Genomic DNA, 57,671 nt, shown 5'->3' with positions numbered 1-57,671 from the left:
CTGCTCGGGAAGATCTAGGCACTCGAACGGGCACAGAGGAATACGATGGAGCATGATAATCGCCTATCCTTATTATTCAGGAGGTTCAGCATGTATCCCATCTATCCTTATATAGGCAAAGAAACGAAATGCGAGGAACAGCCGATCCCGTTTCCCGCACAGCATCAGCCCCGCCAGCCCGGCATCGAATCCGAAATGATTCCCCGGCCGATCGCCGAGAATCCTTATTACACCGGCAGCAGCAAGCTGCTGGACCGCGTGGCCCTCATTACGGGCGGAGACAGCGGCATCGGTCGTGCGACGGCCATTTCTTTCGCCAAAGAAGGCGCAGCCGTGGCTATCGTGTTTCTGTACGAATGGAGCGATGCCGAAGAGACGCGCGCCCGGATTGAGCAGTTGGGCGGCCGCTGTCTCCTGATACAAGCGGATCTGCGCGCGAAAGCGGCAAGCTGCGAGGTCGTCGCCAGAACGTTGTCGGCGTTCGGCAGATTGGATATCCTGGTGAACAATCATGGAGTTCAGTTCCCGCAGCAAAGCATCCTGGATATTTCCGAGGAACAGCTTTACGATACGTACCGGACCAATATTTTCCCGTTCTTCTTCATGACCCAGGCGGCTCTGCCCCATCTGTGCTGCGGATCTTCCATCATCAACACCGCCTCCATTACGGCTTACAGAGGCCAGAAGGACCTTATCGACTACTCGTCCACCAAAGGCGCCATCGTCTCCTTCACGCGCTCCCTGGCCCTCTCGCTCGTGGACGATGGCATCCGGGTGAACGCGGTCGCTCCTGGTCCTATCTGGACGCCCCTCATTCCCTCCAGCTTCTCGGCGGATGAAGTCCGGACTTTCGGGACGGAAGTGCCGATGAAGCGAGCCGGGCAGCCTTTCGAACTGGCTCCCGCCTACGTGTATCTGGCCAGCGACGACTCGAGCTACGTGACCGGGCAGACCATTCACGTCAACGGCGGAGGCATGATCACATCGTAGGCCGGTAAAGCCGCCGCCCCCTATATGGCGACGCGACCGCTCCTAAATAACCCAGGAATCCTTTATTGCTTTATCAGAGTAAAAGATCTATAATACTTCCCTACACTAAATTTCATGCACATAAGCAATAAAGGAGTCCTCATTTATGTCTAACGAGCCGCGCAAACTCGGTTTGCTCCCTCTCATTTCCCTTGTCGTAGGTTCCATGATCGGCGGAGGGATTTTCAGCATGCCTGCCGATATGGCGCAGGATGCGGGAAGCGGCGCCGCCCTGATCGGCTGGGCGCTGACCGGCATCGGAGTCATCATGCTCGCCCTGACCTTCCAGAGTCTCGCCAACCGGCTGCCAAGCCTGGACAACGGCATCGTCCGTTACGCCGAAACCGGCTTCGGCCGCTTCGTCGGTTTTATCAGCGCCTGGGGCTACTGGCTCGCCAATATGATTACGATCGTGGCAAGCTCGGTTCTGCTGTTCGGCTCCCTTGATTATTTCATTCCCGTATTCGACGGCGGCAATAATGTGCTTGCCATCGTATGCGCTTCGCTGCTCGTATGGCTGCTCCACAGTTTACAGCTCTCGGGAATCCGGGAAGCGACTCTCGTCCATATCGTAACGACGATGGCCAAGCTTATCCCGATCCTGGTCTTTATAGCGGCGCTGGCGACCGTCTTTCATTCGCCGACTTTTATTGCGGACCTGTGGAAAGCCGCAACCGCAACCGCCGGGTCTCCAATCGGGCTATCGGATATTGGAAGCCAGGTCAAACAGGCCATGTTTATTACCGTCTGGGCGTTCCTCGGCGTAGAAGGCGCCGTCGTGCTTTCCGGCCGCGCCAAGCGCAAATCGGACGTCGGCAGAGCAACAGTCATCGGTCTCATCGGTACGCTTGTCCTGTATATGCTCGTGTCGCTGCTTTCTTACGGGGCGATGAGCAGGGCGGCTCTCGCCTCCCTTCCTACCCCGTCGGCCGCCTACGTACTGGAAGCGGCTGTCGGCAAGTGGGGCGCCGTCCTGATCAACGCCGGCCTCATCGTCTCTCTGCTCGGGCTGCTGCTCGGCATGTCTCTGCTTTCCGCGGAAACGCTCTACGTAGCCGGGAAGCAGAAGCTCATGCCGGCCTGGCTGTCCGGCGAAAACAAGAACGGCGCCCCCAAAGGCGCCCTCTGGATGACGACGGGGGCGGTGCAGCTTTTTCTGATCCTGGTCGTCACCGCTTCGTCCACCTACCATGCGCTTTACCTTGTCGCGACAACGGCGGCGCTTATGCCTTACCTGCTGTCTTCGCTCTTCCTCGTTAAAACGGCGATAGGCGGAAAAGCCTACGCTCCGCAGGATTCGACCGGCGAATCCCCCCTCTGGGACGGACCGCGCAAGCGCGAGCTGGCTTACGGGGCGGCAGCTACGCTCTACTCGCTGTTCCTGCTCTACGCGGCAGGGCTGACGAATCTGCTCTATGTGTGCATGCTGTACACACTGGGTCTTGCCTTCTATTCCTTCTCCGGAAGGGAAAAAGGCATCCGGGCCATGTACGAGCCCGCCGAAGCTTTCGCCGCGGCGGCCATCGTAGTGCTGGGGCTCTACTCGGCTATCCAGTTCATATCCGGAAATGCCGGATAAGCTCTTGCGGCACCTTGTGAACCCTGGCCTAATCATCGCGACAACCGGACAAACAACGCAGGCCCCTTGATCGGGGCCTTATTTTTTTGAAGCGGCAGCTTATGGAAGGAAGAAACGGTGGAGCCCCGTTCTATAAAAGATTGCACAGCTCCCGGTACGCGCTGTTTCGCCCCGCATGACGGCGGTCAATCACATGCAAAAAAACCGCCCGGCCTCCGTAGAAGCTCGCGCGGTTATTTCGGCAGGCCGCTTCGGCCAGCTTTTTTTGTAAGGGTCTATTTGATTGTAAAAGCGGAAGCCAGCTTCTGCATCTCTTCCGCCATGGAGCTTAGCGATTCGGCCGACGAGGAAATGTCGTTCATCGAATGAAGCTGCCCGTTCATGCTCTGGGCGACCTGCCGCATTTGATTCAGCGTCTGCTTCGAAATATCGACCATTTCCTGTGAAGAAGCGGACACTTCTTCCGTGCCTGCCGAGATTTCCTGGGTGGCTGCGGACACTTCTTCGATCTGAGCGGACACATCCAGGATGGCCGTCTGAATGGAGCGGAACGACTGCTCCATCGCGTTCATCAGGTCCTCGCCCTGGGCCACCTCTTCCAGGCTGCTTTCGATGGACTGCGTGCTTTTGCCCGTTGCGGCGACGATTTCATCCAGAATCTCCTGAATCTCTACGGTAGAATGGCTCGTTTGTTCCGCGAGCTTCTTGACCTCACCCGCCACGACCGCAAAACCCCGGCCATGTTCGCCGGCTCTGGCCGCTTCGATGGACGCGTTAAGGGCAAGCAGATTCGTCTGGCGGGCAATGTCGGAAATCGTGCTCGCAATCTTCTGGATTTCCGCGGATTTCTCCTGCAGCGAATAAATCGTACCCGCCGAATCCCGCACATTGCTGCCTACCACTTTCATCTGGTTCAGCGTCTGCTGAACCGTCTCGCTGCCCCGGTTTACCTCGGAGCGTACGCTGTCCGTCGTTTCGGCCACCTGCGTGGACGAAGCCGCGATCTTCTGGATACCGATCGCCATCTCCTCCATCGCTTGTGCGGTCTGCTGCGCCGCGTCATGCTGAGTCTCGGCTCCCACGGCAGTGGAGTTGGCCGTCTGGGACGTGCGGGATGCGACTCCCGCGGACTCGGCGGAAATGGCCGTCAGCTCTTCGCTGGACGACGCCATATGGTCGATCGCGTTTTTCATCCGGTCCAGGATGGAACTGAAGGAATCCATCATGCCGTTGATGTCCGCGTTGAGCAGGCCCATTTCGTCTTTCCCTTTCACGTCGAGCCTTCCGGTCAGATCGCCGGCAGCGGCTTTGCGCATCATCCCCGAAATATTCATCAGCGGGCGCAAGATGGTGCGGGAAGCGAGGATCGAAATCAGAATAACGAGAAGGACGGAAACCGCGATGATGATGCCCGCCAATGTTTTCGCTTTGGACACCGTGCTGTAGACCTCGGTTTTCGGAGCGCTTATGAACAGCTTCCAGCCGGTCTTCTGCACTTCCGAGTAAGCGACGGCCGCCTCTCCTACCGTTCCGTCGTCGGCGTATAAATAGCCCGTTTTGTCCGAAGAAGCTTCCAGCTTGCTATCCAGTAACGGCGCGATATCCTTGGCGGGTTTTCCGATATCGGCCGCATCCGGGTGCAGAAGAATATTGCGGTTGCCGGACAGCAGGAAGGCATAGCCTTTTTCCCCGAAATGAATCCGCGATACGAGCGAAACGATCTGCTTCGGACTCACAATCGCTTGAATAACCCCGGCGTATTCACCCGTCTTGTCCAGAATCGGCTGGTCGATAATGATAATATCTTCTTTGGAGCCGACATCTTTCAGAATATCCGTGACGGCCAGCTTTTTGGACGATTTCGCGTTTTTAATGTTCTGGAAAGCGGAAACGTCCGTTACCCCGCCTTTTGTATCGTGGGAAACGTCTTTGCGGTCGATGTAGGCAAAAAAGAACATCTCCGGATCGCTGTCCTGCAAATATTTCAGATAAGGAAGCACTTCTTTCTCCGAAGACGCGGTCGCAAATTCAGGATGGGCCTTTACGAGTCCTTCCACGGCGTTTATTTTCTGTCCCATCCACAAGTCGATATCGCCAGCCCCCATTTCCGCCCGTATTCTCATGTTTTCTTCCGTTTGCTTGGAGATGTAGCCATTGGAGTTCGACATCAGGATCAGGGTCGCCGCTATTAAGGGAACCGAGGTAATCACGAGCAAAAGCAGGGAAATCTTGATCCGCAAAGACAAATCGCGGAAATGTAAGGTTAAACCGGGTTTCATCCATTTCACTCCTTGACAGGTTTAATAATCTATGTCTCTCTATCCCCCCATTTTCGACAGTATTCTACACGCCTCCTCTCCATTAAGTTCCATACCTTAAATTTGGATAAAGTTTTCTGGCCTCATACGGCCCGCAGGCATACAAAAAAACGGAAAGCCGTACAGGCCTCCCGTTTCGTAATCAAACTATGATTCGCCCGGTTTCAGGCGTGCCCCTTGTTGGTCAAGTTAAGCAGCGCCACCCCGGCAATAATGAGAATAATGCCGATGACACCGGCCGCGCTCAGTTTCTCTCTCCAGACCAGAAAACCGAGGATGGCGGTAAAAGCGGTCCCCACTCCCGACCATATCGCGTAGCTGAGGCCCAGCGGCAATGTTTTGAGCGCCAGGGACAAGCAATAAAACGCCGTTCCGTAGCCGAGAATGACACCCGCGCTCGGGAGCCATTTTGTAAAGCCTTCTGAAGATTTCAGCAGGCTGGTCGCAAAAATTTCTCCTAAGATGGCAATGGCCAAGTAAACGTATCCCATTCCAGTCAAACTCCCCTGTTAAATTATCTAGCCGCTAATCCCTTCATTATACCGCAAAATCACGTAAAAAATGAAAACCGGCACCAGCCGTATAGGCCGATGCCGGTGCAGACCGGAAAAATTCCGGTCCTCACTTTCCTTTATTTCCGGACGGGTATTTTAAATTGCGCTTCCGGAATCCACTTCTTGGCGTAAAAATCCCGGCCTTGAATCGATACCCGGTCTTCATACACTTCTACGTACAAGCCTTCGCTTTCCTTGGCGTCCTTAAGTTTTTCTCCCCCTTGGCCGTCGGAAGTCCACGGACGTTCCACGGAAGAGGAATTGACCATCGTAAACTTGTCCCTCACGAGGGTGTTCGGCTGCCTAAGCTCCCAATGCGTGTGACCGCTGAAAAAGATCACTTGCGGATACTTCGACAAGATGCTTCTCAGCTCCTCATGCTGGACGACCGGACGCTTGTTGGAAGCCACCGACGTTCCGGCTACCGTCCCGGGAAGCGGCTGATGCAGGAAGACGAAAATCGGCTTCCCCGACTCTTGTCCGTGCCTGGCGAGCGACTGCTCCAACCAGTTCAGCTGCTCCTCGGAAAGATAAGCGTCCTCCATGTTACCGGGATTGGTCTGCCGATACTGCTCCGAGCCCAAAAATATAAACGGGTATCCCTTGATTTCCTCTTCATAGTAAACCTTCTTCTCCCCGGTAAAGGACAAAAACCTGCCGATGGACGCCGCTTCGGTTTCTTTATTGGGGAAGCTGTTAGGGCTCCAGTTTCCTTTGGCGTTCAGCCAGGCGGAATAAAATTCATGATTGCCGATGGTTGCGAATGTTTTTTGCGGATGCGGAGTGCTCTTCATCAGTTCCTTAAGCCGCGTGTAATCGCGGGCGGAACCGCCGGTTAAATCCCCGTTGATCACCAGAGCGTCGGCACCCGGATTGACCCGGTTGAGATCTTCCAGAGCTTCCGTAAATTTACGCTGGGAATCTTGCTTGGCGGCGTCGACATGCACATCGCTGATCACCGGAAAAGTCAGCACCGGCTTGTCCGCTCTCTCCTGTATCGCACCCGCGGGAACGGTGGAGAGTACGAGCAAACTCGCCGACAACAGAAGCGTCAAACCTGCTTTATTCTTCATACACATTCCCTCCGTTTCATCTCAGGACGGGGAGAAAAGGTCAAGTCAGGAGGGGCTGAAACGTTTTACGATGGAAAAGAAAGAAGCACGTTCAAAAAAGACCGTGCCCCCATCCGGTTTTGTGCCGACGGCGTCTGAACAGCCTTGCCGGAACAGTCCTCGCCGTCTTCTATATCGTGAGACAATCTTTCTGTCTGACTCTGGTCCCGGTTCGTTTCTCTTTATTAATCTCTCCAGCCGTCCGACTCGTCCATTCTATTTAAGGTCTCTCTCCTACGAAACAACAGCGGCAGATCCGCTAAACTTGTGTCAGGCCTGACCTTTTCTCCCTTATAATTGGAAAATCGTAACTTTTATTACCCGCTCGGAATGAAAGGTAAACCCTTCTATACCGCGGGATGCGAACTTTCCTGCATCCAAATTGTGCCTTTTATGATTATATAGATTCCAGACAAAAAAAGACACCCTTGCGGGTGCCTTTCAGAAAAGAATCTTTCCAAGAACCGATTATTGGCGGTCATAATCACTATAAGAGCCGTCCAGATTCAGGTCACGAGCAAGGCCCAAATTCAGGGAGCCGCCGCTTCCGCGGGTCTCTATAACGACATACGCAGCATACCTAAATTCAGATCACCGTTTCGGGAAGGAAAACCGGCGCCGACAAGCCGCAGACCGACAAATATCAGGCTGGTCACCCAGCATTTGGGTCCCCCTAAAGTTGCTATAGAGGAAAATATATGGTAAAATGAGTTATTCGTATATTTTTAGTTCTTAGTTCACATATTACAAAGGATATCACGGAATGGGTGCACTTTGTAATGTGTGAACTTTTTTCCTAAAAGGATATGGGTAAATCTTTAAATTTCCGGGAGGTTTTACAAGCATGGAAACAGGAACAGTTAAGTGGTTTAACGCAGAGAAAGGCTTCGGCTTCATTGAAGTTGAAGGCGGCAAAGACGTTTTCGTCCATTTCTCCGCGATCCAAGGCGATGGCTTCAAGTCCCTTGACGAAGGCCAACGCGTCCAATTCGACATCGCTCAAGGCAACCGTGGTCCACAAGCCGAGAACGTTGTAAAACTGTAAGCAACTACACAAACTTATAGAAGGAACTGCCTTTCCTAGGATTAGGCAGTTCTTTTTCATGAACTTCTATAACCTATACGGTCTTGCGTAGACTATAGAGAAGGCCGACTATCTGAAGGAGGGTCACTATGCATTATTCCAAGAAGAACATGGAACCTGTTCCAGAAGAAGAGATTACCGTTTGGGCGTGCAGCCAAGAAAGCTGCGTATGCTGGATGCGGGAAAATTTCTCGTTTAATCAAGTCCCTCTCTGTCCGATTTGCAAATCCGAAATGGTTAAGCAAGTCAAGATGCTTCCTGTGCTTACAAACCACAACCATAACGCCCTGGGTTAACACCGTCCCGTTTCATTAAAATCAGCAAAAAAAGCCGAGACCTCACGGTCTGGGCTTTTTTTGCGTTGATGCGCTCATTCGGCTATCTGCAAGACGGCTCCGCTAGCTGATGCGGCCCGCCCGGCTCAGCGGAGCCGCTTCGTCGGCGTAAACGTGAGCGGCAGGCTGCTCACGCCGTGGACGATAAACCCGCGGGCGGGCGTAAGCGGATCTTGATCCGCCCGGGCCAGATCCGGCAGGCGCTCCAAGATAGCCTGAAGCGCTACACGCGCTTCCAGGCGGGCCAGCGGAGCGCCGAGGCAGAAGTGCATGCCGTGGCCGAAGGCGATGTGCGGGTTCGATTCGCGCGCGATATCGAACTTGTCGGCATCGGCGAATTTGCCGGGGTCGCGGTTCGCCGAGCCCATCCAGGCCACGACACGGCTGCCGGCCGGGATGACCTGGCCGCCGATCTCCACGTCCCGCGCGGCGGTGCGGAACATCGCCTGCAGCGGCGACCGGAAGCGCAGCGCCTCCTCGATCGCGGACGGCAGAAGCTCCGGCTGGGCACGCAGCTTCGCCAGCTGGTCCGGGTTCTCCAGCAGCGACAGCACGGCGTTGCCGATCAGGTTCGTAGTCGTTTCGTTGCCGGCCACCAGCAGAAGCGCGCAGAAGGAGAGAATATCGCCTTCGGACAAATGCGTGTTGGACTCCTCGGCGGCAAGCAGCGCGCTGATCAGATCGTCCCGGGGCTCTTCGCGGCGGAGGGCGATGATTTTACGGAAATAAGCGTTCATTTCCTCGTGCGCTTGCTGGGATTCGCTATTCGTCGCTCCGACGACGGAGTCAGCCGACGCCACAACCTCATCCGACCAGTGCTTGAACTGCTCGCGGTCCTCGCTCGGGATGCCGAGCATCTCCGCGATGACAATGACGGGAAGCGGGTATGAGAAATCGCGGATCAGATCGATGCCCCCCGTTTCCGACACCTCATCGAGCAGCTCGTGAGTAATCGCGGCAATACGCGATTCCAATGCCGCGACCGCCTTGGGCGTGAACGCCTTGCTCACCAGAGTCCGCAATTGAGTATGCCGGGGCGGGTCCATCGTAATCAGGCTGAACCCGCCTTCCCGGCTCTCCTGCTCCGTCCCTTCCTCAAATTTCGGGCGATGCTCGGAAGAAAATTGGGCATGGTCGAAAAGCACCTGCTTGACGTGTTCATAATCGAAAACGGACCAGATTCCGAGCGGTTCCATAAACATGACCGGCTGATTTTGACGAAGCTGGGCGTAGAGAGGATAAGGATTTCTCAAAAAATCGGGCGAAAAGAGCGTACTCATGATTATACCGCCTCCAAATAAGGTTTAAAGAGAGCGACTCGCTCTCCCGGACGGGAATAAGAACGAACCAGCCGGACTTTGCCGGTCTGCTTGCGCTTGTTGTCTTCCTATTTGGCTACCGTTTGTCCGTGCCCAAGGCAAGCCGCAGCTGCGAAGCCATTTCATCCAGCGCTTCCTGCGCTGCGGGAACGAATTTATGAAAGTTGGCGAAGCCGTGAATCAGGGTCTCGTAATTCTTGTACACCACTTCGACTCCCGCCCCGATAAGCTTGTCCGCATAAGCCTTGCCGCTGTCCCGCAGCGGGTCGTACTGGGCAGTCACAATCATCGCGGGCGGAAGTCCGCTAAAATCTTTATAGTGAATGGGATAAGCATAAGGATTGCGGATTTCTTCCTCCGTGTTCAAATACTGCTTCGAAAACCATTCCATCATCTCCGCGGTCAGCAGGTACCCTTCCTTGTTCTCGCGCAGCGATGCCGGGTCCTCTTCGAGAAAGCCTGCGGCCGGATAACAAAGCAGCTGGTAAACGATCTCCGGTCCGCCCGCTTCCTTCGACTTGATGCAGCTTACGGCCGCGAGCGTTCCTCCGGCGCTGTCGCCGCCGACGGCGATTCGTGCGGGATCGATGCCGAACTCGTCCGGATGGGAAGCGATCCAGTGAAGGGCATCGTAAGCGTCGTCCACCGCCGCCGGGAACTTATTTTCCGGTGCTAGGCGGTAATCCACGGAAATCACCCGGGCATGAACCGAGTTCGCCAAGTTCCGGCAGATGGAGTCATGCGATTCCAAATCTCCGACCACAAAGCCGCCCCCGTGGAAAAAAACGAACGCCGGCCACGGGCCCTGACCTTCAGGCGTATAAATCCGGACGGAAATATCCCGCCCCTTGAGCGGAAGCTTCCGGTCCTCCACCCGTTTGACCTCCTCCACCCCGAAGGTGAAGGCCGCATTCCCCGTACCTTTACGGAGATCTTCCGGCTTCAGGTCCTCCAAAGACGGCAGTGGGTGCGAATTCATCTGTTTAAGCATCATGGCAATACGCGGTTCCACCGGCATAACACGACTTCCTTTCGAATTAAGCGTTCCCCCTTGAAACGGAAGCTCTAGAGAGGGGGACAAAAAGGAACTAGGGTTCAATCGGATACGAAGCTCAGAAATTGGTTTCACTGTGAAATATTTAAATACGAAACATTTCACTTATCTAAATGGTAAATGGCCGGGAACCGAAAGTCAAATTTAGCCGGCTTTCCTAGTTTCTAAAGGGCTTTACATGTTTTGGCGCATACGAAAAACAACCCGCCTCAGTTTGTTCGAGACGGGCTTTTTATATTTCGGCGCGTATACGTTGAAATATGCTTGCCGGATAGAGCGGGGGCTTGGCCGTAAGAATCCGTGTGAAGCAACCGTGCTTCCTTCGTCCCTCAAATCCAAGTCTTCGCCGGGCGCTTCACTCGGCGACAAAACGCCACGGATAGTCCACCGCCTTGGTGATGCCGATCCTCGGCGTGACGAGAATCGGGCCCGCAGGAGGGGCTCCGCGCTCCAGCGCCAGTCCTTGCGGCGGTTCCGCAAGCAGATCGCAGCCGTTCAGGTCCCGGGTGATCCCGAGGCCCTGCGCCAGCTTGCCGGGACCGTTCAGCAAGTTCCGGTCCGGGGCGTCCCCGCGGTTCCCGCGGATCAGCTCCAGCCCTTCGAGTGGCCTGGCCGCACGCAGCAGCACTGCGCCCACTCCGCCGGGCTCGTGGGCCACGACGTTGATGCACAGGTGCATCCCGTAGATGAGGTACACGTACAGCCGGCCGACCTCGCCGAACATAAGCCGGTTGCGCGGGGTGACGGCCCGGCTGGCATGGCTGGCCGGATCATCGGAGCCTCTGTAGGCTTCCGTTTCCGTAATCGCCACACGAATAAGCCCCGCCTCCGTCTGCCGGACGAGCTCGCATCCGAGCAGCTCTTTCGCTACCGTAACGGTATCGCGTTCCAGAAATGACGCGTCCAATTTTCCGCCCCCTCTTAATTGCCGTATTTCTCCCGCCACGCCGTACTCCAATCCGGATAAGAGACGGAATGGACTTCTTCCAGCGTTTTACCGTCCAGCGACCAGCCGCCGCCGTCCACGCCGTATTGATCCTGAGGAAACGAGGTCCCGCCGAACGGCTTCCCTTCCGTCTCGTACACATAAACGTCGACCTTTCCTTTGGAGAGAGGATGTCCCTTGACGACGAATTTCCGGACACGGATCGTTTTACCCAAATACTGTTCAGGATCTACGGTTTGAAGGCCCCAGTACATCATCCCGGGCAATTGACTGAGCACATCCTTCGTCAGCTCGTAGCTTTGGACCTCGCCCTCGTAAGTCAAAATGCGGTAGCCTTTGTCCTCCAGATAGCTTTTGGCCAAACTGTGTTCCCGCGGGACCTGGACTTCCCTGCCGTCTTGACATGCCGTCAGCACAAGGAGAATCAGGAGCGCGGCCCATCCAGCTTTCATCGAGTTACCTCCTTTCAACACTTTATGAACTTAACCGGCATTCTTTTAACGCTGCAAAAGTCAGGCCCGCTCCACGACCGCGGCTCGGGGCCCGGCAGACGCCCGGTTTACGGCAGCCTCCCCTTTGCATATATAAACAGGAAGAAGAGTTTTCCTCTGGGGAAGGAGGCAGGCGCGGTGCGGCTAAAACGGAAGAAACGAATCCGCAAGACGAAACATTCGGGCTCCCTGCGCATTCTTCAGGCAAAAACGGCCGTTTTTGTCACGTTTTCCGACGGAATCCGGCGTATTTACAGAAACCGCGACCAGGACCCCTCCTACGGTCGGGTACGAATACCGGATCCCCGCACCGTGTCCTACATGAACCTGTTCGTAAACGCGGTCCTCCAGCCGTCCAGCGTCTACCGGGTAAGCCGGGGGAAACTGAGACTCCGCTCGCCTGAATTGCCGGAAAAAGGCGTGCCGATCATGCTGCAATTCGTCACGATTTTGGGAAAGCACTCCCGCGGATGCCGGGGGCGAAAGACCGCGACAACCTGCCGTTCACCGCATAAGGTAAGGTAAACAAGCAAAGAGGTGATCACGCATGCCCCCATCTTTAATCAAACTGTTCGTTGCAGCGAGCAGCGTTATTACGGGAACCGTCACCACAACGACCACGACGGCCGTGAACGACAGCGTCAGACGGTTCGATGCGGTCGTAACCGCGCCGATGATCGACGCGGGCGCAGGCACGACGACGATCGCGGACACAAGCTTCCGGGACGACTCCGGCACTGCCGTGGCCGCAGGCGCGCTCCCCGTCCCGCCCGCGGGCGGTTACTATAACCTGTATGCGAACGGAATGCTGCAGGAAGGAGAGCTCTCTACACTGTCCGCGACAAATCTTGTCATCACTACGGCCGCGCTGCTTCCCGGTACGCCCGTTATCGTGGAAATTCACGATTATACCGGCACGACGTCCGCTTCCGCTTCAACGCCGAACCTGACCGTAACGACGACGGTGAACACGTAAACGGCTCCCCCTCTTCAGCGGGAAACATCCGGCCAAGCAGTGCGGCCGCCCTCCGGATAGGGGGATTTTTTTTAACGGGGCGCCCTCTGCAATCTTTGAAGCTCCGACCAGCCGATGAGACGGATTCCTTCGGCGGCAAGCAGTCCTTTTATTTCGGGATCGCGGAAAAGGCGGAATTCCCACTCGCGCTTTTGCCAATGAGGGTTGATCGCCTTCAATTCCTCGGCGGGCAGAGCCGGATGAAGGATGAACTCCGAGACCCCGGGCTTCAGTGCCTTCAGAAGCTGCATGACGCTTCCCCGGAAGCTCTCGTAGGTCTCCCCTTTTTCCGTATGAAAAGGAAGGCCCAGCAAATAATCCAGAATCACCACGCCTTTGGCATCGGCCTGGGCCGCGCGCAGCCCGGCCATCTTGGCCGCTTCGGCCGGCACCTCCAGTCCCATATCCACGTACCGGGGAATCCGGAAAGGCAGCCCGTAGGCCGCGCAAATGTCAAACACGATGCCGAGAAAATCCCGGCCGGTGCCGAGGCCGTACAAGCTTCCCATGTGATTGTCCAGATGAGTCGGCATAACGCCCATCCGCATCGCCAGCTCGATCTGGCTCACGATTTCCGTCCGCACCTCTTCGGGGTCGGCTCTCCGCTCGAATGACGCGGAATCCGCAGGGAAGTAACCTTCCTGCGTAACGAGCGACGCCACGCTTCCATGCCGGGTAACCGGCCCCCATTTGTAAGGCGCCCATTCGCTCGTAAACGTCAGATGGACGCCCACATCCGTCTGGGGATGGGCCGCCGCCCAATCCGCGGCTTCTTTCGCCCAGCCGCACGGCATCATGACGGTCGCCGACGAGACCGCCCCTTCGGTCAGAAGCTGCGCGATTCCTTCGTTCGCCGCATGACACATGCCGTAATCGTCCGCGTTGACGATAAGCAGTTTTTCATCCGGGCGGTAGCCCAGCGCTTCCGCAAGACTCATCTTTTCCCCTTCTTTCCGAAAGTAAAGATTGACGAACCCACTTTTAGTACTATACAGTAGTAGTATGAAAACGACTAAACGGACTTCCAACCGGGACAAAGCCCTGAATACCGCCGAACACCTTTTTCTGACAAAAGGGTTTCTTCTTACCAGTATGGACGAAATCGTAGCCGAGAGCAAAGTATCCAAAACGAATATTTACTATCATTTTAAAAGCAAGGAGGAGCTTCTCGGGGCCGTTACGGAAAGACTCGTCGGGCGTTACGAGGAGCTTATCCGCGAAGCCGGTTCCCGGAGCGGACTGACTATCCCGCAGAGAATTGCGGCGATCGGCGATCTGCTGATGCGTGGAGAGGACGATTTCCTCGGAGGCTGCCCGTTTCTGACGCTGTACGTACAAACCTCTCGTGAGGCCGGATTCGTCAGGGAGCGGATCGGACGTTTTTTCCGGGAACAGACTGTGTACCTTGAAGCGCTTCTCGCGGAAGGCGTACGCAGCGGAGAGCTAAGAGCAAGTCTGGAGCCGGGTCCTGCGGCCGCACTGATCGTTTCCGGTATAGAAGGCGCGCTTTTCCTCCAGCATGCCAGCCCTGATTCTACTTATATGCAACAAGTGCTTCCCGCTTTAGCCCAGCTGCTAAAGTAATTTTTTTGAGTATTTTTAGTACTAATTAGTAGTATATTTTCAGAAAGCAGAGGTGTTCATGATGGCGCACATCTTTATTACCGGCGGAACCGGCTTTATCGGCCGTCACGTTCTCCGGGCTTTATCCCTTCCTGGGTCGTGGGCCCCCCACCAGCTTACCGTCCTTGTCCGGTCTCTCACCCGGTTCCATTCTTTCCTGCACAAGGAGGGACTGGAGCATTCCCCTTCTATCCGTCCCGTGAAAGGCGACCTGTCTCTGCCTTCGCTCGGACTGGACGATACCGGCTTGGAGCTTGCCGGGCAGGCGGATATTCTCTTGCACATGGGCGGGCCCATGGATATCGGGCTCGGGCCAGAGGAGGCCGAAAGTGTGTTTTTTCGCTCCAGCGAAGAGATGGTATCCCTGGCGAAACGTGTCCATCAAAACCGGGGACTGAAGCATTTTATCCATCTGGTGGGCTTCAAGAGCCCTTACCACGAAAAAAACGCCGATCTCCCCGAGCACATCGGGCATCCCGGCGAGCCTCCTTACGAGAACCGGAAGCTGGCCGCAGACCTGTATATCCGCAGGGAGCTGTACCGCGAAGGAATTCCGCTCTCCGTCGTAAATCCCGGCGTCGTGATCGGGGATTCCGCCACCGGCGTCACCGAGCAGACGGGAGGTCTCGGCATTCTCGTCGACTCGGTCCGGCGCGGTCTGATGCCCCTCTCTCCCGGCGGTGCCGGGCACTGGCTGCCCTTGGTGCACGCCGACCATTCCGCCGCATTCATCGCAGCGCTGGTCCGGGAAGAAAAGCCCGGGAACGGCACCTATTTTCTGCTGGACGAAAAAAGCGGCAGCCCCGATATGCGTGACTTGGCAGGAAGCATCGCCAAAGAAGTGCGTGTCCGGGAACCCTTCGGCGCGATGCCCCTTCCCCTGCTGACCAAGGCTCTGAGGACAAAATGGGGCCGTAAAACCGGCATTCCGGCGGAGTCCATGAATTTTATCGCGGACGGCGATTTTCCTCTTGCCTCCAAGCAAGCCGTGGAGCGGAAGTACAAGCTGGTTACGGGGCTGAACAGGGATATCCTGCCCGGCACCATAGCCGATCTGGATTACCGGCTCTCTCACGGGGAGGCGGGACTCCCGGATGCGGGCTTTAAACCGGGCCGTCTGGGCAAGCTCGCCGTATGGTCCCGCCAGGAAGGCTCCGGCATCCCGGTGGTGCTCCTGCACGGGACATTCAGCGGGGCGTTCCCGCTGCTCCCGGCCGCTTCACGGCTGACCGGCCATCCTGCATACGCGGTCGATTTGCCGGGCTTCGGGCGCTCGCCCTATCACCACGGCTGCGATGTAATCGCCGGTTATGTAGAGGCGGTCACGGGCGCATTAATGGAGCTTGGACAGCCCGTTGTGCTGGCCGGTCACTCCTTCGGAGGGCTTATCGCCGCCAAGGTGATGGAGCAGCTGCCCGGCTATGTCCGCGGAGCGGTGCTTCTGCAGCCGGCCCTTCATGCGGCTCATGCCGGCGTCCCCGCCTGGATCGCGGGCACCTATATGAAGCGGATGACGGAGCGGAAGCTGGTCCGGAAGCTGCTGGAATCCGGAAGTTTTGCGGACGAGGGGGAAATCCCGCAGGAGTACGTGCGCTATGTGCTCCGCGATTTGGCTTCGCCCCGGGTCCGCAAAACGAACGCGGACGTATTCGCCGCCCTCGGTAACGCCGGAGTGTTCGGCCTGAGTCCCGGGAAGTGGGACACGGGCAAAGTCCGCCTCGTCTGGGGAGAGCTGGACCGGCAGTACCGCCTGCCGCAGGCTTTCCGGCATTTGCCCGTAACGCAAATCCTCGCCGGGCACCAGTTCCCGATTTCCCATCCGGACCGGACGGCCGAGTTGATTCTGGAGCATGCGGGACATTGCGGATCTGAGCGGACGGTAAGGGAACAGTAACCGCTTTAAGACAATCTCCTGCTTGTCTGTTTTCCTCAAACGGCTTGCTGCGCCATGAAGCAAAGTGCCCCAAACACAAGGATCATAACTTATCCATTCGTTATGATCCTTGTGTTGTTCCCTTCTATTTTGTGAGCGGCGGATTTGTCTGTATTCTAAATTGTGTCGCAGCTTCAACCTTCCCCAAATAGGGGGCGGCGGCGGCCGTGTAGATCGTATTCGTTCCCCCGCTCAATTCCCGCAGGGTAAGCGTACGCCGGAGCACGAGGCCCGGCGGCCTTCCTTGAATCCCTCCGTTATCGTTCCATACCGTTTGAAAGGTACTCAGCGGCAGCTGACAGTTGTCCAGAACGACTGAAATTTGAGGATAAGTCCCGATTATGCCGGGAATAGGCTTCCTTAAGCCGGAAAAGTGCACAAGAAGTTCAAAAACGGAAGGATTTCTCTGTCCCATAAGAGGACGCAGCAGAATCAGAGCATCCGCATAAACCATGCCAAGTGATCTCTCAGAAGAGCGGTTAATTTGAAAATCAGCGACAATACGCGGGATGGAAGCCTGGAATTCGGCCACCTGTTGCATTTTTTGAAGAGCGGGGGCCGCTTGCGAACGCAAACTCCTGTATTGACTCTGCAAAATTCTTACGGGTACGGCTTCCCGAATGGCACGAACCATGTGCTCCGGTGTCAGGGTAACCCCGAATGGAATTTGCGGATTGCCGCCCGGAACCGGAATGAGCTCCCCAAGACCGGCATTTTTCAGAATTTTATCCAGGGCTTCACCAAGGCTTTCATCCCCTTTTAAGATTCCGCCTAAGTCGCCAATCGCATCGCCTAACCCTCCTATTGCATCCCCTAAGCCCCCTAAGTTTCCTAGACCCCCGCCTATACCGCCGAATCCCGCCGGCCCTCCCGTAAAAGCCGGACCATTGAGCGGGCCAGGAAGTTTAATCGGCACTTTAATACTTAGGTTCAGATTTAGATTCGAACGCTGGAGCTGCTGCAAAATCTCTTGATACAGATAATCCGTGAAAGCGGGGAAGTTCCCTTGACCCGTCATCGTATCCAGTACCTTTTTGGGATCTAAGGTTACTTTACTGAGTCCGTTCATGATCGGATCTAATACCGCATCGGGATGCAAACTATTGACGGCGGCGTCTATCCCGCCCGCTATAAGGGATTGAATGCGTGGAGGTAAATTGCTTATTGCTCGACCGACGAGTTCGCGGATAATACGTCTGAGGGGCTCTGTTAGTACGGTCCGAATATAATTTCGGAGGGCTTCCCAGGCTTCGTTGAGAATACGGCCAAATTTATCGATCAGGTCCCGGAGCTCCTGCAGGAGAACTTCAAGGAAAGCTTGAAGCACGACTGCGATAATTTTTGAAGTAAATGTCGTTGCTCTAGTCAAAAGGATGTTCAGCAATGTATTTGCGACATCCGACAGATTCTCGGCTCTCGGCGTCCAATCCGTCTTCCGCAGATTCTGAACAAACGAAGCCGTAGATCCGGCATCTATCGGGGTAAAAATAACAAGCATCTGATCGAATGCCCGCTGCGGTATAAAATCCGCTAACTGAACAGCAGCCTCTCTGAAACCTGCCTGCAAAGGCCGGATGAGATAACGGTTAGTAGGCCCGGTCAGTTCAAGCAGCTTCACGACAGCAGGGCTGGACAATTGATTGGCCGCGCCATTGAGCAGTCCGCCGAGCTGCCCCTGGATATGCATGGTAATCCCGTTAAATATACGGACCAGACTTCTTCCGACAACGGTCAGCAGCGCGGAGGAAAGAGCCTCTCGGACGAATGTCCGATCATAGCCGCCTTGATTCATAACATAGGGAAGTGCGACACTGGCCGCAATCTCCAGAGCGGGAATCAGACCATTCTGTAAAATAACGCCCATTTCCCGGCTGCCCGAAGCGACTTGCTGAATAGCTTGTTTAAAAGCCGGTGTGTTCAGCTGCTGCCCTGCATAGGCTTGGAGTCCGGAGGTTAGTCCCGCTAAGAGGCCCGACGGGTTCGTATTGCTGCCGGTGTAAGCAAAGATGGCTCCTGCGCTTGTTTGCGGATTGCCCGGAAAAGCGGTTTGGAAGATGTTCAGGATGAGACGCGTTTCTTCCGATTGGGAAAGCAGTGTTTGAAGCGGCTTGCCGGTTAAGTAGGCTATCAAATCCGTTTGGGAAAGCGGCGTGCCCGGGCTTCGGCCTAATTGAGTATTTACGTCATTAGCTATGTTTGGCGGCACTTGAACTTCCAAGGGTCCGCTGAATGGATAGGGAGACACCTTACTCTCCATATGTTTGTTTAACGACGTTAATAGATGATTGGCGATCCATTGTACGGTGCTGTTCGAACCTGTCTCCAGAAATCGTTTCAGCAGCCACCGCTGCCCTTCCAGGATAATGATCGCGACACTTCGTTCACCGGCCTGTTCTCTTGGCAGCTCACCGATTTCATAAGCAAGCCGTGCTCCAATGATTACAGGTGCCTCTAGAGAACGAATCAGGGCTAATTGTTCCGGGGACGTACTCTGACCGGCCAAAGCAATCATTTTGATGATAGCGGCTTCTGCGTAACGATTAATAAGCCTGCGCGGATTATCAAAATTTACCTCAACGAAAGCACGGTACCCGCCGCCCACCTTAAAGCCGTAACCCGCTTCGAAAATATACTGGAACCCGGGTTTGCCGAATCCGTCATTGCCCAGAAAAGTTCCTGAGGCTATGAGATTGGCATAGGCCATTATTGCAACAGCCGCTTGGGCATGCATCTCTCCTTGTATCGTAATTTCCCCCAGAAGAAGCTGGAACATCTCCATCGGAGCCCCCTTCATATCGGGCAATCCTCCGACGGCGTCCGTAAGATCTCTGACAGACATCCTTGGCCGCAGTCCAATTCCCGCAGCAAGACGGGCAATGGCTTGAAGCCGTACCGCTAATCCGGCCTCTTCGAATAAATCCAGGGGAGCTTGCGCTTGCGCTTGGAAAGTTACTTCACCGCCGGCTTGAGCAAACACGGGCACGTTCTTCATTTTGGCGACGAACGTTTCCGCAGCTTTCACGTTTAAGTTCACCCCCCTCCGACGGGTAGCGGAGTATTCGACTTTCTGGTTTCCTTTAACTTGGTCCCACCGAATAACGGAACCGGATTGATCGCTAAAGATTTGCCGGTTGGGTTGATTCTCTGGCAATAGTGACCACTCCTTTCTACTTTCATTGATTCCAGTATATGGGAATTGCGATCATTCATGTTTCCAAGTGTGTGCCGGGTTTGGCCGCAGATTAAACGGACAAGAAGACGCATATCCTCTTTGGCCCGCCGAAAAATACAACCCTTACCCCAGAACTGTTCCAGAACGACCTACTATGTAAATCATCCGTCCAGTAAATAATCAATCCGCTAACGACTAAACCCCTGCATCCGCACGTCAGTGGGCTGCAGGGGTTAAAAAGAAGGATGACGGCGTCATCCTTCCGCAGGGATCTGGCCGGACCCGGTCAAATGGTCCAACACCGTCTTGGGCGTCCGGCCGGGGATCAGCCTGCCGCCTTCGCTGTAGCCTTCCTCCCGGCCTTCCAGTTCGGCGGCAAGCCGGGCCCGCCAGTGCTCCAGACGCCCGGCATATCCAGCATCTCCCGCCAGATCGGTGATCTCGCCGGGATCGGCGCAAAGATCAAACAACTGCTCCCGACCGCTTTGGGAGAACCAGATGTACTTCTCACGTCCGTCGGTCATGTAATGCGTCGACAACGCGCCGTATTCATGCTCGCCGTGAATGGCATCCCGCCAGGGGACCTTGAGGCCCCGGCTCAGCGGAAGCAGACTGCAGCCGTCCACACCCGGGGGAATCGGCGCTTCCGCCGCATGAAGCAGGGTCGGCATCAGATCGCGCAGCTCGACGACCTCGTCCACCCGGCTGCCCCGGCGGATACCGGTAAAGCCACCGGGGTCGGAGACAATGAGCGGCACCTTCGCGCTTCCTTCATACGGAAGCGCCTTCCGGAACAGGTGGTGGTCTCCGAGCAGTTCCCCGTGGTCCGACGTGAATACGATCAGCGTATTGTTCAGCACGCCGTATTCGTCCATCGCGCCGAAAAACCGGCCGAGCTGATGATCGATATGCGTGATCAGCGCGTAGTAAGCGGCGCGTGCCTTTTTCAACCGGTTAGCAGGCACACGGCCCCGGGCGGTCACGGGATTCAGACCGCTCAGGTCTTCATCGTCCCGTTCCGCCCATTCCCCTACGACGGGACCCGGCAAATCCATGCCGTCGTACAGATCCAGATACGCCTGCGGAGGGTCGAACGGCGGGTGAGGCCGCACGAACGACATCCACAGGAAGAAGGGCTTGCGCGGATCGCGCCTGCGCAGAAAGTCGATCGACTGCGTCACGACCCAGTTGGTCGGATGCAGCGCCTCGGGCAGATGCCAGGGCCTCGCCACCGTCGAGGCGTTGCAGTCCAGCCCGAGATCGGTCAGATCCGCATCGGCTCCCGCCCTTCGGCGCAGCCACGGCAAATAATCGTCGCAGTGGTCGAACGACTCCGTCACCAAATTCCGGTCCTTGTACCGATTGTGGTGGAGGTAGCCGTCGTGCAGCACAATGTTGTGAAACCCGCACAAATTCCTGGCGGGATACACGTGCATCTTGCCGACGCACTGCGTGTGGTAACCGGCCTTGGCCAGCTCGCCCGCTGCGGTGTGCTCGTAATCCCACGGCACGCAGTCCTCGTAGCCGACCCTTCCGTGGGAGGCCTGGCTTTTGCCCGTCATGATGGCGGCCCGGGCGGGAACGCAGCTCGGCGTCGCCGTGTAGGCGTTGCGGAACAGCGCGCCGCCGCGCGCGAGCTGATCCAGATTCGGCGTTTCGATCACCGGATGCCCGAGAATGCTGAGACAGTCTGCCCGCATCTGATCGACGGTGATGAACAAAATATTCGGCTGCTGCATAAGGAACACGCTCCTTCACCTGTTTGTGTGCAGGAGGCCGCCCAACCTCGTCCAAACGAACAGCCTCCATGCCAAGCTATATCCCGGCGCATGCACCGCATAATGGCATGCATGCGTCTAAAAACCAGAGCGCGGACTGTTCATCCGCGCGCCTCTTTTACTCTCCCGTGAAATTCAAGATGCTCTGATCCACGGCGGCCTCCGTTCCCAAATCCGGCTTGTCTTCCAGCCGGACGGAAAGCCGCTTCGTGCCGTGAAGCTCGAACAGGACGATCTCGTTCGTCCCTTTGCGCAGCAGAGGCCCCGGCACATACAGCGATTTCTGCGGGCCGCGCTCCCAGTAGCGTCCCAGGTTGAAGCCGTTAACGTACGCGACGCCCTTGGTCCATCCCTCCAGCCGGAGGAACGTGTCGGCCGCCTCCTCCGCTTCGAAGAAGCCCCGGTAGAACGCGGGCCTCTCGCCTGTCACATCCGCGTCTTCCGGCCCTGCGGCCGTCCCGAATTCAAGCCCTTCCAGCGAATCCAGTGGAAGCGGATAAATGTCCCACCCGTACTGGAACTGGTTATCGAGCCGCACGCCTTCCGTGATTCCCTTATGGTCGCGAAGCAGCGGGCCGTAGTTGACGCGCCCCATATTCTCGACAAGAATGTCGAGACGCGCTCCTCCGGCCGGCACATCAAGCTTAAGCGGCCGGACGTCCCACCGCTCGACGGCGCCGATATAGCTGCCGTCCAGGAACACCTGGGCGCGGTCGCGCACGTCCTGGATATGCAGTTCCTGTCCCCGGCGCGGGCCGGTCACGTGCGTCGAGTACAGAATAAAGCCGTAATTCTGGCCCAGCTTCTCCATCGGTTCCGGCGTTACCCGCCGGACCGGCTGCGACAGCTTACCCAGCTGCGCAAACAATTCCGCGCTCTCGGTCATCTTAACCTCTCCGTAGCTCCTCACCGGAAGCGGCTCAGGCAGCGCGCTGCCCGATTCGCCTTCGTGCTTGGAGATGACTTCACGGAACGCTTCGTACTTCGCAGTCAAATCTCCCCTCTCCGTCAAGGGCGCGTCATAGTCGTAGCTCGTCACCGTAGGCTCGTACGTCTTGATATGATTCGCTCCGCTGTAGAAGCCGAAGTTCGTCCCCCCGTGGAACATATAAAAATTGACGGAAGCGCCTGCGCCGAGCATGTCGTCCAGCACCCGGGCGGCGTCTTCTCCATCGCGCGTATGGTGTTCTTCCATCCAATGATCGAACCAGCCGTTCCAGAACTCCATGCACATGAGCGGTTCATCCGGCCGGTACTCCCTAAACTTGGCGAAAGATTCTTCCGGTCTAGAGCCGAAATTCACCGTGGCGAGCACGTCCGGCAGCGTTCCGCCCTGCAGCATCTCATCGGTCGGCCCGTCCGAGGTGAACAGTAGCACGTCGATGCCCCGGGCGATCATACCGTCTCGCAGATAGCCCAAATACGCCTTGTCATTGCCGTAGCTGCCGTATTCGTTCTCCACCTGCATGGCAATGATCGGACCTCCGTTCGTGCACAGAAGCGGAACGAACTTCGGCAGCAGCACGTCATAGTAGGCGTCGACCTTCGCCAGAAACTTCGGATCGGAGCAGCGCAGCTGCATCTCCGAGTCCTTGAGAAGCCAGGCCGGCAGGCCTCCGAACTCCCATTCGGCGCAAATATACGGACTCGGCCGCACGATCACATGGAGGCCCAGTTCCCCTGCAAGCTCCACGAAAGCGATAACATCCGCAATTCCGCCGAAATCGAATTTCCCTTCCTCCGGCTCGTGAACGTTCCACGCCACGTAAGTTTCGACCGTATTGCAGCCGCAGGCTTTCATCTTCAGCAGCCGGTCGCGCCAATATTCCGGCACGACCCGGAAATAGTGAAGAGCTCCGGAAATAATCCGGAGCGGTTTATCGTTCAAGAGAAATTGGCTGCCCTGCACTTTAAAGCTTGTCATGAGTTTTATCTATCCTTTCAAGCCGCCCACATTGATGCCGGCGGTTATTTTACCCTGTAGAAGAGCGTACAGCACGAGCGTCGGAATCATTAACAATGACGAGGCCCGCGAACAAAGCGCCCCAGTCGGTCGCGTAACGCTGCACTTCCATCAGGTAAGCGATGCCGAGCGTCAGCGTTCTTTTGCTTTCCGTCGTAATAAACGAAAGCGCCATAATGTACTCGTTCCAATAGGACATGAAGTTGAAAATCGTAAACGGGATGGTCGTAGCCGAATAAGCGAGCACGAGTCCGAGCAGGCTGTCGAGCAGATGATTTTGCCCAGCAGCATAAACAGCGGAACGATTTTAAACGCCACCGGGAAGAACAGAGCGACTATGTACAGCTTTTTCATCCAGCGGAACAATTTGAAATCGTAGCGTGCGATCACATAAGCGGCCATAAAGACAGCGTAATGCAGATCGCCATCGACAGAACGGTCACGAGCACGGAATTGAGAAAATAGGAGCCGATACTCGCTTCTTTGAAGGCGTTCACACAAGCAGATACAGTACGATGACGCTGTAAATTAACAGTACCACCCGCGCAGGCACATTGGAAAGAAATGTGTTCAGTTTCATGTCAGCCGCCTCCCTAATATTGGACCGAATCGCGGCTCATCACCGGGTACCCCGGGACAAAACCTGCTGTCAGCTGCGCAGCCAGACACATTCCGGCGGATAACGAGACCCGTTTTCATTTTGTCGATGAGCTGGAGCGTCGGGATATCATATCGCCTCGATATCTTTTGGTTGATAACGTTTACTTTTTTTTCGGCCGTTCCGTGTCTTCACCTCCGTTCCCTTCTACCATACTGAATATCCCGCCGCTTGAACATGAACAGAAATGACCGATGCCTGCACTTTTTTTACTTGTTTTCGAGGCAGCAAAAAGAAGCTCTGCGGCAGGGCTTCTTTTTACACGGTTCATGTACGGCGCGCACATTCCGTCCGGCTATTTGTTTTTCGCGTAAAGCCAGTTGCAACAGCCCGCATGTTTAATCTCGTCCGTCCTAATTTCGAATATTAAGTCCCGGTACGGTCAGGAACCCCGCCAACCCGTCCGATTTCGGAACACCTGCGCCTGGGGAACATTTGCTATAAAATAATGGCTTGCGGGATAGGGGTGAAAAAAATGGACAATGAAGAAGGTAAACGTATTGTCACGTTGCTCATAGAAGCGTTAATACGGAGGGGTTAAGACTGTGGGTATGGCGCTTTAATCAAGGAGCCTAAACCGCTCCAGCTGGTCGTGAATGCCTTCTTTCCGTAAAATTTCTTTCTGCTTGGGGCCGATCAGGTCAAAATGCGGAAACGGGGACCGGTTATGAATATACCGGGGATTCAGCCCGTGGGAGATGCACCAGTCGGACAAGCGGTCGAGGTCGGAACAGCCGACTTTCGTGACCGTCGTGATGCCGGGAAAGCGCGGCTCCAGCCAGTAATGCGTCAGGTAAGCGATGTCTCCCCGGGAAACCGCCGCTTTCCAGCGCTGCAGTTCCTCTCTTTTCACTCCAAAAGCCACCGGTTCTCCCCCTTTCCGGGTAGGATGATGTCATGCGTTTAAACGGCTATAAGCGCCGGGCGCGTGCCGCCAACCAAGAAACTAATTATACCGCAAAAAACCGCCGGGCAACATACGCCCGGCGGTTGTTCTCAATACGTTGCGCCGTTATTGCGCGGCCGCCCATGATTCGGCGGCGGCGCGCAAATAATAAGACAAACCGGTCTGCTGGCTCTCCAGCATCTGCCGGTGAAAATCGTCTTCCATAAAGAACTTCGCCTGGTTGACGTAGTCTTGAGGTCCGAATGCGTGACCCGCTTTGTTCAGGAAATCCAGATGGTCCCGGAGCAGCGTCCGCACGTCTTCGTGATCGAACTTCACTCCGTTTTTGAGGGCGCCGGCCATCCCGTCCGTAAATCGCTTTGCCTCCGCAGCCTGTTCGTTCAATGCCTCCACGTCGATCTTTTCTTTCTCCAGCAGATCGTACCCGTACGTTTCTTTCAAATACTCGTTCTGCTCCGTCAGCGCCTCTTTCCATTCCTCTTCTCTTCCGAATCCCTTGAACATGTCTGCCATTTCCATTCTTTCTCCCTCCGAGGCGTACCGGATGGACTGCCGCAGCGTCCGGAGAAGCTGTTCCAGCCTCACCTTCCGCGCCGTAAGAAGCTCCTCCTGCTCCGATAAAATAGCTGTCCGCTGCGGCTTTTCTTCCAGCGCCCTCCCGATTTTTTCCAGCGGCACATCCAGTTCCCGGTAAAACAAAATCTCCTGCAAGCGCTGAAGCTCCTCCATCCCGTACAGCCGGTAGCCCGCTTCACTGATCTCCCGGGGCGGAAGAAGACCGATTTTGTGGTAATGATGCAGGGTTTTTACCGTTACACCCGACACCCGCGCGGTTTCCTTGACGGTCAAGAGCTTGTCGCTGAGCATGGTATTCCTCCTTTCCTGTCAAAGTCTAAAGGCTCCTCCAAGAGGAGGGTCAAGACGAATCCGCAAAAAAATTTTATATCTTTCACCGGGAACCGGGCATTAGCAGGGGATACGGCAGCTCTAGGTTTGCGACTTTTTGGCTCTATTTCTCCAGAAGAGGAATAAAACCGCCGCGGTGCAGCCGATAACCAGGACGAGCTTCGTTTCCGGGACGATCAGAAGCTGGGACAAATTGTAGCCCCATTGCCGCCCGATTCCGTAAAAAATGAGCGTCCATACCCAGGCTCCGCTATATGCGTACAGAGCGAATTTAGCATAGCGTGTGCCGTATGCGCCCATAAAAATCGGCACGATATACCGGACACACGGGATAAAACAACTGATGCAGAGCGCTGCCGTGCCGTACTTATCGAGAAGCTGCTCGGAAGACGCGAAATACCGGGCGAATCTTTCCTTTCCGCGCAGCCGGTTAATCAGACGTTTGCCGAATACCCGGCCGATCGCAAACCCGATCGTAACTGCCGTGATCAGCCCCAGAAAAATACACAGATAAACGAGCCAGGGATTAAGCAGCCCTTCGGCTCCGATAGCTCCGCCTGTCATCACGGTCACTTCATTGGGTACGGGAATGCCGAAAGGCCCCAGCGCCAGGGCCGCATAAAAAAACGTATATCCGTACTGGTCCACCAGCTCCAGGATGAGATCCCCCATCGCCCTCCGACCCCCTTCGTGTATCTATTAGGTACCTTTACGACTCCAATCTTAATCTAAAATTGTTACGTTTTTTTGATGGAGGACCTGAGAAATACCGGGAATACCGGTGCCCGCAAAAAAAAGGATACAAATAAGCGAAACGTCACCTTGGGACAAGGATCGGTTTCGCTTTGTCGACGTTATGATTTAACTGGAAGCGGCCTGCTCCCGGAGATTCCATCCGAGGATGCCGCATTGGCCGTCTCATGCCGCCGCAGCCGTTCATTCCGCGTGTAAAAGCCTCTTCCGGTCAAGGGGCCGCTCCGCATGGGCAGGCCTCGAGCCGCCGGTCAAGGGGTCGGTCCGGACGGCAAGCGGAGGCTAAGCGGACCCGCCCTTAGTCCGCTCCGTACCGGAGCAGCATACCGAGCGCCGGTTCGCTGCCGCGGAAGTTTTCGTACGCTTCCGCGGCCCGGCCGAACGGAAGCGAGGTCAGCAGCGGGGCCGCCGAGATGCGGCCTTCCGCGAGCAGACGGATGTACTCCGCGGTATTGCGGCCTTCCGTCCAGCGGACGTAACCGACGGGGTAATCCCGGTTGTCGCGCTCGTACATCGGGTCGTAGCGTCCGGGGCCTCCCGCCCGGGAGATCAGCACGCGGGCCTCCTTGCCGAACATCTGGCCGCGCGAGAAATTCGCGCTCACGTCGCCGACAAGGACGACCGAGCCGCGGTCCCGCAGCCAGCCGAACGCGCGGTTGATCAGCGGCTCGCCGTCGCCGCCCACGCAGAGCAGGACGCTGTCGGCGCCGAGGCCGCCGGTCACCCGCGCGAGCTGCGCTTCCAGCTCATCGGCGTCGGCGAACGCCTCCACGCCGCCGGTGCGCAGCCGCTCCGCGCGTCCGGCGTCGAGGTCCAGGCCCGCCGTCCGGATAGCGGCGGCGGAGGCGATCTGCGCCGTCAGGTTGCCGAGGATGCCGAGCCCGACCACGACGACGGACTCGCCGAACCGCAGGTCGGCCGTACGCAGCGCGTGGATCGCGATGGCGCCCAGCCCGGCGAACGCCGCCTCCTCCGGCCGGACGTGATCCGGCACCGGGGCGGCCAGGTTCGCCGGAACGGCCAGCGTCTCGGCGTGCCGGACGTAAGGGGCGCCGTAACAAGCGACGCGCTGTCCCGGCTCCAGACCGCGGACGCCCTCGCCGGTCTGCGCGACGATGCCGACCGCGCTGTAGCCCAGCTCGACCGGCGTATCGCCGGACCGGCGGAGCATCGACAGCTCCGTTCCGGGGCTGATCGCGGAATACTCCGTCCGGATCAGAATATGCCCCGGAAGGAGCTGCGGTTCCTCCAGTTCACGCAGAACAATTTTTCCGTGTTGTGCCGCAACGCATTTCATTTGCTTTTTCCTCCATACCCTTCGTCAGCTTCCCGTATGTCCGCCCGATTGCAGCCTGCTTATGGAGAGAGTGGTATTCGGGCGGGGTATCCCGGGGACAAGCGCTGTGTCGTTATTCGTTGTCTCGTTATTCGTTGTCTCGTCATTCGATGTCTCGTCATTCGCAGTGCATGTAGTTTCGTTATTCATGTTCTCGCTAATCTTTATGTCTTTAGTTAGGGCGTTTTTAATTACGCTTCATTAACTATTGCGCCGTGAGTCATTGTGCCGCGTTAAGGTTTGGGTAGTTGTTTTATCCGGATGGACATAATCTTGGCCTCATTAAACTTCATGTGGAAGATAAGCTTGCTGCCTTTAATCCGGCCGCCGTTAATCTTCATTCAGCTATCTTATACACTTTCATCTTAATGCCGCTCACTATCGCCCCGGTCAACCTTTCTCCAGGCAATCTTCGTTCCTCGCTTCAAGCGATCCTTGACCACCTGAACCTCTTTCCGCATCCCCGTCAGGAAATCGACTTCCTGCGGTATTCGCTGGGCGAAATGCCGTTGTATTTTTTAAACGTGCTTGTAAAGGTCGACGAATTGAGATACCCCGACTTCTCGCCGATTTCCGCAACCGACCAGTCGGTCGTTTTCAGCCATTCCTTGGCGTGCGCCATCCGGACCTTGTTGAGATATTCCACGAAATTGATGCCGAACGCTTTCTTGAAGTAGTTCGAGAAATATTTCGGGGTCGTCCCCAGCAGCTCGGCCATATGATCCAGGTGCAGATTTTCCTTGTAATGCATGTTGATATACTGTGCGATGAATTCCGCTTCCAGCTTCGTGTCTCCTGCCGGTTTCCGCCATTCCGCAAAGCGGCGCGCGGCATATTCCAGCGCGGTTTCGATCTCCCGGTAGTCCACCGCGTGATGAACCGACCGGATGAAGCCGTCCTGCATTCGGATCAGCTCCTGCTGGTCGACTTTGCCCGGCTCCACATATTGCTGCATGTGATAATACATGCACTCGGCGACGGGAACGAGCTGGTGATGGTGGACATGCCGCTCCGCATTCTTCACCAGAATGTCGCGGATCATCGCTAGGCATGCCTCTACGTTCCCGCCCGCGAGATGGTTGGAGAGCTTCTCGATTTCATGCAGCGGGAAATACACCTTCCACGTATACCGGATCGCCTGCGTATCCGTGACGGGGCTTGCCTCCGAGAGATCCCGGTACATCAGGCCCCGCTTAACCTCGCGGTAAGCGTCCTGGCAGTACTGGATCTTGGAGGCGTAAAGCCTGCTGACGGCCGCCATGACGGCGACGTCCTTCAGCGGTCCGCTCCCGGCCTGCTTCAGCATCTGCCCCATGCGCCGGATGACCGGCTCGCGGTCCGAAGGCCGGTCGAGGCCGATCAGCGCCAGGAACTGCAGGCTTCCCGCGTGGAAAACGGCGCAGTGGCCGCCGGCCTCTCCGGCCGCTTCACGCAGCACGGCCTGCAGCGCCTGCTCCAGGGAAGCGGCCCGCAGCGGCGCCGGCGGTTCGCTTCCGGCTTCCGGGCTTTCCTTCGGCCGCAGATGAATGGCGGCCATCATGAATTGGCCCGTCTGGAAGAAATCCGCGAAGATGTGCTGCATCCGGTTCTCGAATTCGCGCGAATGCGAGAATTCGTCGAGGGCATGCAGGAACACGCCGCGCCGGATTTCGGAATGCACCGTCTCCATCTGGATTTTGACGGAGGCATTCTCCAGCTGGATCTGCTCGATGCCGCTTCGGATACGGCTGTAATCCGCCTGCGGTCCCGAGTTTTTGCCGCCCAGCAGGCGGACCAGATCCCGGATCGGCCGGTACAGGTAGTGACTGAGCAGGATGGAAAGACCTACCGCCGCCAGAATGGCGATAATCATGATCATCCGGTTCCAGGCGACTACCGGCGCGGTGCCCGCCAGTTCCACCGGCATTTTATCAATATAAATAAAATCGTTATAGTCGGATTTATAAAACAGATACTCGTAATCCCGGCTTTTGACCGTCGCTTCCTGCCCCGGGTTAAAATACACCTCGTTCAGCATTTCCACGAGATCCCACTCCGGGTCCGTACTCAGAATACGGTTGCGCTCGGAATCCATCACCATCAGGGAAGTGCCCTGCATCATCGCGGTCTGGTTGACATGCTTCAGCAGCTTATCCACGTCGATCAGCAGCATAATGTTGTAAGTCGAAATCTGATTGCTTCCCATCAGCACGATGAGATTGCGGTTCTGGACTAGCCGGTCCGCCACTTTCACCTTGAATACGCTTGCAGGAATCACTTTCTGCGTCCGGTTCGTCTCGGCAAAAGACTTCCAGTACTCCGCGTTGTACGTATCGTGCCGGTACTGCTCGTTGAAGAGCGCCTGCAAATTCGTCGTCCCTTGTGAAGTAATCGCAAAGGCGGACCCTTTCTCGAACAGAACGACTTCTTCCAGATAATCCATCGATGACACCAGGGTCGTCATGTTTTTCTGCATCAGATACACGTCGTTCATGTTGATCCGGTCATCCTCCATCACCTCCCAAGACTTGTAGGGCAGGGCGTGGATCGAATAGATGAGGTCGTTCATTTCTTTGAAAGCCTGATCGAACGACCGGATGACGTGCTTCACAACCAGTTTGTTATTCTCGCTGACTTGACGATAAATACCCGAGATCGAATTCTCGAAGACCAAGTAATTGGATGCGAACATGACAACGGCCACGAGCAGAAGCGAAAAGAAAATCTTCAGCAGCCCCATGTTCACTTTCCAGCGGATCCTCGGCATATTCCGTCCCCCTCGCTCTTTAACGGAAATGACGCTGTTAGTTCCCTTAATCTTCGACATCCGACCGGGCATCCCTTCTAGCCTTTTTCGGAGCCAAGCATAATGCCCTTGGCGAAATATTTCTGGGCGAACGGATAAATCAGCAGCACCGGAATCATCGAAATGAAGATGGTGGCGTTTTTCATCGCCTCCGGTGTCAGCGCGGCTTGGTCCACCAGCCCCGATTCCTTGGCCTGATCGAAGATAAGCATATCCCGGAGCACCACCTGCAGCGGATAGAGGTTGGCGTCGTTGAGATAAATAAGCGGCAGGAAAAAGCTGTTCCAATGGCCCATGAAGTAGAACAGGCCGATGGAAGCGAGTGCCGGCTTGGACAGCGGGATAATGATGCTGAACAGAATCCGGTACTCCGAGGCGCCGTCGATCAGAGCGGATTCACGCAAGGACGAGGACATCGACTCGTAAAAGCTTTTGAGAATCAGCAGTTCGATCGTCCAGATCGCGTTGGGCAGCACGAGGGCCCAGATGGAATCCAGCAGGTGGAGCTTCTGCACGACGATGTAGGTCGGGATAATGCCGCCGTTCAAGAACATCGTGATCACAATCGCGATCATAAAATATTTCCGCCCGAAGAACGTCTTCCGGGAAAGCGGATAAGCGGCCACCGCCGTCATCAGCAGGTTGATGAAAGTGCCCACGCCCGTGTACAGAATCGTATTGAGGTAGGCGCGCGGAATACGCGGATTTTGCAAAATCTCCTTGTAAGCGTCCAGGTTGAATCCGCGGGGCCACAGGAACACTTTGTTCTGCACGATGTAAGCCGAATCGCTGAACGAAATCGCGATGATGTAGAGCACCGGATAGACGGTTGCGGCCGCGACCAGGCTGAGAATGATCACATTCATCAGATCGAAAAGACCGAATTTGCGGAGTTTGCTTCCCTTTGCGGTTACCATAAGCTGCTGCCTCCTGCTCTCCGGCTGATCATATTGCTGACCAGCAGCATCACGAGCGCGACTAGCGCTTCGAACAATCCTACGGCAGCGGCATAGCTGTAGTTCGTTTCAAGCAGACCTTTGCGGTAGACATACGTGGAGAACACGTCCGCCACATCGTAGGTCATCGGGTTGTAGAGCAGAAGCACCTTCTCGTAGCCGATCCGGAACATCGCGCCCGTTTTCAGGATGAACATGATCGTAAGGGTCGGCAAAATACTCGGAATCGTGATATAGCGCATCATTTGGAATCGCTTACAGCCATCCACGCGAGCCGCTTCGTACAAGGTCGGACTGACGCCGGCGATTGCAGCCAGATATATAATGGCGTCGTATCCGATCGTCGCCCAAATTTCCGAGGACACGTAAATCGTACGGAACCATTCCGGGTCGATCAGGAAATAGGTCCTGGTAAAGCCGAGCGCCTCGATAATCGTATTGAGCAGCCCCCGGGTCGGCGACAGGAAATCGATAATCATGGAGGAGATAATGACGACGGACAGGAACGCAGGCAGATAGCTTAAAGTCTGCACCGTCTTTTTGAAAAATTGCAGGCGCACTTCGTTGAGCAGCAGGGCGAACAGGATCGGAAACGGAAAGCCCCACAAGAGAGTAAACAAACCGAGCAGGATCGTGTTGCGGAACAGCATCCAGAAATCTTGGCTGGAGAAAAACGCTTTGAAATGCTCCAGTCCCACCCATTCGCTGCCCAGGATGCCTTCATAGACGTTGTAATTTTTAAACGCGATAATCAGCCCGTACAGGGGGCCGTAGCGAAACAGGATGAAGAAGACGATACAGGGAATGAACAAAAGCAGGAGCTGGCGGTCCCTCTTGATGTGCCGCAAAATTTCGGCTCCTTTGGAACGTTTCGATTGGCTGACCGCCGTCGGGGCCAGCTCGGACTGTGCCGGTTGCATGCAGGGTACCTCCTTCAAGGCGGAGGGGCACCCGCCAGAAACGCGGATGCCGTCCGTCTTTGCTCTGTTTCTTTATGAAAGGCGTGCTTATTTGCTGTCAAACCGTTTCTGCGCGTTGTTGTAAGCTTCAATGTAGGCGGACGCGCCCATTTTCTCGGCCGTTTGCAGCCATTCATTCCACTGCGCGTCCCCGTAGCTCTTGTTCAGAATGTACTTGGTACTGAACTCGTTGGCGGATTTCTGCAGAGAGGTCAGGACATCGGCGATTTTCTTCGTTTCGGGATCGGTAAATTTCAGAACGGGGTCCAGCGCGTCGATCTTGTTGTTTTTGACCATCTTGTCCTGGGCCTCTTGCTCCTTCTCCGTAAAGTTGTAGTACACGCTGCGGCTGTCCGCGCGGACGTACATCCCTTCCAGCCACAGCCCGTAGCGGTCCTTGAGGACGCCGATGTCGACGTTCGGCACGTCTTTCAGCTCGGGATAGAAGGCCTTGCCGCCTTCCATCTTGAAGGTCTCTCCTTCGACGCCCATCGTGACCAATGCCGCTCCGGACGGGCTGGACAAGTAATCGAGCAGCTTGAGCGCCACTTCCTTGTTCTTGTTGTTGGATACGACGATACCGTAATTGTCGATCTTGGAGAGCTGCTTGATTTTGCCTGTCGGTCCTACCGGATTCCCGTAGCGCAGGTTGTAGTCCGGGTTCTGGGACTTGACCTGGTTATGGAACAGATCCAGACGGCCGATCCAGTCGAACGTGACGAAAGACTTGTTGTTTGTCGTCATTTTGGCGGTCCAGGACGCATCGGTGTCGGTGACGAATTCGGGATCGAGAAGCCCCTCGTTGTACAGCTTCTTCATGAAATCCAGCATTTGCTTATATTCCGGCTGGATAAAAGCAAGCTTCCACGTCTTCGCATTCTCGTCGTAGGCGGCCGGATAACTCGCTCCGCCGATCCCCCAGCCCGGCGCCCAGTCCCGGAAAATATAATCTTTCGTTTTGGACGCGTACGGATAAGAAGTCGGGTACGCTTCTTTCAATTTTTTCAGCGCCTGATAAAATTCCTCGGTGGTGTTCCATTCCGGGATGCCCAGCTTGTCGAAAATATCTTTGCGGTACAGAAAGCCGTGATTGACATCCCGGTTGATGTTGTAAATCGGCCACGTATAGAGGTTGTCTTTGTCGTCGGACCAGGACTTCATCACCCAGCTGCTGTCTTTGTTATCTACATAAAGGCTTTTGAAGTTAGGCAGCTTGTCGAGGTGGGAATTGATCGGAGTCAGAGCCCCTTGCGAACCTAATTTGTTGGCTTCCGCCGGTGTAAGTCCGTGAAACACGTCCGGCAGCTTGCCCGAGGCCATCACTACTTTTAATTTATCTTTGTAGTTGGCGGTGGAATAGGCCTGGATGTTCAGCTTGATGCCGGTCCTTTTCTCGATTTCCTTCACGATGAGCTTGTTGCTCAGATCCGGATTGTCGCTGACCAGCATCCAGTTCAAGGTAACGGGTTCGTCTACCAGCGGAAGCTTGAGCCCGCCCGTGTCCCCGTAGTCTGCCGCGGCGGCGCTACTCGGTTTCGTACTTGCAGAAGATGCCCCCTCCTGCTTGCCCCCGGCGCACGCCGATGCGATCGTCGCAAACAGCGTCAGGGATAAAAACGTCGATAGAAGCTTACGGGTCATACTTGTGCCTCCTTGACCTCAATGATGGATTTGCGCTTGAGGCGTTCCGGCTTTCCGGTGTTCGGCTTCTGGCGCCCTCAGCACATCCCCAGTATAGAAAGCCGGGAGAGATTCCGTAAATAAAGCGTTTTCATAAATCTGCGGATTTTTCTCGCCTCCTCCCCGAAAAATGATCAAAGTCCTTGACAGACAAGGGATGGAGACGATGTGGAAAATGATAAAGCGGTAGAAAATAATAAAATTTCCGTTCTTTGCGCAGATGTCCGCGGACATCAAAAAGATCGGGGATTCCTCCCCGACCTTGCTTCTGCATCTTGTTCCTCAATGCGGTTCTCGACCGCTTTACTTCGCTGCTTGAGCCGTTCTTACTGGACTAAACCGACCGCCCGGCCGTCCAAGTTCCAGCTGCTGCTGACCGGCACGCCGAGATGTTTAAGAGCCGTGACCATAACGTCGGCCTGATAGGTCGCTCCCGTCAGCTGTCCTTTAACGGTGCTTGCTCCGCTCGCGATCAGGAAAATGGTCGTTTCTTCACTGCTGCCGCCGCCGTGCGAAGTGCCCTTGCCTCCGTGATCGGTACTGACGAGAATGAGCCAGTCTTCCTGGGCGTAAGTGCTGCGGGCTTTAATCGCGTCCAGAATGGTGCCGATCTGGGCGTCCACGCCTTCGATCGCTTTTGTGTACTGGGACACTTTCGGACTGAAGCCGTACGTATGACCGGCGTGATCAATGTCGTCGAACTGAAGGAAAATAAAGTCCGGATTTCCCGTTTTCAGCAGATCGACCGTATTGGAGGCCACTTCGGCATCGGTAGCGACGGTTTTCTCCAAGTCGATGCCTTCCACCAGTTTGTCGTTGATCGGACCCCAGTGTACGATGGAGGCCGTCGACAGAGCCGGATTGTAAAGCTCCGCACGCTTCATCAGAGACGGATACGGGCCGAATTTGCTGCCCGTCCAGTTGTTGTTGGTGACGCCGTGCTTCTGGTACCAGACGCCGGTATGGATCGTCGACCAGCCGGTCGCGCTCCACGTGTAGTTGGAGTTGGCTTTCGTCGTCCAACTGTAAGCGCCGTTGGCGGCGAGCGCGTCCAGATTGACCGCGTTGGCGGCTTGCAGAGCGTTCGGACGCGTGCCGTCCAGCCCGATCACGAGAACCTTCTTCTTCTTGGCCGCCGCAGGAGCAGCCTGCCCTCCCTCGGGCTTCACCCCGGCATGCTGTACCACGCTGCTCTCCGATCCTCCTGCTGTGCCCCCGGCGATGGAAGGCGCAACACTCGTCTCCGGCGGGGCGGCGGCTCCGGCAAGCGATGCCGGAACGAGCAGGCCCGCAAGCAGGATGCTACCCGCCGTTTTTTTCCAATCGTTCAGCACGTTAAACATAAATTCCACTCCTTTATCCTTTTCATTTAAACAAAAAAAAACATATCATTTTCCGGTTTTTTAATGGAATTACGTGTTTTTCCTTGTTTTTACCAGTATATGGACTTATTGTTACCCCCGTTTTAGCCGGGTTTTAATCTTTCATGTAGTTGAGAAGGAGTCTCCTATTGAATTCCCAGTTAATATGGAGTTCATAAATGCATGATAAATTTACGGCATGGAATACAAACCACAGAAAAAGATTGTGTGGCCACACAGTTTTGCGGGAGGAGAACATTTGAGATGAAAGAAACTATACAAGACAAGAAAAAACTGGGGAATTGGCGGCTGTTTCTCCGCATGATTCAGGATACCCATCCTTCGAAGCTGCTTTTGATCGCCGCTCTCGTGATGAGCGTGGCAACGACCGGGGTCGGCTTTATCGTTCCCCTGTTTACGAAGAAGCTCGTGGACGGCTTCTCGATTCAATCGCTCGATCCGTGGCAGATCGGCCTGCTTGTGCTGGCATTCGTTCTGCAGGCGGTGGCCAGCGGCCTGTCCATTTACCTGCTTAACCGGGTCGGTCATCATGTGGTGGCGAATTTGCGCGACCGTTTGTGGAAGAAGCTGCTCCACCTGCCGATCTCGTTTTACGACACGAATGAATCCGGCGAAATGTTAAGCCGGGTAACGAACGATACCGCTGTCGTCAAAGAAGTCATCACGGAGCATCTCGCCAACTGTATCACCGGCATTTTATCCATTATCGGCTCGATTATCATCCTGCTTTTCCTCGATTGGAAAATGACGCTGGTCATGCTGCTGGCGGTGCCGCTGGCCATGGTCGTGCTCATGCTGCTCGGCAAAAAAATGTTCACCATTTCCCGCGGTATGCAGGAAGAAACCGCCAAGTTTACGGCGGTGCTCAACCAGGTTCTGCCCGAAACGCGTCTGGTCAAAGCGTCCAATGCCGAGGAAATCGAATACGAGCGGGGAAAAACGGGCATCACGAATCTGTTCCAGTTCGGCCTGCGCGAAGCGAAAATCCATGCGCTGATCAGTCCGCTCATTTCATTCGTCCTGATGGCCGTGCTTGTCGCCATTATCGGATACGGCGGCGTCCGCGTATCGTCCGGAGCGCTGACAGCGGGTGATATGGTCGCCTTCATTCTGTATCTGATCCAGATCATTATTCCGGTCACCCAGCTGACCATGTTCTTTACCCATCTTCAGAAAGCGATGGGCGCTACGGAGAGAATGATGTCCGTCCTGGAGCAGGACGAAGAGAAACTTTACGACGGAGCGGTTTTGAAGGACGTCTCCCGGCCGATTCATGTCAAGGACGTCGATTTCGCTTATGGAGACGAGCGCATTTTAACCGGGCTGAACTTTACGATCGAGCCGGGCAAAGTAACGGCCATCGTCGGTCCGAGCGGCGGCGGCAAAACGACGACGTTCTCGCTGCTGGAGCGCTACTATAAACCGACGGGCGGCGCCATTACGCTGGGAGACACGCCGATCGAGCAGTTCTCGCTGAACTCCTGGAGAAGCCATATCGGCTACGTCGCCCAAGAAAGCGCCCTGATCTCGGGAACGATCCGCGATAATATCTGCTACGGGGTCGAGCGGGAAGTGACCGACGCCGAGCTGAACAAGGTCGTGGAGATGGCGTACGCGGGCGAATTCATCGCCGAACTGCCGCAGAAATTCGACACCGAAGTCGGCGAACGGGGCATCAAGCTGTCCGGCGGCCAGCGCCAGCGGATCGCCATCGCCCGCGCCCTGCTCCGGGACCCGCAGATTCTGATGCTGGACGAAGCGACATCCAGCCTGGACAGCCAGTCCGAGATTTATGTCCAGAAAGCGCTGGACAATCTGATGAAGGGCCGGACGACACTCGTCATCGCCCACCGACTCTCCACTGTCGTGGACGCAGACAATATCCTTTTTATCGAAAAAGGACATATTACCGGAAGCGGCACGCATGAGCAGTTGTTCCAGACCCACTCGATGTACAAGGAGTTCGCTTCGCAGCAGCTGAGGCTTCAAGAAGCGTAAATTTCGCAAAGCTAAGACGATGACAGACTATTCTAAAGGAGGCACAGCCGATGGCGAACATTCTGGTGGTCGACGACGATGCGCATATCCGGGAGCTTGTGCTGATCTTTTTGCAGGCGGAGGGACTGCAGGTGTTCGAGGCTGTCGACGGGATCGACGCCCTCTCCAAGCTGGAGAATCACAAGATCGACATGGTCATTCTCGATATTATGATGCCGAAGATGGACGGATGGCAGCTGTGCCGCGAAATCCGTTCCCATCACGGCGATCTTCCCCTGCTTATGCTGACCGCCAAGGGCGAAACGAGCCAGAAGGTCAAAGGCTTCAATCTGGGGACCGACGACTATCTCGTCAAGCCGTTCGAGCCGGCCGAGCTGGTGGTCCGGGTAAAATCGCTGCTGAAACGGTACCGGATTTCGGTTTCGCAGGCGGTGGAAGTCGGCTCGGTGACCATGAGGCGCAGCACCTACGAGCTTCTATGGAATAACGAGAGCCTGACGCTGCCCTTGAAAGAATTCGAGCTGCTGTTCAAACTGGGAAGCTATCCGGGCAAAACCTTCTCGCGCGACCAGCTTATCGAGGAGATTTGGGGCTACGATTACGCGGGCGACGAGCGAACCGTAGATGTGCATATCCGCCGGCTCCGGGAGCGGTTTCCCGAGGAGGACTGCGGCTTTAGAATCCGCACGATACGGGGGCTGGGCTACCGCCTGGAAACGGCGGAATGAGGAGAAGCTTCGCGGCCCGGGTCCGTGGGACTGTCCTCGTTCTGCTTGCCGCCGCAGCCATTATGCTGCTGTGCACCTACGTGGCGTACACCGGCTTGCCTTTCCTGTATTCCCTCCTCGGTGCGGAGCCGGGCCCGTACTGGAAGCAGGCGGTTTTCACCGCCGTCGTCTTCATTCTCTTCATCGGCTGTGTCGGAGCGATTTCTTCCTTAATGAGCAAAAGGCACATGCTCGTCTGGGATATGATCCAGGACGCCATGCGGCGCATCGCCAAGGGCGATTTCACCGTCAGCATCGATTTGCCGATGGACGAGAAGGATCGGCTCGGCACGATCGTATCCAACGTGAATCAGATGGCCGTAGAGCTCGGAGCGCTGGAAAAAATGCGCCAGGAATTTATTTCGAACGTCTCTCACGAAATTCAGTCTCCTCTGACTTCCATCCAGGGCTTCGCCAAGGCGATCAAACGGGAAGATCTGTCGCCCGAAGCGCGGCTGCGCTATATTACCATCATCGAGGCGGAGAGCGAGCGCTTATCCAAAATCAGCGACAATCTGCTCAAGCTGACTTCGCTGGAATCGAAGCATCACCCGTTCGAACAGGTTACGTACAGGCTGGATAAGCAGCTTCGCAGCGTCGTGCTGGCCAATGAACCGAAATGGCTGGAAAAGAAGCTCGACATGGAGGTCGAGCTGGAGCCGGTAGTGTGCCGGGCCGACCGGGATCTGATGAGCCAGGTGTGGATCAACCTCCTGTCCAACGCCATCAAATTTACGCCGGAGGGCGGCACGATCCGTATCGGGCTTTCCGCCCGGGAAGGCCGTGCCCGCGTGACCGTTGCCGACACCGGGATCGGGCTGACGGAGGAAGACCGGCAGCATGTGTTCGAGCGCTTTTACAAAGCGGACAAATCCAGGACCGCCTCCGGCGGAGGAAGCGGACTGGGCCTGTCGATCGTGCAGAAGATCATTGAGATGCACGGCGGTGAGATTTCGGTAGAAAGCCGGCCTGGCGAAGGCACCGTTTTCTTAGTGGAGCTGCCATTGGAGACTCAGGAGCCGGACGCGTGAAAATTCCGTTTTCCGCTTGTCCGCCCTTGGAAGCACAGCGACCCGATGAAACATAAACTCCTCTTTTTAAAAGCATACCTGTACCGTGACAGACCCCATGCCCGGAGCCGTGTGTGCCGTTTTTTCCGTGTTGCAGAAAGACTCCCGCCAAGAAAACCGTTGTTCAATTCTTCCGATTCCACTACAATGTTGATAATCATTCTCAACAAGTGGAGGCGTATCGGATATGAACAAGGTGATGAGGCCGGAGTCTTTTTCAATTTTTGACACCTACTTTGAAGCTATGATCCGTCATCACGGAACTAACGGGACTGAACGGACTGACGGCAAGTCCGGGCACACGTTGTCCCGGCTGGAAATCGTCCGGACCGACTGGACCATCCGCCGCGAACGCGAAATCCGCTGCGCCTCTGAAGCCGCCATGGTCGAACTCAGCTTCTGTTTCGAAGGCTGCGGACAGGTAGAGGTTTCGGGCAGCGCCCACGACTTGCAGGAAGGCTCGTGTTCCCTGCAGCTTATGCGCGATTTCAGCGCATCCTTCCGATATGAGCAGGGGGCGCGGGTGCGGACTCTGGCGTTCGGGATGCCCGTGTGGCTGTTTAATGCGTACCACGGACCCGTTGCCGCGGCTTCCGCCAGTGCGTTTGACCGCCTGCTGGGCACCGATTCTTTCCGGCAGTTCCGCTGCCCCATTCTGCCCGCTACGAGGAGGCTGCTCCAGGAATTGGAGGACTGTCCGTATACCGGAGCGATGAAGGACATGTATCTGGAAGCCAAAGCGTTGGAGCTTTTTGCCGTTTATACAAACCGGTTTTTGTATGAAAGCGATTCGCAAGCCCCCGTATCCGGCACGCTAAGCCGTACCGACCGGCAGAAAATCCGTGAAGCGAGGGAAGAAATCGTCAAACGGATGGATGCCCCGCCCTCCTTGCTTGAGCTCTCCCGGATCGTCGGGATTAACGACTACAAGCTGAAGCTGGGCTTTAAAGAGCTATACGGAACCAGCGTATTCGCCTATCTGCGCGAACAGCGGCTTCATAAGGCCGGCGAACTTCTCCGCACGGGCGATATGTCCGTCAGTGAAGCGGCGGCCCGGGTCGGTTATATGAATTTCAGCCATTTTGCCGAGGCTTTCCGGCGCAAATTCGGTGTGAATCCGTCCGTTTATAGAAAAGAACCGCGATAAAATCCGCGGAAGGGCCGTTTCATCCGTCGCAGGGTAGCCGCTCCTCCTCACCCGTTGTATGATCATTCTGAGTTTAAGTGAGAATGATTATCATTTGATGAAAGAGAGGAATTTACCTCATGCGGTTTACCGGAAAAGATTTTCGATTAGGCGGCGCCCTGCTCCTGCTGTTGTTCTCAGCAGCTTGCGGAACCGCCGGACAGCAGTCAGGGAGCGGTCAATCGGCTGCGGAAGGGGCGGACGGCGCCTCCGGCCAAGCCGCCGTCCGGACAGTACGGGACGCCGGCGGCGAAGTCGCTATCCCGGCTAAACCTCTGCGCATAGCGGATGTTTCCGGTTCCACAGAGGAGCTGCTTGTCCTCGGTTTCACCCCCGTCGTCACGGGCAACACGGAGATGAGCGCGCCGACTCAACTGACGCCGATCTTGCAGAAGAAGCTGGGAGACGGCATCGTGAAGGCAGGCTGGTTCCAGAGCGAAGTCAGCCTGGAAGCCATTGCGGCAGCTAACCCGGACTTGATCCTGGCCGGACCGGCACAGTCGAAGATTTACGACCAGCTCCGGACAATAGCCCCTACCGTTCGGGTCCCATACGGGTTTAACGCATTCCGGGAACGCTTGTCCTTCTTGGCGGAAACCTTGGACAAGAACAAGGAAATGGAGGATTGGAGCAGCCGGTATGAAGCGGAAAGCCGAAAAATACAAGAGCGGATCACGAAGCTTACGGGGCGTGAAACTTTTGCCGTGATCGAAGCGACACAGAAAGAAATCCGCGTCTATGCCGAGACAGGCATCGCCGATATGCTGTACCGCGATCTCGGGCTGCCCAAGCCTCCGGGGACGCCCGATCCCGATCCTTGGGGCGGGAAGGTGCTGAGCCTGGAAGCACTGCCCGCCATCGATGCGGATCATATCGTCCTCTTGGCGGACAACGAGCAGAACGCGCTGGAGCAGAGCCGGCTGTGGAGCGGGCTGCGCGCCGTAAAAGCGGGCCATGTCTACCGGGTGACGAGCCGGCAAAGTTACAACGAGGCGTTCTTCGCACTCGGCAAAGAAAATCTAATCGGGCAAATCGCCGAAGATATTCTGGAAAAAAATAAGCGTTAAGTACACTGCTGACGCCGAAAACGCAAAAAAGCCGGATCTCCGTAAAAGAGAAAATCCGGCTTTTTGCTTACTTCCTGGCTTTGGGCTTTGGGCTTTGGGCTTTGAGCTTTGGGCTTTGGGCTTTGGGCTTCGGGCTTTGGGCTTCGGGCTTCGGGCCTCTGGCTCGGCTTCTTTCCGTGCTCTATGTCTCGCCTCTAGCGGGTTTTGCCGTGTGCTCCCCCGCCTTTCAGCACGCCCGGTAACCGGCAAGCGGTCTCCCGCAGCTTCGGCTAGTCTTCAAGGTACTCCAGCAGCAGCTCCTGCAGCTCGCCCACGGCCGATGTCCGCAGGCTGTAACCCGTGACGGTTTCCCCCGTCACATGGGCTTTGAGCAGACCCGCGCACCGCAGGCTGAACAGATGCTCATGGGTGATCCCTTTGGATATACCCAAGTAACGCACCACCTCGATAAAGCTATGGGGTTCGCTGCGCAAAAAGCGGAGAATCCGCAGACGGCTTTTCTCGCTCAGGCTGCGGAGCATCCGGTACAATTTCGGCGACGGCCCTTCCTCGTGGTCGTGCCCGGGCAAACTGGCCGGGTACTGGCAGAGCGTAACGGGCCCGAAGCTGTAAAACACATTCCCCGGCACAAAGTGAAACTGCGGGGTCAACACGACCTTCTCCAGACTGCCTCCCGGCTCGAAATACATGCCGCTTGTCGTCTGCTCCGCCAGTTCGACGGCAGGCATCCGTCCGATGAGGGCGCGGTTCTTCTCCGCGTCCTCTTCGAGAGCGGTTACGATGCCGGGCTCAATCTTGGCGAAGTACTGGCTGTTCCACTCCGACAGGAGGTGGACAAACTTGTCCCGCACCGCCTGCATGTCGGCGGGAAAATTCTGGATGTACGGCGACAGGAGAACGTACAGATCCCCGAGGGACAAGCTTTCAAGCCACCGCAGGAAGTCGGGCACGCTTTTCTTTTCGGGAGACAAATAGGCGAAAAGAAAGATCAGCCGCCACTCCGGCGATAAATCCGTCGAATCGAGCTCCTGCCGGAAATCGTCCGTGAGTCCCGTACGGATTTCGGGGGCCCAGTCCGGGCCGAGATCGATTCTTTTATACCAAATCTTGCACAAATACGTATGCAGGCTGACGATCAGTTCGTTCGCAGGCTGAAACGAAAATTCAACTTCATATGCCAATGCCGTTCACGCTTCCCTTCGAACCCAGGCTGTAGCTGTCTGGTCGCCTGTACTGTATGCGCCCGTTCAGAGGAGGGCGATCAGACAGCTTGCACGAGATACCCGGCGGATAATCCACTCGAATTCCACTCAAGTATACGGACTGCTAGAAGAAGTGTACATGGCGTCAAACCAAATGGCAAGCGACATAATGCTCGCCCCCCACGTTGCGGTATTCCGGAACGGCCTCCTTGCATACCGCCTTCGCGAACGGACACCGGGTATGGAATTTGCAGCCGGAGGGCGGATCTACCGGGCTTGGAATATCTCCGGTCAGCACGATTCTCTCCCGGCGGATCTCCGGATCGGGAATGGGAATGGCCGAAAGCAGCGCCCGCGTATACGGGTGAAGCGGATTCGCAAATAGCTCGTCGCGCGGAGCCAGCTCCATCAGGGAGCCGAGGTACATGACGCCGATCCGGTTGCACAAATGCTCCACGACACTAAGGTCGTGGGAAATAAAGAGATAAGTCAGATCCTTCTGATCCCGCAAATCGCTGAACAGATTAATAATCTGGGCCTGAATGGACACGTCCAGGGCGGATACCGGCTCATCGGCGACGATGAAATCCGGGTTTAGAATAAGCGCCCTCGCAATGCCGATCCGCTGTCTCTGCCCGCCCGAGAACTCGTGCGGAAACCGGTCGATATGATGCGGAGCCAGTCCGCATACCGACATGATCTCCAGCACCCGTTCCCGGATCTCCGCCTTGGAGGCGAGCCCGTGGTCAAGCACGGCTTCCCCGATGGCGTCCCCTACCCGGATGCGTGGATTCAGGGAGCTGTACGGGTCCTGGAAAATGATCTGCATGTCGGTGCGGAGCGTGCGCAGCTCCGGCTTGGACAGCGAGAAGATATCGCGGTCCTTGTAGATCACTTCACCGGCGGTTTTGTCCGTCAGACGGAGGATAGCCCTGCCGGTGGTGCTTTTGCCGCTTCCGGATTCTCCGACCAGGCCGAAGGCGTCGCCCTTGTTGATCGTGAAGCTGATATCGTCGACCGCCTTGACGTGATTTACCGTCCGGTTCAGGAAGCCGCCGGAAACCGGGAAATATTTTTTTAAGCCTTTCACTTCAAGCAGTTTCGTGCTCACCGGACTCCCTCCTCGTACAACCAACAGGCCGTTCTGTGGCCCGTGCCCGTCTCGAGCATCGGAGGCTGTTTCGTGCGGCATATCTCCATGCAGTGCTCGCAGCGGTCGCTGAAATAGCACGATTCCTGCAGATCCACCAGCTTCGGCACCTGCCCCGGAATCGTGTACAGCCGTTCCTTGCGCTGGTTGACGACGGGCTTGGCCCGCAGAAGCCCCTGCGTATACGGGTGCTTCGGATTGCGGAACAGATCCAGCACCGGCGACTCCTCGATGACCTGACCGGCGTACATGACGACGACATGGTCGGCCATCTCCGCCACGACCCCCAGATCGTGCGTGATCAGCAGGATCGAGGTGCGGCGCTCTTCCTTGATCTTGCGCAGCAGATCGAGAATCTGCGCCTGGATCGTCACATCGAGCGCCGTTGTCGGTTCGTCGGCGACGAGCAGCCGCGGATTGCAGGAGAGCGCGATGGCGATCATGATGCGCTGCAGCATACCGCCGCTCAGCTCGTGCGGGTAGCTGTCGTAAATGGACTCGGCGCGTGCGATGCCGACCATCGTGATCAGCTCCAGCGCCTGCTTCTTCGCCTGCTTCCGGGAGACGAGCTGGTGCTCGATAATAGGCTCGATCATCTGCTCGCCTACTGTGAGCACCGGGTTGAGCGACGTCATCGGCTCCTGGAAGATCATCGCGATCTCATTGCCGCGCAGATGGCGGATGTCTTTGGGCCCCGCCTTCAGCAGGTCCTTGTCGTCGAACCAGACCTCTCCCGCGACCGTCTTCCCGCCCGGCTCCTGAACGAGCCTCATCAGCGACATGGCGGTGACGCTTTTGCCGCAGCCGGATTCTCCCACGATGCACAGCGTCTCTCCTTCTTTCAGGCTCAGACTGACGTTGTCTACGGCTTTCACCGTTCCTTCATCGGTATAGAAATGCGTACTCATCTGTTTAATTTCAAGCAATGGCTTGTTCATTGCGCTCACCTGCTTTTCATTTTCGGATCCATGGCGTCTCTCAGTCCGTCACCCAGCAAATTCACGGCAATAACCGTGATAAAGATGGCGAAACCCGGAGGCGCCCACAACCACGGCCGCTTCTGGAAATCGATCAGCGAATTGGCCGCGTCGATCATGTTCCCCCAGGAGGCCGTCGGAGGCACGACGCCGAGCCCGAAGTAGCTCAGCGTCGACTCGCCGATGATGGCCCCGCCTACCCGAAGCGTCGCGACGACAATCAGCAGCGGAACCGTATTCGGCAGCAAATGGTGGAACAGTTTGCGCCGGTCCCTCAGGCCGAGGGCATCGGCGGCCTGGATGAATTCGCGTTCGCGCAGACCCAGAATCTGGCTGCGCACCATCCGGGCGAGTCCCGGCCAACCCACCAGGCTGAGCATGATCATGACGATGTACAGCCGGTAATCGGACGGCACTTTCCATTCGGACAAGACGGCGCCCATAATGAACAGCATCGGCAGTTCGGGAATCGTCATCAGCACGTCGGCGACGCGCATAATGACTTGATCGACGACTCCCCGGTAAAAGCCCGCGAGGATGCCGAGCACCGATCCGATCAGGACGGACAGCACCATGGACGCGAGGCCGACCGTAAGCGAAATCCGGCCCGCCTGCATAAGCCGGGTCAGAATGTCGCGGCCCAGCTGGTCCGTACCGAGCCAATGCTTCAGGCTTGGCGGCGCCTTAATCAGAGCGGCATCCACTTTGCCGGAGCTGTACGGCGAGAAAAACGGGCCGATGAAGCAGAGCAGAAATATAAAAATAAGAACGCCCAGACCGAGCATGGCCATCTTGTTCTTCCTGAGCCTCAGAAACGACTGTTTCCACAAAGAAGACTTAGGAGCCGACGGCTGTCCTGCCGCCGGGTTTATCGTATGTTGAGCGCTGACTGGCATGCAAGAGCCCTCCTATTTCAATCTTACGCGCGGGTCCGCCACGCGGTAGAGCAGATCGGCGATCAGGTTGCTGATCACGGTCAAGGTCGCGATAAAGATCGTGAACCCCATCAGGACCGGATAATCCCGTACGGAAAAAGCCTGCATGTACACCTGCCCGATCCCCGGCCAGTTAAAGATTTTCTCCGTGATGATCGCTCCTCCGAACAAGGAAGGGATCTCGAAGCCGAGCAGAGTGATGGCGGGCAGCAGCGCATTGCGCAGCGCGTGCTTGTATACGACCGTCTTCTCCTTGAGCCCCTTGGCTCTTGCGGTCCGGATAAAATCCTGCTTGATGACCTCCAGCAGATTCGTCCGGAAATACCGGGTCAGCGATCCGACGCTCAGCATCGTCAATACGGCAACCGGCAGAGCCATGTGTCGAACGACCTCCCATGCGTAAGCCAGACCGGTCGACGTGCTGCCGGTCGTGGTTTTGCCTCCCGGCGGAAACCAGCCGAGGTCGACCGCGAGCAGCTTAATAATGAGCAGCCCCACGAAGAAGGCCGGAAGCGACATGGCGGCGAAGACCAGAAACGTAATCAGGGCGTCAAACCAGGAATACTGCTTCGTAGCCGAGAAAACCCCGATCGCTATCGCGATCAGCCACGTGAAAATCATCGAGGTGAACGCGATCAGAAAGGAGTTGCCGATAAAGTTGACGACCAGCGAGGTCACCGACTGCTGGTACTGCAGCGAGAAGCCCAGATCGCCCTTGAGCAGATTGCCCAGCCAAATAAAATAACGCTCGACGACCGGCTTATCCAGCCCGTACAGCTCTTTCAGCTCGATTTTGCGCTCCATGGACAGCTTCGGATTGGAATCGACGAAGTCGCCGGGCGTCAGCGCATACAGCATAAAAATGAGCATGGATGCCCCGATCAGGGTGATCAGCATATAAATCAATCGTTTGATTACGTAAGACTTCATTGTGTACCTCCCAAGAAAGATGCCCAGCCTGTAAGCTGGGCATGACTCTTTCCGCTATTGATAGGATAGAAAAGACTACTCGATCTTCAGCTTAGGCAGGCTGGAGGAAATGCCCGTGTAGCCGTTCGGTTTGAAGCCTTCGATTCTCGCGTTGTGCGCGGAAATGATTTTCCGGTACGTCAGCAGAATGTACGGCGGATCGTCGGACAGTTCCTTGTACAGCTCTTTATAAGTCGCTTTTCTCTGCTCGATGTCAAAGGAAGAGATTCCTTTCTCAATCAGCTCATCCACTTTCGGATTCGCATAGCCGTTCGTATCGGTGAAGCTGCTTTTGTTCTTGGAATAGAAGCTGATAACACCGTCGGACGGATCGGGCAGCAGCGTGGTCGAGAAGGAAGCCAGATCGTGATCGCCTTTGCTTGTTCTCGCCAGCAGGGCGTTATAGTCCATCAGTTCCGTTTCGAGCTGGATGCCGATGTCCTTGTAATTTTCTTTGGCAATCGGAACGAGCACGTCGCTGAGCGGGCCTTTCGTCGTGAAGTAATGGACGACCAGCTTCGCTCCGTCTTTCTCCCGAATGCCGTCAGCTCCCGGTTTCCAGCCCGCATCATCGAGAAGCTTCTTCGCTTTTTCCTGATTGAACTTGAACGTATTGACGCCTTCTTCGGTATAAGCCCAGGAAGCGGGAGAAATCGGCACGTTCGCTACCTGACCGTAGCCCTGGTAGGCGGCTGCGACGATTTTCTCGCGGTCGAGGCCGTAAATAAACGCCTGGCGGACGTTTTTGTCTTTAAAAATCGGCTTGCTGTGGTTGAACTTGATAAAGCTGTAAGCCGTAGAAGTATAAATGTTTACGTTCGCGTAGCCGAGACCTTTGAGAAGCTCCAGGCTGTCGTCGTTGGCCGGATAAGCGCTGTAATCCACTTCTCCGGTCTGGAAGAATTGCGTCGCGTCACCGGAGGTCGTTTTATAAATAAAATGTTCCACGGACGGCTTGCCGCCGAAGTAGTTTTCGTTCGCGATAAAGCGGACTTCCTGTCCCGGAATGAATTTCTCCAGTTTGTACGGGCCCGTTCCTACCGGCTTGGTATGGAGCGTTTTTATATATTCGAGATTGCCCGGCGTGTAGTTTTTGCCGTAGTAGGCTTTGGAAAGAACCTGGCCGCCCAGCAGTTGAAGCGCTCTGGCGTTAGCTTTCTCCGTCGTGATTTCGATCGTTTGCGGATCGATAACCTTGATGCCTTCGATTGTGGAGGCTTTGCCCTCTTTATAAGCCTGACCGCCTTTAACGGCCGTTTCCGTAATATCCGTTTCGCCGTCGTAAGCTTTGTCGTAGAGCACGCTCAGGGTGAACGCTACGTCATCCGCGGTCAGCGGGGAACCGTCGCTGAATTTAAGGTCTTTTCTAAGATGGAACGTATACTTCAGCCCGTCCTGGGAGATGTCCCATTTCTCGGCCAAAGCCGGGATCGGCTTACCGGTTTCGTCGATGTCGACCAGCGGCGAGAACATGACCGAGGTTACATTGCCGTCATAGCCGTTGTGATAGAAATAAGGATTGAACACTCCGCCGGGTTCCGTGAGCGTAACCACGACCGTATCCTTCCTTGCGGTAGCGGCGGCCGGCGACTTGGATTTATCGGTTGCGGCAATAAATTGATCCGCACCCGTCTGCTGTTTGGCCTGCTCGTCCGTTTTCGGCGCTTCCGATGCGCCAGGTGTCCCGGAGCTGCTGCAAGCCGACAAGGCCAGTGAAGCTGCCAAAATCAGACTAACCGCGTATGAAGCTCTTTTTTTCATGATAGTTCCTCCCCGTTTTTCAGCTGCATCCCATCCGAATGCCAAATTCTTAATATCCCATTGGTAAAGTAGGAATTAATCTTATCGCCATTATAGGAGGATTTTTCGGTTCTGTAAATAGGGAACTTAAAAATTTTTCTCCGAAAACAGTACCAATAAACACTTGATAGGTTAAAGGCTTAATTGAGAGAGATTCAGATTTTTTTATTTTAAGCGGGATGTAACCTAAACTCATCCGAAGCGCCGATAATTCATGTGAGCTAACGCTAGCGTATACAACGGTTAAAATGTTAGTGCTACGCCAAAAGAAAAGTCGTGCAGCGTTATTAGCGCTGCACGACTGAAGGTTACACAAACTATAAGACCTAAGATGAAGACGTGATTCAAAGAAAGGCTAGACATTCGACTAAATGCATTGTGGGTGTTAAGTATATAATGATAGTTGAAAAGGAGGTGCTGTATCTAAATGGAATTCATAGAAACAGGACTAAAACTATTTGTTTTTATACTAGTTATTTCACTATTCTTTACTTTGGTAGGGTTCCTAGTTAAAAAATATCTAAGTGACTTCTTTCAAGTTTTTTCTATAATAATAATAAAAATATTTAGTTCAATTAAAGAAGTTTTTAGAAAAACGGGCTGACCCTATTGTTAGCCCGTTGAACTTATCAATTTGTCTCCTCCTTTTTGTAATATTGCAACATAACGGTTGTGAGCAATACACTTTGTTTAACTTCTCTATTGCGTCTATTTTTTCCTTAATACGTTCCTGACAGTTAAGACAATACGCAGGCGTTCTTTTAAACCGTTTTCACATTTTATGATTCGCTTACGCCGAATGATAACCGAATAAAAGCGGCACAAAAAAAGACGCCCGGCCGTAAAAAGCGGGAGTCTTTGTTTCGTCGGCGGGCGGCTTTCGAAAAGAGCGCCTGCTTATTCAATTTGCGGATTCGGGCGCGTCTGGGTACACGTTCGGGCCGGTATTCCTCTTGGGTTTCCGGTCCTGCCTCCGGTCAGCCGTTACCCCGCGGCCTCTTCCGAACCGGGCGCAAGCTTGCTCCCACCGCGGAAAAAGGCCGGCAGCCGCATGTGAACGAACTCGGCCGCCAGCAGCGTTGCCGTCAGTCCTGCCAGGGACACGGCGACCGCGAGCGGAATATCCCAGATGCGGGGAGTCACCGTAAAGAAAGGGATCAGCGAAACGGCGAGAATCGGCGGCGCGTTCCACTTGGCCCTATTTAGCCAGATGATGATCAGCGTATTGACGAAGAGCGCGAAGATGCCGGGAATGAGGTGGTAAATCAGAGTGCCGACGACCGAGGCCAGCACCGCACCCGCCGAGATAGATCTCATGGCCTTCGCGGTGAACGGGCGGGAAATAAACAAAAAGCTGAAAGCGCCTAGCGCCGGAAAAAACAGTCCGTGCATAGCCGGGTAGTGCTTCGAAATCCCGTAGATGAGCATGATGTAGAGCGCTACACCGATTATTTTCACATTCATGACGGACGGTTCCTTTCTCAAGAGAAAAACACCAAGTCCCGGAAGCGGGCTTGGTGTCTTCCTCTCCTTTATAGGTAATTTCAAGGGCTTCAGGAAGATTTACGAGTTTCTTTGAAGTTCATATTCGTTCTGATGCAGCTCTTTAATCATGTTTCTCAGAAAGCTGCTTTCTTGCATACCGAGACCTTTCGTATTGTCTTTTGCAATCATGTCTCCGATGGTACGCTTTAAAATTTCACTGCGCCGTCCCAACATTTCCGCATACGTCAATCCAAGTCAACTCCCGGTTCGTTTATTTCGTGTGTAAAACACTCTTATAAGTATAAAGAAGGAAGCCGGTTTTGGAAAACGGACTCAGCCCCCCTGACGCAGGCTCACCCGCGCTCACCCCCGAAGAGCCTTACTGAGCCGTGACGTTCGGAAACATCCTCCGGTATCCTCCCCTATCCTGCCGAGAATCCCGCGGGTACGGACGCAAGGCGAGCCGTAAACCTACTGGAGTCCGCTTCTGAGCCGCTCCACAAACGTCTTGGAAACCCGCGGGAAATGACGCCCTTCCGAACGTACCCAGCCCAGGTAAACCGGCTGCCCCGCCTTGAACTCCAGTTCCGCCGTCATCATGTTGACTTCCGTGGACAAGGAAGCCCATTCCCGCCGGAAAGAATAATCCATCCCCACGGTTACCGCATTCTGTTCTTCCACCGCCTTGCGGATGGCGTCCGTGTTGTTGGTCGTGAATAAAATGTCCATCTCGCCGTGCTCCGCGGCGAACCGGTTCATAAACCACCGCACGTACTCGTCGTTATACAGCACGACAGGCTGGGTGCGGAGCATTTCGGGCGTGACGGCCCCCCGGTAAGCCAGCGGAGACTTATCGCTCATGCCCACGACCATCTTTCCTTCCAGCAGCCGTTCGAAGGTCAAGCCCTCGCTTTTTTTGAGCAGACTCTCGAACAAAATGATAAACCCGATGTCCAGCCGGTTATGGCGGATATCATCGAGAATTTCCTGCGAGCCTTTCTCCGCGATTTCCATCCGCACAAGCGGGTAATCTTTCTTGAACCCCGCGACGGCATCGACCAGAAGGGACATCGGCCCCGGAATAGTGCCAATGCGCAGTTCCCCGCTCAGCGTCTCGCCCCAGCCCCGCGCGGCTTCTTTGAGCTCGTCCAGCTTGCCAAGCACTTCGAACGCCTTACGGATGATTACCTTGCCTTCGGCTGTCGGAACCGCGCCCATCCGCGAGCGCACGAACAGAACGACTCCGAGTTCGCCTTCCAGATGAGCGATGGACTGGCTGACCGCGGACAAGGACACGTGCAGATTGCGTGCGGCGCTAGTGATCGATCCCGTTTTTGCCACTTCGACGATGTATTCCAGCTGCTCCAGATGCAAAATTCCGCCCCCTTCCTTAAGCACAGCTTAAGTATAGCTTACTAAGTTTAAATAGTTCTATAGGAATAAAAGCGATACAATAAAAGCAAGATGATGAGGACTTGCCCTATGGCAGGACCTGGATTACAGAGCCATAACGGCCGTAACGACCGTTCACCCTACTTGAGAAACGGAGAGATGCCTCATGAGATTTACGGACAAAGTAGCCATCGTAACCGGCGGCGCCAGCGGAATCGGGGAAGCGACGGTCCGCCTGTTCGCCCAGGAAGGCGCCAAAGTCGTAATCGCGGACTTTTCCGACCGCGGTCAGACCGTAGCGGACGAGTTGAAAGCCGAGGGCCGCGAAGCCCTGTTCGTCAAAACCGACGTCACCAAGGAAGACGACGTTAAACATATGGTTGCCGAAACGGTCAAACAATACGGCAAGCTGGATATTTTATTTGCCAATGCGGGCATTGCCAAAGACGGCCCGGCCGACAAGCTGAGCTGGGAAGCCTGGCAGAAGACCATCGACATCAACCTGTCGGGCGTGTTCCTCAGCGACAAATACGCGCTGGAGCAGATGCTCGCCCAAGGAACCGGCGGCGCGATCGTCAACTGCGGCTCCATCCACAGCCACGTCGGCAAAGCCGGCGTCACCGCGTACGCTTCCGCGAAAGGCGGCGTGAAGCTGCTCACGCAAACGCTGGGCATCGACTATGCACAGCACGGCATCCGCGTGAACGCCGTATGTCCCGGCTACATCGACACGCCGCTGATCGCCGGACGCACCCAGGCCATCACGGACCACCTCACGGCCCTGCATCCGATGGGACGTCTCGGCAAGCCGGAAGAGGTCGCGAAAGCCGTGCTGTTCCTCGCCAGCGACGACGCCTCCTTCGTGACCGGCACCACGCTGCTCGTGGACGGCGGATACACCGCTCAGTAACGCGCCGCACTTATTAACCGGATTGATATTTCCTGACAGGAAATATCAATCCGGTTCAGTTAACCTTAAACCTCCTTAACCGTTTAGCCGGTTAAGGAGGTTTTTGCGCGGGCGGGCCGAGTTCGTCTTCCCGGCTCGTGCAGGCTCTCTCGGCGCGGCCAGTACAGCCGCGCCAAAAAGGGCTCTCTCCCGCCAAAGCGGGATGAGCCCCGGTAAAGCGCCGGAGACAGCCGACGTATAAGAGCCCGGGCATCAGCCCCGGGCTTGCGATGAGGCGCTGCTCCGGACACCCGCCCCGGCTTGCGACGAGGCGGCAGGCCCTAACCCGCGGTAAGGCGCCCCATGACGGTGACGGGCCCGGGCTCCGACGAGCCCGCGCATGAAGGCGGGCCGCCCAGTGGCCTGTTTTTCACCGCTAAGCTTCTTCGTGCTCGTCCATAAACGGTTTGTTCACGTAATGATACATAACCGCCATCAGAACACCGCCCCCGATAAGATTGCCGAACGTCACCGGGATCAGATTATGGAGAACTCCGCCCCACGAAATCGTATCCGGATGCTCCACCACCAGCGCAATCGCGAACGTACACATATTGGCAATGCTGTGCTCGTAACCGGAAATGAAAAAACAGAACACAAACAGCATCATGGCGAACAGCTTCGCCCCGTCCCCTTTGAGCGACATCGGAATAAAAAAGGCCAGACACACGAGCCAGTTACAAAGAATGGCCCTGAAAAAAAGCTCTAGCGAAGGCGCGTTCATCTTTTTGGCCGCCACGCTCAGCAGGAATCCGTTCACATCATGCTCCCTGAAAAGCCCCGTTGCCAAAATCAGCAGCGCGAACGCCACGGCTCCGAGAATATTGCCTCCGTAACTGGTCAGCCATAACCGGATGACCTCCGGCCAGCGGAGCTTCCGCCTTAATGCGGCAAACGTATAGTAGAACGTATTTCCCGTAAAAAGATCCCCGCCGCCGTACGAGATCAGAATGATCGCGGCGCCGAAAGTGATCGCGGCCATCGGATAGGTGAACGGGGAATGCTCCAAATAGAAGAAACTTCCCGTCTTGAACGCGACGATCACCCCGAACCCGATAAACATGCTCGCCAGCGCGGAACGGGATAAATAGCGGAGCTTGCTCTGCTTATAAATTTTCATTTTTTTCATAGCCAGCTTCTCTACCTGCAGCAGCGGCTGTACTTCCATAATCCGGTCTCTCCCTTCCCGGCGACTGCACCAGTTGTTCATATTTTCCATTCATTATGTAGCTTATTATGAATCCTGTTTTTAATAAAGGGCTATATGAAGAACTCGTGCCAGGCGATTAATCGGGATAAGAGATAATGATATAAAATCTAACCAGTTCATCCGTAGAATTAACATAAATGTGTTCGGTATTCGCGTTAAATTTAATCGTTTCGTCGGGGGTTAACTCAAACTTCTCACCTTGAACATCCAGTGTAAGAACACCCCGTTGTATAAGTACATATTCCTCGCCTAAATGCTTTTCGGAGATATGATTAAAACCGGGTTTCAGGTCTACAGTGAAAACTTCAAACTTTTTTTCCGGATTAAAAGGGAACATGGAATATACAAGATAATTCCCATCATCATCGATCAACGGGTTCAATTGGTTGATGTTTATTTTTTCGATTTGCGGCTTATCCGTTTCCTTTAAAAAGGCGGAAAAAGATACGTGCAACCCATTGGCAATTTTCCAGAGAGTCGTGACAGTCGGATTTGATTTTCCGTTTTCGATTTGAGCCAGCATCGCTTTACTGACTCCCGTCAATTCCGCTACGTTATCTAAGCTCAACCCTCTCTTTTTTCTCAACTGGGCAAGATTATGGGCGATAACCTCTTGAATAAACTCCATACAACATCTCCTTGACTCTCTTATTCGTTTAATATAGCATACAAATATACAATATAACATACAAAAAGGTGGGGAAACGATGCATGAATTATCTCATGAAATGACGGATGAAGAAAATCTCTCTACCTTCTCCCAAGGCGTAAAAGATTGCATTCCGACTTTATTCGGTTATATCAGTGTTGGGATTGCCATGGGCATTGTCGGGGTATCGTCCAATCTAAGTATAATAGAAGTTACCCTTTTATCGGCATTAGTTTACGCCGGAGCGTCTCAATTCATTATTTGTGCCTTATTCGTTTCGGGAAGTCCTGTGTCCGTCATTATATTTACAACTTTCGTTGTGAATCTGCGGAATTTTTTATTGAGTATGACATTGGCTCCCCGTTTTGCGAAATATTCTTTATTAAAAAATATCGGGGTTGGAGCGTTCGTAACGGATGAATCGTTCGGTGTAGCCATGAACAAGATAGCCAAAAGAGAACCGATCAATGTCCAATGGATGAACGGACTGAATGTAACCGCGTATATCTTCTGGATTTTATCTTGTATGTCGGGGGCTTTCTTTGGCAAATGGATTTCAAATCCGGAAGTATTCGGTTTAGACTTCTCTTTGACCGCTATGTTTTTGGCGCTGCTTGTTCTGCAATTACAAACTATTAATAACGGAAAGTTGAAGTTTTATTTATCCTTAATTGTTTATGTCGTTATATTGATGCTGGTTCTGTGTATGTTTGTTCCTTCTTATGTAGCCATCATTTTATCAACGATTATTGCTGCAACTATCGGGGTGGTAAAAGACAAATGAGTATCCGGTTATCCTTTTTACTCATCATTTTAGGGTGTACCGCCGTAACCTTCCTTCCAAGAATTATCCCGTTTATCGTTATACGAAATATTAATCTTCCGAAAGTTGCAGTCAAATGGCTTTCCTATGTTCCCGTTTGTATTTTTACTGCGCTTATCGTTGAGAGTTTCATTAAGGAAGATGAATCATTACCGGCGATTGATTGGAGTGTTCTTATGGCTATTATACCGACTCTTGCTGCGGCCGTATGGACGAAGAGTTTATCCGTTACGGTTATAGTCGGAATAGTGAGTATGGCTGCTGTCAGGTTTTTGATTTCGTGAAATCCGATTCTTCTATTTTATATAACCTTCTTCTTGTCATTTGCCGCACAAAAAAAGGATAGGACAAACAAAATTTCTGTTTGTCTCTATCCTCTTTATGGTGTCTTTCCCTTATTTCAAGTGTTTTAGGGCTGAATCGGGCTTCCGGCAAAATACCGGGCCGGAGCGCTCTGAAACGCTATTTCCTTGCCGGTCCGGGCGGATTCGTAGGTTCCGAGTATGATCTCCAGCGAATGCCTTCCCTCCGTTCCGGGCACGATGGACTCTCTGCCCTCCCGGACAGCGAGCGCCATGTCCCGGATCTGGATCCGATGACCGTCGGGAATGACCTTGAACGGTTCGAATTCCGGGAGTTCCACAGGCTCCCCGTCGATTTTAAGCGCCACGATGTCGTCGTCTTCGATCACCAGGGAGCCCCTCTCCCCGTGAATTTCGATCCGGTGCACAGGCCCCAGATGCGCGGTGGTCGTAATTTCAAGCAGTCCCAGCGCGCCGTTCTCGAACTGAAGCACCGATACCGCGGTATCTTCCACCTCGATATCTCTCAGAACGGCTTTGGCTTTGCCGTACAGGGAAGCGACGGGGCCCGCCAGCCACTGGAGGAGGTCCACCGTATGAATCCCCTGATTCATCATGGCCCCGCCCCCGTCCATCGCCCAAGTGCCGCGCCAGCCCGCGCTGTCGTAATAATCCTGGCTGCGGTAAATATTCACATAGCCCGAGCATAGGCTGAGCTTGCCCAGCCGGCCCTCCCGGATCAGCTCCCGGGCATACCGGGCCGCCGGGGACATCCGGCGTGGGAATACCGTCGAGAGGAGAACACCGTTCTCGCGGCTTACCCGGATCATGTCGTCGAGGTCGGCCATCGTAATGGCCATCGGCTTTTCGACGAAGACATGCTTGCCCGCTTTGGCGGCCTGCACGGCCTGCCCGGCATGAAGCCCGCTCGGCGTACAGATGCAGACCACGTCCAGATCGTCGCGGGCCAGCATCTCTTCGAGGCTCTCGTAGACCGCGGCCGAGTAGGTCTGTCCGAAACGGGCCGCGGTTTCCGGCACGAAGTCGTACACGGCGGTCAATTCCGCTTCCGGGGTCTCCTGGATTCCCTTGGCGTGAATGTCGGCGATGATGCCGCATCCGATAAGGCCGAACCGGACTGGCTGCGCCGTAACCGGTGTTGTCATAAGAAAGTCACTTCCCTTTCGATGGTAGGCTAATTTCCGCCGGAGCGGACACGGATGAAGAGGATGGAGATGCCGGTGTCGGCGCTGTTGGCGATGCAGTTGGCGATGCCGGTGCTGTCGTTGTCGGTGCTGTTGTCGGTACCGTCCTCGGTACCGCTGCCGACGCCGTCTCCCGGAGCAGCTGCCGGACCGCGTCGCGGTCATGGGCAAGCTGCTCCAGAGGCGGATACGGGGCGAAGCATTCGAGCGTCACCCAGCCCCCGTATCCCGTCTCCGCCAGCGCCTCGAAGAGCTCCCGGTGGTCCACTTCCCCCTCGCCGAGGCGGCACTGGAGGAAATGCTCTTCCCCGTGGCGGGTGATGTTGCGGAACGTCCCCGGCCCGCCCGCCTCGGGGATTCTTTTCTCGTCCTTCACATGGACATGGAGCAAGCGGCTGCCCAGCCCCGTAACGGAAGCGCGGCCGAAATCGGTGTCGCTGATGTACATGTTGCCCGCGTCGTGAATCAGTCCGACGTTGTCTTCACCGATCATCTCCAGCAGACGCAGGGAACTCTCCACGGTCTCGATCAGGCTCACATTGTGAATCTCCAGCAAAATTTTCTTCTCGTGCTTGCGGGCTTCCGCCGCACATTTTTTCAGCCAGTGGGCCGCCTTCTCATAATGGTAATCGGCAGCCAGGAAAGCGTTGGGCCCTCCCGGAAAAATCCGGATCATATCCGTTTCCAGATAATCCGCCCGCTCCAGCAAGCCGAGAAACTCGTCGTAAGCGGCTGCGCATTCGGGATCGCCCGATTCGGAAAACCGCCCCATGTAGCCGCCGAGCACGGGGATATCCAGCACATGCTCATCGGCGAGCCTGCGGATCTCTTTAACCCTCGGAAGAGAGGTCTGAGGCGAAAGATGGGGCTCCCGGCACGCGATTTCGATCCCGTCGAAACCGAGATTC

Annotated in this window: 51 protein-coding genes (2 of these 51 cut by a window edge); 17 read left to right on the top strand and 34 right to left on the bottom strand. The window is 55.4% G+C overall.

The features are described 5' to 3' along the window. From HMPREF1207_RS15540 to HMPREF1207_RS15530, 3 genes are all read left to right on the top strand, one after another. A protein-coding gene (locus tag HMPREF1207_RS15540; protein WP_009674670.1) for an NUDIX hydrolase crosses the window boundary here: on the top strand, window positions 1-18 show its 3' end. Its footprint begins 645 nt before the window's first position; 18 of the gene's 663 nt are visible here — the last part of the coding sequence; its start codon lies beyond the left edge, outside the window; the stop codon is at window positions 16-18. Between the two features lie 72 nt (window positions 19-90). After that, complete coding sequence (locus HMPREF1207_RS15535; RefSeq protein ID WP_009674710.1) at window positions 91-990, top strand: SDR family oxidoreductase; 900 nt, start codon at window positions 91-93, stop codon at window positions 988-990. A 145-nt stretch (window positions 991-1,135) separates the two neighbouring features. Then, on the top strand, window positions 1,136-2,608 hold the full coding sequence (locus HMPREF1207_RS15530) for a basic amino acid/polyamine antiporter (RefSeq protein ID WP_009674715.1): 1,473 nt from the start codon (window positions 1,136-1,138) through the stop codon (window positions 2,606-2,608). 275 nt (window positions 2,609-2,883) lie between these two features. On the opposite strand, the gene HMPREF1207_RS15525 is transcribed toward HMPREF1207_RS15530, so the two are convergent. From HMPREF1207_RS15525 to HMPREF1207_RS15515, 3 genes are all read right to left on the bottom strand, one after another. After that, window positions 2,884-4,887, bottom strand: a complete 2,004-nt coding sequence (locus tag HMPREF1207_RS15525) for a methyl-accepting chemotaxis protein (protein ID WP_009674718.1) — start codon at window positions 4,885-4,887, stop codon at window positions 2,884-2,886. Between the two features lie 203 nt (window positions 4,888-5,090). Next, entirely contained in the window at window positions 5,091-5,417 is a 327-nt protein-coding gene (locus HMPREF1207_RS15520; protein WP_009674673.1) for a DMT family transporter, read from the bottom strand. 140 nt (window positions 5,418-5,557) lie between these two features. Beyond that, window positions 5,558-6,553 carry a metallophosphoesterase family protein gene (locus HMPREF1207_RS15515; protein ID WP_009674671.1) on the bottom strand — a complete coding sequence of 332 codons (996 nt, stop codon included), beginning with the start codon at window positions 6,551-6,553 and terminating at the stop codon, window positions 5,558-5,560. 883 nt (window positions 6,554-7,436) lie between these two features. On the opposite strand from HMPREF1207_RS15515, the gene HMPREF1207_RS15510 reads away from it, so the two are divergent. Together HMPREF1207_RS15510 and HMPREF1207_RS15505 are read left to right on the top strand one after the other, a co-directional pair. Next, window positions 7,437-7,637, top strand: a complete 201-nt coding sequence (locus HMPREF1207_RS15510; protein ID WP_016423801.1) for a cold-shock protein — start codon at window positions 7,437-7,439, stop codon at window positions 7,635-7,637. A gap of 128 nt (window positions 7,638-7,765) precedes the next feature. Continuing rightward, a complete protein-coding gene (locus HMPREF1207_RS15505; protein WP_009674668.1) occupies window positions 7,766-7,972 on the top strand; it encodes a cold-shock protein in 207 nt (68 codons plus the stop codon). 125 nt (window positions 7,973-8,097) lie between these two features. Here the strand turns inward: HMPREF1207_RS15505 and HMPREF1207_RS15500 are convergent, their stop codons facing one another. From HMPREF1207_RS15500 to HMPREF1207_RS15485, 4 genes are all read right to left on the bottom strand, one after another. After that, a complete protein-coding gene (locus tag HMPREF1207_RS15500) occupies window positions 8,098-9,291 on the bottom strand; it encodes a cytochrome P450 (protein WP_009674717.1) in 1,194 nt (397 codons plus the stop codon). A 115-nt stretch (window positions 9,292-9,406) separates the two neighbouring features. Beyond that, a complete protein-coding gene (locus HMPREF1207_RS15495) occupies window positions 9,407-10,348 on the bottom strand; it encodes an alpha/beta hydrolase (protein ID WP_009674702.1) in 942 nt (313 codons plus the stop codon). 391 nt (window positions 10,349-10,739) lie between these two features. Continuing rightward, complete coding sequence (locus HMPREF1207_RS15490) at window positions 10,740-11,291, bottom strand: DNA-3-methyladenine glycosylase (RefSeq protein WP_009674711.1); 552 nt, start codon at window positions 11,289-11,291, stop codon at window positions 10,740-10,742. 14 nt (window positions 11,292-11,305) lie between these two features. Next, window positions 11,306-11,782, bottom strand: coding sequence for a hypothetical protein (locus tag HMPREF1207_RS15485; RefSeq protein ID WP_009674695.1), 477 nt, complete (start codon window positions 11,780-11,782; stop codon window positions 11,306-11,308). A gap of 177 nt (window positions 11,783-11,959) precedes the next feature. On the opposite strand from HMPREF1207_RS15485, the gene HMPREF1207_RS15480 reads away from it, so the two are divergent. Together HMPREF1207_RS15480 and HMPREF1207_RS15475 are read left to right on the top strand one after the other, a co-directional pair. Beyond that, a complete protein-coding gene (locus tag HMPREF1207_RS15480; RefSeq protein WP_009674705.1) occupies window positions 11,960-12,346 on the top strand; it encodes a DUF4183 domain-containing protein in 387 nt (128 codons plus the stop codon). A gap of 22 nt (window positions 12,347-12,368) precedes the next feature. Then, window positions 12,369-12,797 carry a DUF4183 domain-containing protein gene (locus tag HMPREF1207_RS15475; protein WP_009674720.1) on the top strand — a complete coding sequence of 143 codons (429 nt, stop codon included), beginning with the start codon at window positions 12,369-12,371 and terminating at the stop codon, window positions 12,795-12,797. Window positions 12,798-12,868: 71 nt separating this feature from the next. Here HMPREF1207_RS15475 and HMPREF1207_RS15470 read toward each other — a convergent pair whose 3' ends face one another. Beyond that, window positions 12,869-13,774 (bottom strand): polysaccharide deacetylase family protein, encoded by a 906-nt coding sequence (locus HMPREF1207_RS15470; RefSeq protein WP_009674719.1) that lies wholly within the window; start codon window positions 13,772-13,774, stop codon window positions 12,869-12,871. A 64-nt stretch (window positions 13,775-13,838) separates the two neighbouring features. Between HMPREF1207_RS15470 and HMPREF1207_RS15465 the strand changes: the two genes are divergently transcribed. Together HMPREF1207_RS15465 and HMPREF1207_RS15460 are read left to right on the top strand one after the other, a co-directional pair. After that, window positions 13,839-14,420: a TetR/AcrR family transcriptional regulator gene (locus tag HMPREF1207_RS15465; protein ID WP_016423800.1), complete on the top strand. Its 582-nt coding sequence runs from the start codon at window positions 13,839-13,841 to the stop codon at window positions 14,418-14,420. A 58-nt stretch (window positions 14,421-14,478) separates the two neighbouring features. Beyond that, complete coding sequence (locus HMPREF1207_RS15460) at window positions 14,479-16,353, top strand: alpha/beta fold hydrolase (protein WP_009675768.1); 1,875 nt, start codon at window positions 14,479-14,481, stop codon at window positions 16,351-16,353. Between the two features lie 124 nt (window positions 16,354-16,477). Here the strand turns inward: HMPREF1207_RS15460 and HMPREF1207_RS15455 are convergent, their stop codons facing one another. The 13 genes from HMPREF1207_RS15455 to HMPREF1207_RS15390 form a co-directional block, all read right to left on the bottom strand. Then, a complete protein-coding gene (locus tag HMPREF1207_RS15455) occupies window positions 16,478-19,414 on the bottom strand; it encodes a hypothetical protein (RefSeq protein ID WP_138918214.1) in 2,937 nt (978 codons plus the stop codon). A gap of 404 nt (window positions 19,415-19,818) precedes the next feature. Further along, entirely contained in the window at window positions 19,819-21,303 is a 1,485-nt protein-coding gene (locus HMPREF1207_RS15450) for an arylsulfatase (protein ID WP_009675719.1), read from the bottom strand. Window positions 21,304-21,460: 157 nt separating this feature from the next. Further along, a complete protein-coding gene (locus HMPREF1207_RS15445) occupies window positions 21,461-23,266 on the bottom strand; it encodes a glycoside hydrolase family 35 protein (protein WP_009675767.1) in 1,806 nt (601 codons plus the stop codon). 49 nt (window positions 23,267-23,315) lie between these two features. Beyond that, the gene (locus tag HMPREF1207_RS15440; RefSeq protein WP_231392096.1) at window positions 23,316-23,504 is read right to left on the bottom strand and encodes a hypothetical protein; all 189 of its coding nucleotides are present in this window, start codon (window positions 23,502-23,504) and stop codon (window positions 23,316-23,318) included. Between the two features lie 1,018 nt (window positions 23,505-24,522). Next, window positions 24,523-24,828: a hypothetical protein gene (locus HMPREF1207_RS15435; RefSeq protein WP_009675688.1), complete on the bottom strand. Its 306-nt coding sequence runs from the start codon at window positions 24,826-24,828 to the stop codon at window positions 24,523-24,525. Window positions 24,829-24,975: 147 nt separating this feature from the next. After that, window positions 24,976-25,737, bottom strand: a complete 762-nt coding sequence (locus HMPREF1207_RS15430) for a MerR family transcriptional regulator (RefSeq protein ID WP_009675693.1) — start codon at window positions 25,735-25,737, stop codon at window positions 24,976-24,978. A gap of 120 nt (window positions 25,738-25,857) precedes the next feature. Beyond that, window positions 25,858-26,448, bottom strand: a complete 591-nt coding sequence (locus tag HMPREF1207_RS15425) for a DedA family protein (protein ID WP_009675739.1) — start codon at window positions 26,446-26,448, stop codon at window positions 25,858-25,860. A 379-nt stretch (window positions 26,449-26,827) separates the two neighbouring features. After that, on the bottom strand, window positions 26,828-27,826 hold the full coding sequence (locus HMPREF1207_RS15420; RefSeq protein ID WP_009675716.1) for a zinc-dependent alcohol dehydrogenase: 999 nt from the start codon (window positions 27,824-27,826) through the stop codon (window positions 26,828-26,830). Window positions 27,827-28,331: 505 nt separating this feature from the next. Then, complete coding sequence (locus HMPREF1207_RS15415; RefSeq protein ID WP_009675722.1) at window positions 28,332-30,611, bottom strand: helix-turn-helix transcriptional regulator; 2,280 nt, start codon at window positions 30,609-30,611, stop codon at window positions 28,332-28,334. A 77-nt stretch (window positions 30,612-30,688) separates the two neighbouring features. After that, complete coding sequence (locus HMPREF1207_RS15410; RefSeq protein WP_009675769.1) at window positions 30,689-31,567, bottom strand: carbohydrate ABC transporter permease; 879 nt, start codon at window positions 31,565-31,567, stop codon at window positions 30,689-30,691. Beyond that, window positions 31,561-32,526, bottom strand: a complete 966-nt coding sequence (locus HMPREF1207_RS15405; protein WP_009675744.1) for an ABC transporter permease — start codon at window positions 32,524-32,526, stop codon at window positions 31,561-31,563. Before HMPREF1207_RS15405 ends, HMPREF1207_RS15410 begins: the two co-directional genes overlap by 7 nt. Window positions 32,527-32,613: 87 nt before the next feature. Then, a complete protein-coding gene (locus tag HMPREF1207_RS15400) occupies window positions 32,614-34,206 on the bottom strand; it encodes an extracellular solute-binding protein (RefSeq protein WP_009675682.1) in 1,593 nt (530 codons plus the stop codon). 365 nt (window positions 34,207-34,571) lie between these two features. Next, window positions 34,572-35,588, bottom strand: a complete 1,017-nt coding sequence (locus HMPREF1207_RS15390) for an alkaline phosphatase family protein (protein WP_009675660.1) — start codon at window positions 35,586-35,588, stop codon at window positions 34,572-34,574. Between the two features lie 282 nt (window positions 35,589-35,870). Between HMPREF1207_RS15390 and HMPREF1207_RS15385 the strand changes: the two genes are divergently transcribed. From HMPREF1207_RS15385 to HMPREF1207_RS15365, 5 genes are all read left to right on the top strand, one after another. Further along, window positions 35,871-37,625 (top strand): ABC transporter ATP-binding protein, encoded by a 1,755-nt coding sequence (locus tag HMPREF1207_RS15385; protein WP_009675730.1) that lies wholly within the window; start codon window positions 35,871-35,873, stop codon window positions 37,623-37,625. 50 nt (window positions 37,626-37,675) lie between these two features. Further along, the gene (locus tag HMPREF1207_RS15380; protein WP_009675708.1) at window positions 37,676-38,353 is read left to right on the top strand and encodes a response regulator transcription factor; all 678 of its coding nucleotides are present in this window, start codon (window positions 37,676-37,678) and stop codon (window positions 38,351-38,353) included. Then, on the top strand, window positions 38,350-39,423 hold the full coding sequence (locus HMPREF1207_RS15375) for a HAMP domain-containing sensor histidine kinase (protein ID WP_009675751.1): 1,074 nt from the start codon (window positions 38,350-38,352) through the stop codon (window positions 39,421-39,423). Before HMPREF1207_RS15380 ends, HMPREF1207_RS15375 begins: the two co-directional genes overlap by 4 nt. A gap of 226 nt (window positions 39,424-39,649) precedes the next feature. Continuing rightward, a complete protein-coding gene (locus HMPREF1207_RS15370; protein ID WP_009675714.1) occupies window positions 39,650-40,609 on the top strand; it encodes a helix-turn-helix transcriptional regulator in 960 nt (319 codons plus the stop codon). A 119-nt stretch (window positions 40,610-40,728) separates the two neighbouring features. Then, window positions 40,729-41,715 carry an ABC transporter substrate-binding protein gene (locus tag HMPREF1207_RS15365; RefSeq protein WP_009675702.1) on the top strand — a complete coding sequence of 329 codons (987 nt, stop codon included), beginning with the start codon at window positions 40,729-40,731 and terminating at the stop codon, window positions 41,713-41,715. A 269-nt stretch (window positions 41,716-41,984) separates the two neighbouring features. Here HMPREF1207_RS15365 and HMPREF1207_RS15360 read toward each other — a convergent pair whose 3' ends face one another. From HMPREF1207_RS15360 to HMPREF1207_RS15325, 9 genes are all read right to left on the bottom strand, one after another. After that, a complete protein-coding gene (locus tag HMPREF1207_RS15360; RefSeq protein WP_009675700.1) occupies window positions 41,985-42,896 on the bottom strand; it encodes a winged helix-turn-helix domain-containing protein in 912 nt (303 codons plus the stop codon). Between the two features lie 166 nt (window positions 42,897-43,062). Further along, entirely contained in the window at window positions 43,063-44,028 is a 966-nt protein-coding gene (locus HMPREF1207_RS15355; protein ID WP_009675723.1) for an ABC transporter ATP-binding protein, read from the bottom strand. After that, the gene (locus tag HMPREF1207_RS15350; RefSeq protein WP_009675756.1) at window positions 44,025-45,005 is read right to left on the bottom strand and encodes an ABC transporter ATP-binding protein; all 981 of its coding nucleotides are present in this window, start codon (window positions 45,003-45,005) and stop codon (window positions 44,025-44,027) included. Before HMPREF1207_RS15350 ends, HMPREF1207_RS15355 begins: the two co-directional genes overlap by 4 nt. Window positions 45,006-45,010: 5 nt before the next feature. Beyond that, window positions 45,011-45,940: an oligopeptide ABC transporter permease gene (gene opp4C, locus HMPREF1207_RS15345; RefSeq protein ID WP_009675689.1), complete on the bottom strand. Its 930-nt coding sequence runs from the start codon at window positions 45,938-45,940 to the stop codon at window positions 45,011-45,013. 12 nt (window positions 45,941-45,952) lie between these two features. Beyond that, window positions 45,953-46,909, bottom strand: a complete 957-nt coding sequence (locus HMPREF1207_RS15340; RefSeq protein WP_009675750.1) for an ABC transporter permease — start codon at window positions 46,907-46,909, stop codon at window positions 45,953-45,955. Between the two features lie 75 nt (window positions 46,910-46,984). After that, window positions 46,985-48,709, bottom strand: coding sequence for an ABC transporter substrate-binding protein (locus HMPREF1207_RS15335; protein ID WP_009675757.1), 1,725 nt, complete (start codon window positions 48,707-48,709; stop codon window positions 46,985-46,987). 1,023 nt (window positions 48,710-49,732) lie between these two features. After that, on the bottom strand, window positions 49,733-50,212 hold the full coding sequence (locus tag HMPREF1207_RS15330; RefSeq protein ID WP_009675703.1) for a hypothetical protein: 480 nt from the start codon (window positions 50,210-50,212) through the stop codon (window positions 49,733-49,735). 99 nt (window positions 50,213-50,311) lie between these two features. Then, window positions 50,312-50,482, bottom strand: coding sequence for a hypothetical protein (locus HMPREF1207_RS29855; RefSeq protein WP_009675738.1), 171 nt, complete (start codon window positions 50,480-50,482; stop codon window positions 50,312-50,314). A gap of 222 nt (window positions 50,483-50,704) precedes the next feature. Continuing rightward, window positions 50,705-51,607 (bottom strand): LysR family transcriptional regulator, encoded by a 903-nt coding sequence (locus HMPREF1207_RS15325; RefSeq protein ID WP_016423797.1) that lies wholly within the window; start codon window positions 51,605-51,607, stop codon window positions 50,705-50,707. 184 nt (window positions 51,608-51,791) lie between these two features. On the opposite strand from HMPREF1207_RS15325, the gene HMPREF1207_RS15320 reads away from it, so the two are divergent. Continuing rightward, the gene (locus HMPREF1207_RS15320; RefSeq protein WP_009675721.1) at window positions 51,792-52,535 is read left to right on the top strand and encodes an SDR family NAD(P)-dependent oxidoreductase; all 744 of its coding nucleotides are present in this window, start codon (window positions 51,792-51,794) and stop codon (window positions 52,533-52,535) included. Between the two features lie 415 nt (window positions 52,536-52,950). Here the strand turns inward: HMPREF1207_RS15320 and HMPREF1207_RS15315 are convergent, their stop codons facing one another. Further along, the gene (locus HMPREF1207_RS15315) at window positions 52,951-53,742 is read right to left on the bottom strand and encodes a formate/nitrite transporter family protein (RefSeq protein ID WP_016423796.1); all 792 of its coding nucleotides are present in this window, start codon (window positions 53,740-53,742) and stop codon (window positions 52,951-52,953) included. A 118-nt stretch (window positions 53,743-53,860) separates the two neighbouring features. Then, window positions 53,861-54,412, bottom strand: coding sequence for a helix-turn-helix domain-containing protein (locus HMPREF1207_RS15310; protein WP_009675670.1), 552 nt, complete (start codon window positions 54,410-54,412; stop codon window positions 53,861-53,863). A 79-nt stretch (window positions 54,413-54,491) separates the two neighbouring features. Between HMPREF1207_RS15310 and HMPREF1207_RS15305 the strand changes: the two genes are divergently transcribed. Both HMPREF1207_RS15305 and HMPREF1207_RS15300 read left to right on the top strand, forming a co-directional pair. Continuing rightward, window positions 54,492-55,217, top strand: coding sequence for an AzlC family ABC transporter permease (locus tag HMPREF1207_RS15305; RefSeq protein WP_009675679.1), 726 nt, complete (start codon window positions 54,492-54,494; stop codon window positions 55,215-55,217). Next, a complete protein-coding gene (locus HMPREF1207_RS15300) occupies window positions 55,214-55,540 on the top strand; it encodes an AzlD domain-containing protein (protein WP_009675741.1) in 327 nt (108 codons plus the stop codon). Before HMPREF1207_RS15305 ends, HMPREF1207_RS15300 begins: the two co-directional genes overlap by 4 nt. 125 nt (window positions 55,541-55,665) lie before the next feature. Here the strand turns inward: HMPREF1207_RS15300 and HMPREF1207_RS15295 are convergent, their stop codons facing one another. Both HMPREF1207_RS15295 and HMPREF1207_RS15290 read right to left on the bottom strand, forming a co-directional pair. Then, entirely contained in the window at window positions 55,666-56,724 is a 1,059-nt protein-coding gene (locus HMPREF1207_RS15295) for a Gfo/Idh/MocA family protein (RefSeq protein WP_009675737.1), read from the bottom strand. A 7-nt stretch (window positions 56,725-56,731) separates the two neighbouring features. Continuing rightward, window positions 56,732-57,671 carry the 3' portion of a sugar phosphate isomerase/epimerase family protein gene (locus tag HMPREF1207_RS15290; protein ID WP_009675656.1) on the bottom strand. It continues 68 nt past the right edge of the window, so the window shows 940 of its 1,008 coding nt (coding positions 69-1,008); its start codon lies beyond the right edge, outside the window; it ends in the stop codon at window positions 56,732-56,734.

This window comes from Paenibacillus sp. HGH0039 (assembly GCF_000411255.1).
Lineage (GTDB): Bacteria > Bacillota > Bacilli > Paenibacillales > NBRC-103111 > Paenibacillus_F.
Note: the sequence above shows the minus strand (reverse complement) of the source record. Positions and strands in the feature narration are given on the sequence as shown.

Coding starts and splice junctions, on each gene's coding strand:
- HMPREF1207_RS15350 (WP_009675756.1), bottom strand. CDS start 45,005: ATGAACAAGCCATTGCTTGAAATTAAACAGATGAGTACGCATTTCTAT.
- HMPREF1207_RS15305 (WP_009675679.1), top strand. CDS start 54,492: ATGCATGAATTATCTCATGAAATGACGGATGAAGAAAATCTCTCTACC.
- HMPREF1207_RS15450 (WP_009675719.1), bottom strand. CDS start 21,303: ATGCAGCAGCCGAATATTTTGTTCATCACCGTCGATCAGATGCGGGCA.
- HMPREF1207_RS15460 (WP_009675768.1), top strand. CDS start 14,479: ATGATGGCGCACATCTTTATTACCGGCGGAACCGGCTTTATCGGCCGT.
- HMPREF1207_RS15530 (WP_009674715.1), top strand. CDS start 1,136: ATGTCTAACGAGCCGCGCAAACTCGGTTTGCTCCCTCTCATTTCCCTT.
- HMPREF1207_RS15400 (WP_009675682.1), bottom strand. CDS start 34,206: ATGACCCGTAAGCTTCTATCGACGTTTTTATCCCTGACGCTGTTTGCG.
- HMPREF1207_RS15440 (WP_231392096.1), bottom strand. CDS start 23,504: ATGTCCTATTGGAACGAGTACATTATGGCGCTTTCGTTTATTACGACG.
- HMPREF1207_RS15300 (WP_009675741.1), top strand. CDS start 55,214: ATGAGTATCCGGTTATCCTTTTTACTCATCATTTTAGGGTGTACCGCC.
- HMPREF1207_RS15375 (WP_009675751.1), top strand. CDS start 38,350: ATGAGGAGAAGCTTCGCGGCCCGGGTCCGTGGGACTGTCCTCGTTCTG.
- HMPREF1207_RS15390 (WP_009675660.1), bottom strand. CDS start 35,588: ATGTTTAACGTGCTGAACGATTGGAAAAAAACGGCGGGTAGCATCCTG.
- HMPREF1207_RS15505 (WP_009674668.1), top strand. CDS start 7,766: ATGCATTATTCCAAGAAGAACATGGAACCTGTTCCAGAAGAAGAGATT.
- opp4C (WP_009675689.1), bottom strand. CDS start 45,940: ATGCCAGTCAGCGCTCAACATACGATAAACCCGGCGGCAGGACAGCCG.
- HMPREF1207_RS15295 (WP_009675737.1), bottom strand. CDS start 56,724: ATGACAACACCGGTTACGGCGCAGCCAGTCCGGTTCGGCCTTATCGGA.
- HMPREF1207_RS15410 (WP_009675769.1), bottom strand. CDS start 31,567: ATGGTAACCGCAAAGGGAAGCAAACTCCGCAAATTCGGTCTTTTCGAT.
- HMPREF1207_RS15380 (WP_009675708.1), top strand. CDS start 37,676: ATGGCGAACATTCTGGTGGTCGACGACGATGCGCATATCCGGGAGCTT.
- HMPREF1207_RS15335 (WP_009675757.1), bottom strand. CDS start 48,709: ATGAAAAAAAGAGCTTCATACGCGGTTAGTCTGATTTTGGCAGCTTCA.
- HMPREF1207_RS15330 (WP_009675703.1), bottom strand. CDS start 50,212: ATGAATGTGAAAATAATCGGTGTAGCGCTCTACATCATGCTCATCTAC.
- HMPREF1207_RS15485 (WP_009674695.1), bottom strand. CDS start 11,782: ATGAAAGCTGGATGGGCCGCGCTCCTGATTCTCCTTGTGCTGACGGCA.
- HMPREF1207_RS15520 (WP_009674673.1), bottom strand. CDS start 5,417: ATGGGATACGTTTACTTGGCCATTGCCATCTTAGGAGAAATTTTTGCG.
- HMPREF1207_RS15385 (WP_009675730.1), top strand. CDS start 35,871: ATGAAAGAAACTATACAAGACAAGAAAAAACTGGGGAATTGGCGGCTG.
- HMPREF1207_RS15500 (WP_009674717.1), bottom strand. CDS start 9,291: ATGAGTACGCTCTTTTCGCCCGATTTTTTGAGAAATCCTTATCCTCTC.
- HMPREF1207_RS15365 (WP_009675702.1), top strand. CDS start 40,729: ATGCGGTTTACCGGAAAAGATTTTCGATTAGGCGGCGCCCTGCTCCTG.
- HMPREF1207_RS15430 (WP_009675693.1), bottom strand. CDS start 25,737: ATGCTCAGCGACAAGCTCTTGACCGTCAAGGAAACCGCGCGGGTGTCG.
- HMPREF1207_RS15425 (WP_009675739.1), bottom strand. CDS start 26,448: ATGGGGGATCTCATCCTGGAGCTGGTGGACCAGTACGGATATACGTTT.
- HMPREF1207_RS15495 (WP_009674702.1), bottom strand. CDS start 10,348: ATGCCGGTGGAACCGCGTATTGCCATGATGCTTAAACAGATGAATTCG.
- HMPREF1207_RS15510 (WP_016423801.1), top strand. CDS start 7,437: ATGGAAACAGGAACAGTTAAGTGGTTTAACGCAGAGAAAGGCTTCGGC.
- HMPREF1207_RS15370 (WP_009675714.1), top strand. CDS start 39,650: ATGAACAAGGTGATGAGGCCGGAGTCTTTTTCAATTTTTGACACCTAC.
- HMPREF1207_RS15470 (WP_009674719.1), bottom strand. CDS start 13,774: ATGAGTCTTGCGGAAGCGCTGGGCTACCGCCCGGATGAAAAACTGCTT.
- HMPREF1207_RS15315 (WP_016423796.1), bottom strand. CDS start 53,742: ATGGAAGTACAGCCGCTGCTGCAGGTAGAGAAGCTGGCTATGAAAAAA.
- HMPREF1207_RS15415 (WP_009675722.1), bottom strand. CDS start 30,611: ATGCCGAGGATCCGCTGGAAAGTGAACATGGGGCTGCTGAAGATTTTC.
- HMPREF1207_RS15535 (WP_009674710.1), top strand. CDS start 91: ATGTATCCCATCTATCCTTATATAGGCAAAGAAACGAAATGCGAGGAA.
- HMPREF1207_RS15320 (WP_009675721.1), top strand. CDS start 51,792: ATGAGATTTACGGACAAAGTAGCCATCGTAACCGGCGGCGCCAGCGGA.
- HMPREF1207_RS15340 (WP_009675750.1), bottom strand. CDS start 46,909: ATGAAGTCTTACGTAATCAAACGATTGATTTATATGCTGATCACCCTG.
- HMPREF1207_RS15405 (WP_009675744.1), bottom strand. CDS start 32,526: ATGCAACCGGCACAGTCCGAGCTGGCCCCGACGGCGGTCAGCCAATCG.
- HMPREF1207_RS15445 (WP_009675767.1), bottom strand. CDS start 23,266: ATGACAAGCTTTAAAGTGCAGGGCAGCCAATTTCTCTTGAACGATAAA.
- HMPREF1207_RS15465 (WP_016423800.1), top strand. CDS start 13,839: ATGAAAACGACTAAACGGACTTCCAACCGGGACAAAGCCCTGAATACC.
- HMPREF1207_RS15310 (WP_009675670.1), bottom strand. CDS start 54,412: ATGGAGTTTATTCAAGAGGTTATCGCCCATAATCTTGCCCAGTTGAGA.
- HMPREF1207_RS15515 (WP_009674671.1), bottom strand. CDS start 6,553: ATGAAGAATAAAGCAGGTTTGACGCTTCTGTTGTCGGCGAGTTTGCTC.
- HMPREF1207_RS15475 (WP_009674720.1), top strand. CDS start 12,369: ATGCCCCCATCTTTAATCAAACTGTTCGTTGCAGCGAGCAGCGTTATT.
- HMPREF1207_RS15420 (WP_009675716.1), bottom strand. CDS start 27,826: ATGAAATGCGTTGCGGCACAACACGGAAAAATTGTTCTGCGTGAACTG.
- HMPREF1207_RS15525 (WP_009674718.1), bottom strand. CDS start 4,887: ATGAAACCCGGTTTAACCTTACATTTCCGCGATTTGTCTTTGCGGATC.